The organism is Pluralibacter sp., assembly GCF_019237635.1.
GTDB lineage: Bacteria > Pseudomonadota > Gammaproteobacteria > Enterobacterales > Enterobacteriaceae > Enterobacter_B.
The window spans coordinates 1-56,707 of sequence record NZ_JAFAGS010000047.1; the positions used below are offsets into that span (position 1 = coordinate 1).

At 57.0% G+C, this 56,707-nt stretch carries 56 protein-coding genes and 1 other annotated feature (1 of these 57 cut by a window edge); of the genes, 24 read left to right on the forward strand and 32 right to left on the reverse strand.

Annotated elements, in window-relative coordinates:
• Positions 1-19 precede the first annotated feature (19 nt).
• Positions 20-160 (forward strand): type B 50S ribosomal protein L36, encoded by a 141-nt coding sequence (ykgO, locus tag JO226_RS05150; RefSeq protein ID WP_006818844.1) that lies wholly within the window; start codon positions 20-22, stop codon positions 158-160.
• Here ykgO and JO226_RS05155 read toward each other — a convergent pair whose 3' ends face one another.
• Complete coding sequence (locus JO226_RS05155) at positions 161-868, reverse strand: GNAT family protein (protein WP_293494212.1); 708 nt, start codon at positions 866-868, stop codon at positions 161-163. It lies immediately after the preceding gene.
• Positions 869-968: 100 nt separating this feature from the next.
• Between JO226_RS05155 and JO226_RS05160 the strand changes: the two genes are divergently transcribed.
• Positions 969-2,429, forward strand: a complete 1,461-nt coding sequence (locus JO226_RS05160; protein ID WP_293494214.1) for a PLP-dependent aminotransferase family protein — start codon at positions 969-971, stop codon at positions 2,427-2,429.
• On the opposite strand, the gene JO226_RS05165 is transcribed toward JO226_RS05160, so the two are convergent.
• The 6 genes from JO226_RS05165 to acrA form a co-directional block, all read right to left on the reverse strand.
• Positions 2,401-2,868 (reverse strand): YlaC family protein, encoded by a 468-nt coding sequence (locus JO226_RS05165; protein WP_293494216.1) that lies wholly within the window; start codon positions 2,866-2,868, stop codon positions 2,401-2,403. The two genes, JO226_RS05160 and JO226_RS05165, sit on opposite strands and share 29 nt — an antisense overlap.
• A 99-nt stretch (positions 2,869-2,967) precedes the next feature.
• The gene (maa, locus tag JO226_RS05170; RefSeq protein ID WP_293494218.1) at positions 2,968-3,522 is read right to left on the reverse strand and encodes a maltose O-acetyltransferase; all 555 of its coding nucleotides are present in this window, start codon (positions 3,520-3,522) and stop codon (positions 2,968-2,970) included.
• A gap of 16 nt (positions 3,523-3,538) precedes the next feature.
• Entirely contained in the window at positions 3,539-3,757 is a 219-nt protein-coding gene (locus tag JO226_RS05175) for an HHA domain-containing protein (protein WP_013367304.1), read from the reverse strand.
• A 26-nt stretch (positions 3,758-3,783) separates the two neighbouring features.
• A complete protein-coding gene (tomB, locus tag JO226_RS05180; RefSeq protein WP_293494222.1) occupies positions 3,784-4,158 on the reverse strand; it encodes an Hha toxicity modulator TomB in 375 nt (124 codons plus the stop codon).
• 490 nt (positions 4,159-4,648) lie between these two features.
• Positions 4,649-7,795 (reverse strand): multidrug efflux RND transporter permease subunit AcrB, encoded by a 3,147-nt coding sequence (acrB, locus tag JO226_RS05185; RefSeq protein WP_293494225.1) that lies wholly within the window; start codon positions 7,793-7,795, stop codon positions 4,649-4,651.
• Positions 7,796-7,817: 22 nt separating this feature from the next.
• On the reverse strand, positions 7,818-9,011 hold the full coding sequence (gene acrA, locus JO226_RS05190; RefSeq protein WP_293494227.1) for a multidrug efflux RND transporter periplasmic adaptor subunit AcrA: 1,194 nt from the start codon (positions 9,009-9,011) through the stop codon (positions 7,818-7,820).
• Positions 9,012-9,151: 140 nt separating this feature from the next.
• Between acrA and acrR the strand changes: the two genes are divergently transcribed.
• Entirely contained in the window at positions 9,152-9,799 is a 648-nt protein-coding gene (gene acrR, locus JO226_RS05195; protein ID WP_293494229.1) for a multidrug efflux transporter transcriptional repressor AcrR, read from the forward strand.
• Positions 9,800-9,935: 136 nt separating this feature from the next.
• A complete protein-coding gene (mscK, locus tag JO226_RS05200; RefSeq protein WP_293494231.1) occupies positions 9,936-13,289 on the forward strand; it encodes a mechanosensitive channel MscK in 3,354 nt (1,117 codons plus the stop codon).
• 35 nt (positions 13,290-13,324) lie between these two features.
• Here mscK and rsmS read toward each other — a convergent pair whose 3' ends face one another.
• Together rsmS and priC are read right to left on the reverse strand one after the other, a co-directional pair.
• A complete protein-coding gene (gene rsmS / locus JO226_RS05205; protein WP_293494234.1) occupies positions 13,325-13,483 on the reverse strand; it encodes a pleiotropic regulatory protein RsmS in 159 nt (52 codons plus the stop codon).
• A gap of 15 nt (positions 13,484-13,498) precedes the next feature.
• A complete protein-coding gene (priC, locus tag JO226_RS05210; RefSeq protein WP_293494236.1) occupies positions 13,499-14,026 on the reverse strand; it encodes a primosomal replication protein N'' in 528 nt (175 codons plus the stop codon).
• Positions 14,027-14,083: 57 nt separating this feature from the next.
• Here priC and JO226_RS05215 point away from each other — a divergent pair, with 57 nt between their 5' ends.
• From JO226_RS05215 to JO226_RS05255, 9 genes are all read left to right on the forward strand, one after another.
• The gene (locus JO226_RS05215) at positions 14,084-14,458 is read left to right on the forward strand and encodes a DUF454 family protein (RefSeq protein WP_293494239.1); all 375 of its coding nucleotides are present in this window, start codon (positions 14,084-14,086) and stop codon (positions 14,456-14,458) included.
• 157 nt (positions 14,459-14,615) lie between these two features.
• Complete coding sequence (gene apt, locus JO226_RS05220) at positions 14,616-15,167, forward strand: adenine phosphoribosyltransferase (protein ID WP_293494242.1); 552 nt, start codon at positions 14,616-14,618, stop codon at positions 15,165-15,167.
• 90 nt (positions 15,168-15,257) lie between these two features.
• Positions 15,258-17,183 carry a DNA polymerase III subunit gamma/tau gene (gene dnaX, locus JO226_RS05225; protein WP_293494245.1) on the forward strand — a complete coding sequence of 642 codons (1,926 nt, stop codon included), beginning with the start codon at positions 15,258-15,260 and terminating at the stop codon, positions 17,181-17,183.
• Positions 16,513-16,577: a sequence feature (DnaX frameshifting element), on the forward strand. Its footprint overlaps the gene before it by 65 nt.
• Positions 17,184-17,237: 54 nt before the next feature.
• The gene (locus JO226_RS05230) at positions 17,238-17,570 is read left to right on the forward strand and encodes a YbaB/EbfC family nucleoid-associated protein (RefSeq protein ID WP_293494248.1); all 333 of its coding nucleotides are present in this window, start codon (positions 17,238-17,240) and stop codon (positions 17,568-17,570) included.
• The gene (gene recR, locus JO226_RS05235; protein ID WP_293494251.1) at positions 17,570-18,175 is read left to right on the forward strand and encodes a recombination mediator RecR; all 606 of its coding nucleotides are present in this window, start codon (positions 17,570-17,572) and stop codon (positions 18,173-18,175) included. Before JO226_RS05230 ends, recR begins: the two co-directional genes overlap by 1 nt.
• Before the next feature lie 108 nt (positions 18,176-18,283).
• Positions 18,284-20,158, forward strand: a complete 1,875-nt coding sequence (gene htpG, locus JO226_RS05240; RefSeq protein ID WP_293494254.1) for a molecular chaperone HtpG — start codon at positions 18,284-18,286, stop codon at positions 20,156-20,158.
• A 162-nt stretch (positions 20,159-20,320) separates the two neighbouring features.
• Entirely contained in the window at positions 20,321-20,965 is a 645-nt protein-coding gene (gene adk, locus JO226_RS05245; RefSeq protein WP_293494257.1) for an adenylate kinase, read from the forward strand.
• Positions 20,966-21,090: 125 nt separating this feature from the next.
• Positions 21,091-22,053, forward strand: a complete 963-nt coding sequence (hemH, locus tag JO226_RS05250; RefSeq protein WP_293494260.1) for a ferrochelatase — start codon at positions 21,091-21,093, stop codon at positions 22,051-22,053.
• A 73-nt stretch (positions 22,054-22,126) separates the two neighbouring features.
• Positions 22,127-23,431 (forward strand): inosine/guanosine kinase, encoded by a 1,305-nt coding sequence (locus tag JO226_RS05255; RefSeq protein ID WP_293494265.1) that lies wholly within the window; start codon positions 22,127-22,129, stop codon positions 23,429-23,431.
• A 41-nt stretch (positions 23,432-23,472) separates the two neighbouring features.
• Here JO226_RS05255 and ybaL read toward each other — a convergent pair whose 3' ends face one another.
• Both ybaL and JO226_RS05265 read right to left on the reverse strand, forming a co-directional pair.
• Complete coding sequence (gene ybaL, locus JO226_RS05260; RefSeq protein WP_293494268.1) at positions 23,473-25,149, reverse strand: YbaL family putative K(+) efflux transporter; 1,677 nt, start codon at positions 25,147-25,149, stop codon at positions 23,473-23,475.
• Positions 25,150-25,377: 228 nt separating this feature from the next.
• Positions 25,378-26,598, reverse strand: a complete 1,221-nt coding sequence (locus tag JO226_RS05265; RefSeq protein ID WP_293494271.1) for an MFS transporter — start codon at positions 26,596-26,598, stop codon at positions 25,378-25,380.
• Positions 26,599-26,760: 162 nt separating this feature from the next.
• Between JO226_RS05265 and ushA the strand changes: the two genes are divergently transcribed.
• Positions 26,761-28,413: a bifunctional UDP-sugar hydrolase/5'-nucleotidase UshA gene (gene ushA, locus JO226_RS05270; protein WP_293494274.1), complete on the forward strand. Its 1,653-nt coding sequence runs from the start codon at positions 26,761-26,763 to the stop codon at positions 28,411-28,413.
• 40 nt (positions 28,414-28,453) lie between these two features.
• Here ushA and ybaK read toward each other — a convergent pair whose 3' ends face one another.
• The 3 genes from ybaK to copA all read right to left on the reverse strand — a co-directional run bounded on the left by ybaK (position 28,454) and on the right by copA (position 32,530).
• Positions 28,454-28,933, reverse strand: coding sequence for a Cys-tRNA(Pro)/Cys-tRNA(Cys) deacylase YbaK (gene ybaK / locus JO226_RS05275; RefSeq protein WP_293494277.1), 480 nt, complete (start codon positions 28,931-28,933; stop codon positions 28,454-28,456).
• Between the two features lie 200 nt (positions 28,934-29,133).
• Complete coding sequence (locus JO226_RS05280) at positions 29,134-29,940, reverse strand: TraB/GumN family protein (RefSeq protein ID WP_293494280.1); 807 nt, start codon at positions 29,938-29,940, stop codon at positions 29,134-29,136.
• Positions 29,941-30,028: 88 nt separating this feature from the next.
• Entirely contained in the window at positions 30,029-32,530 is a 2,502-nt protein-coding gene (copA, locus tag JO226_RS05285; RefSeq protein ID WP_293494283.1) for a copper-exporting P-type ATPase CopA, read from the reverse strand.
• Positions 32,531-32,638: 108 nt separating this feature from the next.
• Here copA and cueR point away from each other — a divergent pair, with 108 nt between their 5' ends.
• Complete coding sequence (gene cueR, locus JO226_RS05290) at positions 32,639-33,058, forward strand: Cu(I)-responsive transcriptional regulator (RefSeq protein ID WP_293494285.1); 420 nt, start codon at positions 32,639-32,641, stop codon at positions 33,056-33,058.
• Here cueR and JO226_RS05295 read toward each other — a convergent pair.
• Positions 33,055-33,525 (reverse strand): NfeD family protein, encoded by a 471-nt coding sequence (locus JO226_RS05295; RefSeq protein ID WP_293494288.1) that lies wholly within the window; start codon positions 33,523-33,525, stop codon positions 33,055-33,057. The two genes, cueR and JO226_RS05295, sit on opposite strands and share 4 nt — an antisense overlap.
• Positions 33,522-34,439 (reverse strand): SPFH domain-containing protein, encoded by a 918-nt coding sequence (locus JO226_RS05300; protein ID WP_293494291.1) that lies wholly within the window; start codon positions 34,437-34,439, stop codon positions 33,522-33,524. Before JO226_RS05300 ends, JO226_RS05295 begins: the two co-directional genes overlap by 4 nt.
• 118 nt (positions 34,440-34,557) lie before the next feature.
• On the opposite strand from JO226_RS05300, the gene fetA reads away from it, so the two are divergent.
• Both fetA and fetB read left to right on the forward strand, forming a co-directional pair.
• Positions 34,558-35,226 carry an iron ABC transporter ATP-binding protein FetA gene (gene fetA, locus JO226_RS05305; protein WP_293494294.1) on the forward strand — a complete coding sequence of 223 codons (669 nt, stop codon included), beginning with the start codon at positions 34,558-34,560 and terminating at the stop codon, positions 35,224-35,226.
• A complete protein-coding gene (gene fetB, locus JO226_RS05310; RefSeq protein ID WP_293494297.1) occupies positions 35,213-35,992 on the forward strand; it encodes an iron export ABC transporter permease subunit FetB in 780 nt (259 codons plus the stop codon). Before fetA ends, fetB begins: the two co-directional genes overlap by 14 nt.
• A 54-nt stretch (positions 35,993-36,046) precedes the next feature.
• Here fetB and JO226_RS05315 read toward each other — a convergent pair whose 3' ends face one another.
• Genes JO226_RS05315 through tesA form a run of 3 tightly spaced genes read right to left on the reverse strand, consistent with a single transcriptional unit; the run spans position 36,047 to position 38,386 of the window.
• Entirely contained in the window at positions 36,047-36,901 is an 855-nt protein-coding gene (locus tag JO226_RS05315) for a co-chaperone YbbN (RefSeq protein WP_293494300.1), read from the reverse strand.
• 59 nt (positions 36,902-36,960) lie between these two features.
• Positions 36,961-37,731: an SDR family oxidoreductase gene (locus JO226_RS05320; protein WP_293494303.1), complete on the reverse strand. Its 771-nt coding sequence runs from the start codon at positions 37,729-37,731 to the stop codon at positions 36,961-36,963.
• Between the two features lie 28 nt (positions 37,732-37,759).
• Complete coding sequence (gene tesA, locus JO226_RS05325; protein WP_293494306.1) at positions 37,760-38,386, reverse strand: multifunctional acyl-CoA thioesterase I/protease I/lysophospholipase L1; 627 nt, start codon at positions 38,384-38,386, stop codon at positions 37,760-37,762.
• Here tesA and ybbA point away from each other — a divergent pair.
• A complete protein-coding gene (ybbA, locus tag JO226_RS05330) occupies positions 38,354-39,040 on the forward strand; it encodes a putative ABC transporter ATP-binding protein YbbA (protein ID WP_293494309.1) in 687 nt (228 codons plus the stop codon). The two genes, tesA and ybbA, sit on opposite strands and share 33 nt — an antisense overlap.
• Complete coding sequence (ybbP, locus tag JO226_RS05335; RefSeq protein WP_293494312.1) at positions 39,037-41,451, forward strand: putative ABC transporter permease subunit YbbP; 2,415 nt, start codon at positions 39,037-39,039, stop codon at positions 41,449-41,451. Before ybbA ends, ybbP begins: the two co-directional genes overlap by 4 nt.
• Positions 41,452-41,790: 339 nt before the next feature.
• Here the strand turns inward: ybbP and JO226_RS05340 are convergent, their stop codons facing one another.
• From JO226_RS05340 to ppiB, 8 genes are all read right to left on the reverse strand, one after another.
• Positions 41,791-42,282 (reverse strand): type VI secretion system tube protein TssD, encoded by a 492-nt coding sequence (locus tag JO226_RS05340; protein WP_293494315.1) that lies wholly within the window; start codon positions 42,280-42,282, stop codon positions 41,791-41,793.
• 10 nt (positions 42,283-42,292) lie between these two features.
• Positions 42,293-42,646, reverse strand: coding sequence for a putative T6SS immunity periplasmic lipoprotein (locus JO226_RS05345; protein ID WP_293494318.1), 354 nt, complete (start codon positions 42,644-42,646; stop codon positions 42,293-42,295).
• Positions 42,643-43,191, reverse strand: coding sequence for a type IV secretion protein Rhs (locus JO226_RS05350; RefSeq protein WP_293494321.1), 549 nt, complete (start codon positions 43,189-43,191; stop codon positions 42,643-42,645). Before JO226_RS05350 ends, JO226_RS05345 begins: the two co-directional genes overlap by 4 nt.
• Before the next feature lie 160 nt (positions 43,192-43,351).
• Positions 43,352-44,440, reverse strand: a complete 1,089-nt coding sequence (mnmH, locus tag JO226_RS05355; protein ID WP_293494324.1) for a tRNA 2-selenouridine(34) synthase MnmH — start codon at positions 44,438-44,440, stop codon at positions 43,352-43,354.
• A gap of 94 nt (positions 44,441-44,534) precedes the next feature.
• Positions 44,535-45,605 (reverse strand): 5-(carboxyamino)imidazole ribonucleotide synthase, encoded by a 1,071-nt coding sequence (gene purK, locus JO226_RS05360; protein ID WP_293494326.1) that lies wholly within the window; start codon positions 45,603-45,605, stop codon positions 44,535-44,537.
• On the reverse strand, positions 45,602-46,111 hold the full coding sequence (gene purE / locus JO226_RS05365; protein WP_293494329.1) for a 5-(carboxyamino)imidazole ribonucleotide mutase: 510 nt from the start codon (positions 46,109-46,111) through the stop codon (positions 45,602-45,604). Before purE ends, purK begins: the two co-directional genes overlap by 4 nt.
• A 118-nt stretch (positions 46,112-46,229) precedes the next feature.
• A complete protein-coding gene (lpxH, locus tag JO226_RS05370; RefSeq protein WP_293494332.1) occupies positions 46,230-46,952 on the reverse strand; it encodes a UDP-2,3-diacylglucosamine diphosphatase in 723 nt (240 codons plus the stop codon).
• 3 nt (positions 46,953-46,955) lie between these two features.
• The gene (gene ppiB, locus JO226_RS05375; protein WP_293494335.1) at positions 46,956-47,450 is read right to left on the reverse strand and encodes a peptidylprolyl isomerase B; all 495 of its coding nucleotides are present in this window, start codon (positions 47,448-47,450) and stop codon (positions 46,956-46,958) included.
• A 172-nt stretch (positions 47,451-47,622) separates the two neighbouring features.
• Between ppiB and cysS the strand changes: the two genes are divergently transcribed.
• Positions 47,623-49,008: a cysteine--tRNA ligase gene (gene cysS / locus JO226_RS05380; protein ID WP_293494337.1), complete on the forward strand. Its 1,386-nt coding sequence runs from the start codon at positions 47,623-47,625 to the stop codon at positions 49,006-49,008.
• Positions 49,009-49,068: 60 nt separating this feature from the next.
• Here the strand turns inward: cysS and JO226_RS05385 are convergent, their stop codons facing one another.
• The 5 genes from JO226_RS05385 to folD form a co-directional block, all read right to left on the reverse strand.
• On the reverse strand, positions 49,069-49,590 hold the full coding sequence (locus JO226_RS05385; protein WP_293494340.1) for a metal-dependent hydrolase: 522 nt from the start codon (positions 49,588-49,590) through the stop codon (positions 49,069-49,071).
• A gap of 74 nt (positions 49,591-49,664) precedes the next feature.
• Complete coding sequence (gene malI / locus JO226_RS05390) at positions 49,665-50,681, reverse strand: Mal regulon transcriptional regulator MalI (protein ID WP_293494343.1); 1,017 nt, start codon at positions 50,679-50,681, stop codon at positions 49,665-49,667.
• 91 nt (positions 50,682-50,772) lie between these two features.
• Positions 50,773-52,272: a PTS transporter subunit EIIC gene (locus JO226_RS05395; RefSeq protein WP_293494346.1), complete on the reverse strand. Its 1,500-nt coding sequence runs from the start codon at positions 52,270-52,272 to the stop codon at positions 50,773-50,775.
• 243 nt (positions 52,273-52,515) lie between these two features.
• Positions 52,516-52,728: a ribosome-associated protein YbcJ gene (gene ybcJ, locus JO226_RS05400; protein WP_293494349.1), complete on the reverse strand. Its 213-nt coding sequence runs from the start codon at positions 52,726-52,728 to the stop codon at positions 52,516-52,518.
• Position 52,729: 1 nt separating this feature from the next.
• Positions 52,730-53,596, reverse strand: coding sequence for a bifunctional methylenetetrahydrofolate dehydrogenase/methenyltetrahydrofolate cyclohydrolase FolD (gene folD, locus JO226_RS05405; protein ID WP_293494352.1), 867 nt, complete (start codon positions 53,594-53,596; stop codon positions 52,730-52,732).
• Positions 53,597-53,957: 361 nt separating this feature from the next.
• On the opposite strand from folD, the gene fimA reads away from it, so the two are divergent.
• The 4 genes from fimA to JO226_RS05425 form a co-directional block, all read left to right on the forward strand.
• On the forward strand, positions 53,958-54,509 hold the full coding sequence (fimA, locus tag JO226_RS05410) for a type 1 fimbrial major subunit FimA (RefSeq protein ID WP_293494354.1): 552 nt from the start codon (positions 53,958-53,960) through the stop codon (positions 54,507-54,509).
• 72 nt (positions 54,510-54,581) lie between these two features.
• Positions 54,582-55,127 carry a type 1 fimbrial protein subunit FimI gene (fimI, locus tag JO226_RS05415; protein ID WP_293494396.1) on the forward strand — a complete coding sequence of 182 codons (546 nt, stop codon included), beginning with the start codon at positions 54,582-54,584 and terminating at the stop codon, positions 55,125-55,127.
• Between the two features lie 47 nt (positions 55,128-55,174).
• Complete coding sequence (fimC, locus tag JO226_RS05420) at positions 55,175-55,867, forward strand: type 1 fimbria chaperone FimC (RefSeq protein ID WP_293494356.1); 693 nt, start codon at positions 55,175-55,177, stop codon at positions 55,865-55,867.
• 20 nt (positions 55,868-55,887) lie between these two features.
• Positions 55,888-56,707, forward strand: the 5' portion of a protein-coding gene (locus JO226_RS05425; protein ID WP_293494359.1) for a fimbrial biogenesis usher protein. It continues 1,739 nt past the right edge of the window; only the first 820 of its 2,559 coding nucleotides appear in the window; the start codon lies at positions 55,888-55,890; the stop codon falls past the right edge of the window.

The following is a 56,707-nucleotide window of genomic DNA, read 5'->3' on the forward strand; positions in this document are numbered from 1 at the left end:
ATGCAAAACGAGGTTAAGGATGCAGGTACTCAACTCGCTACGCAGCGCAAAGCAGCGCCACCCGGACTGCCAGATAGTAAAACGCAAAGGACGCTTATACGTCATTTGTAAAAGCAACCCCCGCTTTAAGGCCGTGCAGGGGCGTAAGAAAAAACGCTAGTCAGACTGCTTGTCGCCAACTTTCCAGGGTACTTCGTTGCTTGCCGTCGGCGTCGAAATTGTCGGCGGCAAGCCATTTTTTCATCGCCTGGTCGACCAGCGGCCACTCCTTATCGATAATGGAAAACCAGTCGGTATCCCGGTTGTGTCCTTTTATCACCAGCGCCTGGCGAAAACGTCCTTCAAACTGAAACCCCATTCTTAATGCCGCGCGACGCGACGGTTCATTGTGGCTGTTGCATTTCCACTCATAGCGACGATAGCCGAGCGTCTCAAAGGCGTAACGCATCAGCAGCCACTGCGCTTCGGTGGACATCGGCGTGCGGCTGAGCCGGGGTGAAAAGTGGACGTGCCCGACTTCGATTACACCATTTTTGCTGTCGATACGCATCAGCGCCAGCGTGCCGACCGGCAGGCCGCTTTGCCTGTCAATGACGGCGAAATGCATCGGATCCTGCAAATCGACAACGCTTGCGACCCAGCGGGCATAGCTTTCAACATCCGCATCAGGTTCACGTAGCAACCAGGTCCAGCTTCGGGTATCCGGCGCCTGCTGATAGGCCGCGAATAAATCGTGGGCGTGCTGTACGCCAAGAGGCTCCAGGCGGCAAAGCCGTCCTGCTAATGTCATCCGTTGCGGATGAGGGCGCGGTTGCCAGTCGGGAAGCGCGTCGCCAACCGGTTGACCAAATTGATTATTCTGGCTCATACCTGTTCCTTTTATTAATGTACCTGCGCAGCGTAATCATTTAGTGGTTCCCTAAAAAGTACCATCACGGTATGTTTTTATGGTACCACCAGGAGGGGCGATGAATATTCCAGATGAGGCATTTTATGGTTTGCTGGTACGGGCGCTACAACAACGAGACGCAGAGACGTTACAGCGTACGCTATATCATGCGCTGCGCGATGCCATGCTCGACGGCAGCCTGCAGGCGCACAGTCGCCTGCCGGGGTCGCGCACCATCGCCCAGCGGTTAATGGTCTCGCGAAATACGATTAATGCCGTGCTTGAGCAACTTGCAACCGAGGGATATTTACTGCGCGACAGGCTGGGTTCACATGTTGCGCAATTGCCCGCGGCTACCGAGGTTGTGCCGCTGCCTGTCGCAGATATTACGCTGCCTGCGCGTTTGCTACAGTTGCCACCCGGCCCGCGCCGCGATTCACCCGCGCTGGCGTTTACTCCTGGTACGCCTGCGGTAAACTATTTTCCCCTGCCGCTGTGGCGGCGTTTGCTGGACCGGGTGCTGCGCGAAGAGGGCAGTGCGCTGTTGGGGTACGGCGACTCGGCGGGCGAATGGCCGCTGCGTGCCGCGATAGCCCGCCACCTTGCGCTGTCGCGCGGTATTCACTGCGATGCAAGTCAGGTTGTCATTACCGAAGGCGCGCTGGAAGGGTTGAATTTATGCACCCATCTGCTGAGCGAGCCGGGGGATGTCGCCTGGCTGGAAGATCCCGGCTATTTTGGCGCAAGAAGCGCCTTTTTAACCGCCGGATTGCGGATAAAGGCGATGGCTGTCGATGACGAGGGAATGGTGTTTCCCGACAACACGCTGGAGGTTCCTCGCCTGATATTTACCTCGCCGTCACATCAGTATCCTACCGGAAAATTGCTTAGCGCCAGCCGCCGTCTGGCGCTGCTCACCTTCGCCAGCGCGCAGGGCGCGTGGATAATTGAAGATGACTACGACAGTGAATTTCGAAAGAGCGGAGAGCCGGTCCCGGCCATGCTCGGCATGGTCAAAAATGCGCCGGTGGTGTATCTCGGCACGTTCAGTAAGACGCTTTTTCCGTCGTTGCGCATTGGCTTTATGGTGATGCCGCAGGCGCTGGCGAAGGCGGCGCAACCGGCGATACGATCGCTGCTGCGCGGTGGGCACCGCACTGAGCAGCGGGCGCTGGCAGGGTTTATTGAAGAGGGGCACTATGCCCGCCATCTCGCGGCGATGCGGCGGCTGTATCGCAAACGACAGGCGCAGTTGCGCGACGCGTTGGCGCAGGCGCTGGACGTGCCGCACTGTATACACGGCGGCGAAGGCGGCCTGCACCTGACGGTAGAAATCGCGGGGATTGACGATGTGCGAGCGGCGGAGCTTGCGCGTCAGTATCAGCTGGCCCCGGCGGCGCTAAGCCGTTTTTATCTTAACCCGGCGATTGGGAAAACAGGGCTGGTTTTGGGTTATGGCAATACCTCAGCGTCGCAGTTTGCGCCCGCAATACGGGCGCTCAACCGACTGATTACGCAGACTCAGCGCGGGCAAGAGTGAAAATATCGTAGAACGACAGCTCGCCTTTGGTGGCGACCATCTTTTGCAGCTGCGCTTTCAACGGCTCCGTGACGCGCGGCGACTGCAGGATAGTGTCGATTAACTGGTTCGGTACGAAGCGGGTGTTGTACCACTCGCCGTTGTAGCATACGCGCAGATCGAGCACGTCAATATCTTCGTAACGGTAGCGAGGCGCGACGTCAAAGAAGAAAAAGCCGTTAAGCAAAATGAACAGCACCACCAGCAGCCACACGGAATCCGCCAGCGTATCGGAACGCATCATGACGATAAGCGTCGCCAGAAACCCGAGATACATCCCCAGAAACAGGCCAGGATAACGGCGGATAAAACTGATGCTGAAACGCGGCCGGTTGTCGCGTTTCTCAGTCGTGTTCAGCTCATCAATCGTGTTGGTAAGCAGGCGTTGGATTTCGGCCATTGGCGTCCCCTGAAAGTCCGAAGAACGGGAAATGGTGTTATTTTATGTTGCGTTAATTCTGGCGAAAAGTAACAGATCAGTTATGAAAAAGCATAACAGTCACACCAGCATTTTGATGACACGCGCCGGGTTACCGCCGACCACCGCATTGGCCGGGACGTCTTTGACTACTACGGCCCCTGAGGCGATAACGGCATTGTCACCGACGGTAACGCCTGGGTTAATTACCGCTCGCCCGCCGATCCACACGTTATCGCCAATGGTCACCGGCTTACCGAACTCCAGCCCACTGTTGCGTTCTGCGGCATCCAGCGGGTGGGTCGCCGTATAAATATGCACGCCCGGAGCCAGCATACAGTTATCACCGATATGGATCGGGCATACGTCCAGCATCACACAGTCGAAGTTGGCGTAAAAATTCTGCCCCAGGAAAAGGTTGTAACCATAGTCACAGCGGAAGCTCGGTTCGATATACGCATCATGATCCCGACCGAACAGTTCGCTAAGCAGGGCGTTTCGCTCGATGCGCTCGTCTGGCGAGGTATGGTTATAGCGGTGAATAAGTTGCCTCGCACGCAGACGGTCGGCGCGTAAGGTTTCATCGCCTGGGCGGTAGGGTTCACCGGCGATCATCTTGCGTTTTTCAACACTCATGTGGCAGAGAACATCATTAACGTATGAATTTCCAGACTGAAACGGGGATTTTATCGTAGAGCTTATTCATCGTAAGTTCGGCAAGACGATGATCGGCTGCTGAGTAAAAAACAGCCAGTTCATTGTCTGAAAGTTCATATTTATTTTTTTCAATGACACGCTCCAGCGTGTCAATAGTCTGACAACGTCGCAAACGCATCAAATAATCAGTCTTTGTTAAGGGTTTCTCTGACATAAAGTTACCTATTGATTGTAATAATTTTAACAGGAGAGACTAACAGGATTAGCTCTACTGATGTTCGTGAAACAACGAAAAAGCCTGTTTCCAGATTTTCGCCATTTCTGCAGATCCTCTGCGTTAATGCCATAGTTACTGAACAACATAAAGGTATCGTCCAGATATTCATCAATTTGTGCGATCAATTTATTGTCTTCGTTATACTTAATTTTGTAATTAAGTGCGAAGGTAGCAATATGCTCGATCAGTTCGTTGATTTGGAGATTAATCGCAGAGGTCGGGTCATTCACCCAGCCTGAGCGGTTCTCTTCAAGGTTAACAAGGCAGTCATGATACAGGGTTTCACAGAGAAATTTAAGCTGTGCAATATCATGTCTTTTTGGCGAGTATTCGTCCATAACACATCCCCCTTATGATTAACTCACAAACACCGTTGCGGGATGGATACTGCTGTCTGACCTGGAACATAACGCTATAAATCTAATGCTATAACTATAATCTACTCTTTAAAAGATTTCACCGCGCTATTACGAAAAATTACAAATATCGTTATTTTGCGTGAGGGTAAGACTTTTTCTCATGCGCCTTGAGGGTGGGGGCGTGCTGGCGTACAGCGGGAGCTCCCGTGCAGACGCTTAATTTTCATTGAGTTATGAAATCACCCGGTGATACACCGCTATCTTACGGAAAAAACTAAGAGAATTCTTAATTGCTTTCAATAAAAGAATAAGTTCGGCTTATGTATTACCCGTGGATTTAATACTGAGATTATTAAGATTATATACAGAAAATGATGACAATAAAATAAACGAGGATGCAATACGTGCCTTTAGGCCGCGGCGCAAATAAAAGGGGCCGCAATTGCGGCCCCTGGGATTAGCTTAGCGATTAATGATGCTCAACCTGGTGGCTGTGCTCAATGTCCTCGTTCTTTCTGCTAAAGCGGCGGCGTACCACCACGAAGAAGACCGGAACGAAGAAGATAGCCAGAATGGTTGCGGTCACCATCCCGCCCATTACGCCAGTACCGACGGCGTTCTGCGCGCCGGAGCCTGCGCCGGAGCTGATAACCAGCGGCATTACCCCAAGGATAAACGCCAGCGAAGTCATCAGAATCGGACGCAGACGCATACGCACCGCTTCAAGCGTCGCCTCGATAAGGCCCTTGCCTTCTTTATCCATCAGGTCCTTGGCGAATTCCACGATAAGTATCGCGTTCTTCGCCGACAGTCCAATGGTTGTCAGCAGGCCTACCTGGAAGTACACATCGTTGGTCAACCCGCGCATGGTGGCGGCCAGAAGCGCGCCGACAACCCCAAGCGGTACCACCAGCATGACCGAGAACGGAATCGACCAGCTCTCATACAGCGCCGCCAGACACAAGAAGACGACGATAAGCGAGATGGCGTACAGGGCAGGGGCCTGGTTGCCGGACAGACGTTCCTGATAGGACATCCCCGTCCAGTCGTAGCCGATGCCAGACGGCAGCTTGCCAGCAAGCTCTTCCATCAGCGACATTGCTTCACCGGTACTTTTGCCCGGTGCCGCCTGACCCAGAATTTCCATGGATGGCAGACCGTTATAACGCTCCAGACGCGGCGAGCCGTATTCCCAACGTGAAGTCGAGAAAGCGGAGAACGGCACCATCTGTCCATTGCTGCCGCGAACGTACCAGTTGCCGATATCGGCTGGCAGCATGCGGTATTTCGCTTCGGACATCAAGTACACTTTCTTCACACGACCGCGGTCAATAAAGTCGTTGACGTAGCTACCGCCCCAGGCCGCGCCCAGCGTGGTGTTGATGTCGCTAATCGACACGCCCAGCGCCTGCGCTTTTTCCTGATCGATATTGATCTTAAACTGCGGCGTATCTTCCAGACCATTCGGACGCACGCCGGTTAAAACATCCGGGTGTTTCGCCACTTCGCCAAACAGCTGGTTACGCGCCTGCGTCAGCTTTTCGTGACCCAGACCGCCTTTGTCAATCAGTTGGAAGTCAAAGCCGGTTGCCGTACCCAGTTCAACGATAGCGGGCAGGTTAAACGCAAATACCATCGCGTCTTTAATCTGCGAGAAGCGAACCATTGCGCGTTGAGTGATCGCCGCGACTTTGTTTTCTTCACCCGGCCGCTGGCTCCAGTCCTTCAGAGAAACGAACGCGATACCGGTGTTCTGGCCACGACCGGCGAAGCCGAAGCCGTTAACCGCAAACACGGATTCCACGTTGTTTTTCTCTTTGGTGAGATAGTAGTCGGTCATCTCATCCAGCACTTTCTGCGTACGCTCCTGCGTCGCCCCTGCCGGAAGCTGGGCCATACTCAGGAACACGCCCTGGTCTTCATCCGGCAAGAACGAGCTTGGCAGACGTACGAACAGGTAGGCCATGCCGACCACGATGATGATATAGAGCAGCAGGTAACGACCGGTGCTGCGCAGGATGTTGCCTACGCTGTCGGTGTAGTGGTGCGTGCTCTTATCAAACATGCGGTTAAACCAGCCGAAGAAGCCTTTTTGCTCGCCATGGCCGCCTTTCTCGATAGGTTTGAGCATGGTCGCGCACAGCGCTGGCGTCAGGATCAATGCGACCAGTACCGACAGCGCCATCGCCGACACGATGGTGATGGAGAACTGACGGTAAATTGCGCCGGTAGACCCCCCGAAGAACGCCATCGGGATAAATACGGCGGACAGCACCATCGCGATACCGACCAGCGCGCCCTGGATCTGACCCATGGATTTACGGGTCGCTTCCTTCGGCGGCAGGCCTTCTTCCGCCATGACACGCTCGACGTTTTCGACCACCACGATGGCGTCATCCACAAGCAGGCCGATGGCAAGCACCATCCCGAACATCGTCAGGGTGTTTATCGAGTAGCCGAATATCGAAAGAATGGCGAAGGTTCCGAGCAGTACCACCGGGACGGCGATGGTTGGAATCAACGTCGCGCGGAAGTTTTGCAGGAACAGATACATCACCAGGAAGACGAGGATGATCGCCTCAACCAGCGTTTTTACCACTTCATGGATAGAGATTTTAACGAACGGCGTGGTGTCATACGGATACACAATCTTCAGACCTGACGGGAAGAAGGGTTCCATACGCTTGAGCTCTGCACGAATCGCGTCTGCGGTGTTCAGGGCGTTGGCGCCAGTCGCCAGTTTAATACCCAGACCGGATGCCGGCTGGCCGTTAAATTTCGCGACAACGTCGTAGCTTTCGCCACCGAGTTCGATTTCCGCCACATCACGCAGGCGAACCTGAGAACCGTCCTGGTTCACTTTCAGCAGGATATTGCCAAACTCTTTGGTATTGGTCAGACGGGTCTGCGCAATGATGGAGGCGTTCAACTGCTGGCCCTTCACCGGCGGCGTACCGCCCAACTGACCGGCGGCGACCTGGGCGTTCTGCGCTTTAAGGGCGCTTATCACGTCGACAGGCGTTAACTGGAAGTTGTTCAGTTTATTCGGGTCCATCCAGATACGCATCGCGTACTGAGAACCGAACAGCTGAACGTCGCCCACGCCGTTGGTACGGCTGATGGGGTCCTTCATGTTCGACGCCACGTAGTCGGAAATATCGTCCTGGGTCATACTGCCGTTGGTGTTGATGACGCCGACAACCATCAGGAAGCTGCTGGACGCTTTTTCAACGCTCACGCCCTGCTGTTGTACTTCCTGCGGCAGCAGCGGCATCGCCAGCTGCAGTTTGTTCTGAACCTGTACCTGGGCGATATCCGGGTCGGTGCCTGACTGGAAGGTCAGCGTAATGGTCGCCGTACCCGTCGAGTCACCGTTTGAGGACATATACATCAGGTTATCGATACCGTTCATGTTCTGTTCGATAACCTGGGTCACGGTATTCTGCACCGTTTCCGCGTCAGCCCCAGGGTACATGGCGGTGATGGCGATGGCCGGCGGCGCAATCGTTGGATATTGCGCGACCGGCAGTTTGAGGATCGCAAGTCCCCCTGCCAGCATGATAATAATGGCGATCACCCATGCGAATATGGGGCGATCGATAAAGAAATTAGGCATGTCTTAACGGCTCCTGTTTAAGTTAAGACTTGGTCGATTCTGACGGGGCGCCGCCTGCGGCTTGCTGTTTATTGTCAGAATTCACTTCCTGCGCTTTTACCTGAACGCCCGGTCTTATTTTTTGTAAGCCAGTTACGATCACGCGGTCGCCGGTCTTCAGGCCTGCGGTCACTAACCACTTATCGCCAATGGCCTGGGTGGCGGTCACCTTGCGAACTTCGACTTTGTCGCCTTCGCCGATAACCATTACGCTGGCTTCACCGCGCGGCGTACGGGTAACCCCTTGTTGAGGCACCAGCAGGGCATCCGGGTTAACGCCTTCTTCGAGCTTCGCACGAACGAACATCCCCGGCAGCAGCGTGTGATCCGGGTTCGGGAAGATAGCGCGCAGGGTGATAGAACCGGTGGTCTGGTCAACGGTCACGTCAGAGAACTCCAGCGTACCGTCCTGCGGATACTCAATGCCGTCATTGGTGACCAGCGTCACTTTTGCCTGGCCGTTTTCCTGTTTCAGCGAGCCGTTCGCCAGCTCCTGTTTCAGACGCAGGAAATCGTTGCTGGACTGGGTCACATCGACATAGATCGGATCAAGCTGCTGAACGGTCGCCAGCGCGGTCGACTGGCCGTTTTGCACCAGCGCGCCCTCGGTCACCGATGACGCGCCAATGCGTCCGCTGATGGGCGAGGTGACTTTGGTGTACGCCAGATTGATACGCGCGTTTTCTACTGCGGCTTTTGCGGCCACAACAACGGCATTGGCCTGCTGCGCATTGGCGACAGCGGTGTCGTAATCTTGTTTACTGATGTACTGCGTTCCCACCAGTTTCTGATAACGGGCTACCGTCAGCTGAGCGATTTTCGCCGCCGCTTCGGCTTTCGCCAGATCGCCTTTCGCGCTGTCGTACGCGGCCTGATAGGTCGCCGGATCGATTTGATACAGGGAGACGCCAGCTTCGATGTTACTGCCTTCGGTAAAGTTACGTTTCAGGATTATCCCGCTGACCTGGGGACGAACTTCAGCAACGCGGTATGGGTTGGTTCGACCGGGTAACTCTGTTGTCATCTGAAGAGGTTCAGTTTTGAGCGTTACCACGCCAACCTCTGGCATATGAGCCGCCCCTTGCTGAGCTCCTTTATTATCACATCCTGTTAGCGCTAAGCTGCCTGAGAGCATCAGAACGACCGCCAGAGGCGTTAACCCTCTGTTTTTGTTCATATGTAAACCTCTAGTGTCCGATTTCAAATAGATGATGGATCAAGCGTCCACAAACCCATTGCTGTGTTTATATTATCGTCATGCTATGGTACATACATTCATAAATGTATGTAAACTAACCTCTGTAAATTCACTCACCTATGGCACGAAAAACCAAACAGCAGGCGCTGGAAACACGGCAGCACATACTGGATGTGGCTCTGCGTTTGTTCTCGCAACAAGGGGTATCATCTACCTCGCTTGCGGAGATTGCAAAAGCGGCTGGCGTCACGCGCGGCGCCATTTATTGGCATTTCAAAAACAAATCTGATTTGTTCAGTGAAATCTGGCAGCTTTCAGAATTCAGCATCGGCGATCTCGAAACAGAGTATCGGGTAAAATTCCCTGATGATCCACTGTCTGTTTTAAGGGAGATTTTAGTCTATATTCTTGAAGCTACTGTAATAGATGAGCGTCGACGCCTGCTGATGGAGATAATCTTCCATAAATGCGAATTTGTCGGTGAAATGGCAGTGGTTCAGCAGGTGCAGCGCGGCCTGTGTTTAGAAAGCTATGATCGCATCGAGCAGGCTTTGATGGAATGTATGAGCGCCCGACTCCTGCCGGTGAATTTGCTGACGCGTCGGGCGGCGATTTTAATGCGCGGCTACATCTCCGGTCTGGTTGAAAACTGGTTGTTTGCGCCCGAGTCATTCAACCTGAAAAAAGAGGCCCGGGACTATGTGGCTATCTTGCTGGAAATGTTCCAGTTTTGCCCGACGCTCCAGGGGGCGCCGCCTGCCGCCTGAATGTGATGGCTAACCGGGGTGTGACTAAGAATATTCCTGGCGCTAACGGCTGTTCGCCGGGGGGCAGAAGTGCTATTCTTCGCCCGCGTATATGCCCCCGGTTTTGCCGGTAATTGCCACCATTCATGTTAACACTATGTCGCACAACACTCGCTGGCGGAAATCGCTTTCCGCTTTTATCGTTATCCTGACTTGTTTCTTTGGCTCTATCTCGCTGAGTCAGGCCCGCGCACAGAACAGCAACGATTTACCCGATCGTAGCGATGTGCAAAAACAGCTCACCGTCCTGAGCAAGAAAAAAGATCTCTCCCCGCAGGACAAGCTCATTGAGCAGGACCTGGCCGAAACGCTGCAGATGCTCGACAAAATCGATCGCGTAAAAGACGAGACCGCGCAGCTCAAGCAGCAGATAGAACAAGCGCCGACCAAAATGCGCCAGGCGGTGGATGGGCTCAGTGCCCTGAGCGATACGGATAACGACGCTGAAACGCGAAAAACCTTAAGCCAGCTCTCCATGCGCCAACTGGAAGCGCGCGTCAGCGACGTGCTGGATAACCTGCAGTCTGCGCAAAGCGATCTCGCGACCTACAACAGCCAGCTTGTCTCTCTACAGACCCAGCCGGAGCGCGTGCAAAACGCCATGTACAACGCGTCCCAACAACTGCAGCAGATACGTAACCGGTTGAACGGCGCGACGATTGGCGAAGGGGCGCTGCGCCCGACGCAGCAGACAATGCTGCTGGTACAGCAGGTGCTGCTGAATGCCGAAATTGACCAGCAGCGGAAAAGCCTTGAAGGCAATACCGTCTTGCAGGACACCCTGCAAAAACAGCGTGATTATGTCACGGCCAACAGCAATCGCCTTGAGCATCAGCTCCAGCTTTTACAAGAGGCGGTAAACAGCAAGCGTCTTACTCTGACGGAAAAGACGGCGAAAGAGGCCATGTCACCGGATGATGCCGCCCGCATTCAGGCGAACCCGCTGGTGAAGCAGGAGCTCGTTATCAACCATCAACTGAGCGAACGGTTGATTAAAGCCACCGAGAACGGCAACCAGCTGGTACAACAGAACATCAAAGTTAAAAACTGGCTCGATCGCGCGTTGCAGTCGGAACGTAACATCAAAGAGCAGATTTCGATGCTTAAAGGCAGTCTGCTGCTGTCGCGTATTCTCTACCAGGAACAGCAAACCCTGCCGTCCGCGGACGAACTGCAGGATATGACCAACCGCATCGCCGACCTGCGTCTTGAGCAGTTTGAAGTTAACCAGCAGCGCGATGCGTTGTTCCAGAACGATGATTACGTCACTAAGATAGAAGAGGGGCACAGCAGCGACGTCAATCCTGAAGTGCACGACGCGCTGTTGCAGGTGGTTGATATGCGCCGCGAGCTGCTGGATCAGATGAACAAGCAGCTGGGCAACCAGCTGATGATGGCTATCAACCTGCAGATCAACCAGCAGCAGTTGGTCGGGGTATCAAAAAGCCTGCGCTCTATTCTGACGCAGCAGATTTTCTGGGTGAACAGCAATAAGCCGATGGACTGGGAATGGTTTAAATCCTTCCCGTCGGCGCTGAAAGACCAGTTTAGTAAGATGAAAATCACCGTGAACTGGGAGAAAGCCTGGCCTGCGGTGTTTATCGCTTTCCTCGCCGGTCTGCCGTTGCTGCTGATAGCCGGGTTGATTCGCTGGCGTCTGTCCTGGCTGCGGGCGTATCAGGCGAAACTTGCCTCTCAGGTAGGGCAACTGCGTAACGACAGCCAACTGAACACGCCGAAAGCGATTCTTATCGATCTTATCCGCGCGCTGCCAGTGGTGATGATTATCCTTGCCGCCGGACTTATCCTGCTGACCATGCAGCTTAACATCAGCGATCTGCTATGGGCGTTTTGTAAGAAGCTGGCGCTGTTCTGGCTGGTGTTTGGGCTGTGCTGGAAAGTGCTGGAGAAGAACGGCGTCGCCGTTAAGCACTTTAACATGCCGCCGCAACTGACCAGCCACTGGCGTCGCCAGATTGTGCGTGTCAGTCTGGCGCTGTTGCCGCTGCACTTCTGGTCAGTGGTGGCGGAGCTGTCGCCGCTGCATCTGATGGACGATGTGCTGGGGCAGTTCGCCATCTTCCTGAATCTGCTGGCGATAACGATTCTGGTCTGGCCGATGTGCCGCGAAAGTTGGCGCGATAAAGAGTCCCACGGCCTGCGCCTGCTGACTATCACCACGCTGTCGATTGTCCCTGTCGCGCTCATGGTGCTGACCGCAACCGGCTATTTCTACACCACGCTGCGCCTGTCCGGCCGCTGGATTGAAACCGTCTACCTCGTTATCTTCTGGAACCTGCTGTACCAGACCGTACTCCGTGGCCTGAGCGTCGCGGCCCGCCGAATCGCCTATCGCCGCGCGCTGGCCCGTCGCCAGCACCTGGTGAAGGAGGGGGCGGAAGGCGTCGAACCGCAGGAAGAGCCGAGCATTGCGCTGGAAGAGGTCAACCAGCAGACGTTACGTATCACCATGCTGGTGATGGTGGCGCTGTTCGGTGTGCTGTTCTGGGCGATTTGGTCTGATCTTATCACCGTCTTTGCCTATCTCGACAGCATCACGCTCTGGCACTACAACGTGACGGAAGCCGGCGCGGACGTCATCAGGAACGTGACGCTCGGCAGCCTGCTGTTTGCGCTGGTCGCCGGAATGGTGGCGCTGGCGCTTATCCGCAACCTGCCAGGCCTGCTGGAGGTGCTGGTGCTCTCGCGGCTCAACATGCGCCAGGGGGCTTCTTACGCCATTACCACCATCCTGAACTACGTCATTATCGCCGCCGGGGCGATGACGGTGTTTGGTTCATTGGGTGTTTCGTGGGATAAACTGCAGTGGCTGGCGGCGGCGCTGTCGGTCGGTCTTGGTTTCGGCTTGCAGGAGATCTTCGGGAACTTCGTCTCCGGTCTGATTATTCTCTTCGAGCGTCCGGTACGTATCGGCGATACGGTAACGATCGGCACTTTCTCCGGGACGGTCAGCAAGATCCGTATTCGTGCGACCACCATCACCGACTTCGATCGTAAAGAGGTGATCATTCCGAACAAGGCGTTCGTGACCGAGCGCCTGATCAACTGGTCGCTCAGCGATACCATTACCCGCGTGGTGATCCGCCTCGGCGTGGCCTACGGATCGGATCTCGACAAAGTGAAAGAGGTGCTGCTGCGTGTGGCGCACGAGCATCCGAAGGTGATGCAGGATCCGGCGCCGTCGGTGTTCTTCACCACCTTTGGCGCCAGCACGCTGGATCATGAGCTGCGTCTGTACGTGCGTGAACTGCGCGATCGCAGCTACACCGTCGATGAGCTAAACCGCGCGATCGATCGCCTGTGCCGTGAAAACGACATCAATATCGCCTTCAACCAGCTTGAAGTGCATCTGCGTAACGAAAAGGGCGATGAGGTCACGGAAGTCAAACGTGACGTGAAAGGCGATGACCCGACGCCGTTGCAGGCGTAATGATTGGCTGACCCACTCCCGCTCGGGAGTGGGCATCAGGCGTTCCCGGCGTTTTCACGCAGCTTACGTTCAAAATCCCGTTTGACCATCTCCAGCGCGCGTAATACCGTTTCCGGCGCAATGGCGTGCTCTTCGAGCAGCATGATCAGGTCTACCGCGAGTTTTACATCATCCGGGGCGTTTTCCAGCGACATCTTTTCTCCTTTCGGTTAGCGCGTCAGGCGCGCCAGCACCGTTTCAATATTCTGTAAGGCATCCCGGCAGCGTGCCAGACGCCCGCGAAAGGCATCGATTTCACGGGATAGGCGCTGCTGCTCTGCGAGGGTTGTCGCCTGCGCCAGCTGCTGCTCGCGCGCCTGTTTCATTTCCAGCAGACGCCGCTCGTAGTCCTGATGGCGCAGCCTTTTGCGCTGCCAGCGCGTGAGCGTCGGCGAGCCGCTATCCCACCCGCGTAGCGCCCAGGCGGCGCTTTCCCGCGCAATGGCCTCCAGCTGCGCCGCCAGATGCTCCGCCAGCCAGACGACCTGCGCCGTTTGCCGCTGTGCGACGGCGTGCTCCAGCGCCTGCAGGTTCTCCCGCGCCTCTTCAACGCAGGCCTGCAGAAACGGGCTCCGGTTGCGAAACAACTGGCGGTCGAACCGCTGTCCCAGCGTCGCGTGGAATGCCATCGGCCGGATATCCTGCTCCAGGCGCCTGAGCTGCGCATTCAGCGATTGCAGTAACAGGTCAGTTTTCATCTTTCTCTCCCGCGGCCTGTGCTACAGTAGCCGTTCTGTTTGATAGCGATTCTCACTATGCAACGCATTATTCTAATCATCATTGGCTGGTTGGCGGTAGCGCTCGGTACGCTCGGCGTGTTTTTACCGCTGTTGCCGACGACGCCGTTTATTCTGCTGGCAGCCTGGTGTTTTGCGCGTTCATCGCCGCGTTTTCATCACTGGCTGCTGTACCGCTCCTGGTTTGGCGGCTATCTGCGCCATTGGCAGCGGCATAGGGCAATGCCGCCCGGCGCGAAACCCAAAGCGATCGCGCTGATTCTCATTACCTTCGCGATTTCCCTCTGGCTGGTCAATATGCTGTGGGTGCGTTTGCTGCTGCTGGCGATCCTCGCCGGGCTGCTGGTATTTATGTGGCGAATTCCGGTGGTTGATTCAGAACAACAAAAATAACAATGGCCGCAATGGTTATTGCATTTATCGCTCACTGCCAGTAAATTCTGGCGTTTTCGAGCACGGGCGCGGCTGGTTAAAGGTTAATCAAGTGTAACCTTATTCCTTATGCTCAATGCGCCTTGTGAGTAACACCGTTTTAATCAGGCATACACCTATGACCGCAACTGCACAGCAGCTTGAATATCTGAAAAACAGCATCAAAAGCATCCAGGATTATCCGAAGCCTGGCATTCTTTTCCGTGATGTCACCAGCTTGCTGGAAGACCCGAAAGCCTACGCCCTCAGCATCGAACTGCTGACCGAACGCTACAAAAACGCCGGCATCACCAAAGTGGTGGGAACGGAAGCGCGTGGTTTCCTGTTTGGTGCGCCGGTCGCGCTGGCGCTGGGTGTGGGGTTTGTTCCCGTACGTAAACCGCGCAAACTGCCGCGTGAAACCATCGCGGAAAGCTACGAGCTGGAGTACGGCACCGATCAACTGGAGATCCACGTTGACGCCATCAAGCCGGGCGACAAGGTGCTGGTGGTGGACGATCTGCTGGCGACCGGCGGTACCATCGAAGCGACCGTGAAGCTGATTCGCCGCCTGGGCGGTGACGTCACCGATGCTGCATTCATTATTAATCTGTTCGATCTCGGCGGCGAGCAGCGCCTCGAGAAGCAGGGTATTACCTGCTACAGCCTGGTGCCATTCCCGGGTCATTGACTCGTGGCTCCCCACAACCTCGCTCAACGGGTGAGGTTGTGTTAGCATTACCCTCCTGTATTCCACCTTCCAGCGTTTCAGAGCCTGCCAATGAGTTATCAGGTCTTAGCCCGAAAATGGCGCCCACAAACCTTTGCTGACGTTGTCGGCCAGGAACATGTGCTGACCGCACTGGCGAACGGCCTGGCGTCCGGTCGTATCCATCACGCGTACCTGTTTTCCGGCACCCGCGGCGTCGGGAAAACGTCGATTGCCCGCCTGCTGGCAAAGGGGCTGAACTGCGAAACCGGTATTACCGCCACGCCGTGCGGCGTCTGCGATAACTGCCGTGAAATCGAACAGGGGCGTTTTGTCGATCTGATCGAGATTGACGCCGCTTCGCGCACCAAAGTTGAAGATACCCGCGACCTGCTGGATAACGTGCAGTACGCGCCCGCGCGCGGCCGCTTTAAGGTCTACCTGATCGACGAAGTGCACATGCTGTCGCGCCACAGCTTCAACGCGTTGCTGAAAACACTGGAAGAACCGCCTTCGCACGTGAAGTTTCTGCTGGCGACGACTGACCCGCAAAAGCTGCCGGTCACGATCCTTTCGCGCTGTCTGCAGTTTCATCTTAAAGCGCTCGACGTCGATCAAATCCGCGCGCAGTTGGAACACATTCTCGGCGAAGAAAAAATTGATTTTGAATCCCGTGCGCTACAGCTGCTGGCGCGCGCCGCCGAGGGTAGCCTGCGCGACGCCCTGAGCCTCACCGATCAGGCGATCGCCAGCGGCGACGGGCAGCTCACGGCACAGACCGTCAGCACCATGCTCGGTACGCTGGATGACGCTCAGGCGCTGTCGCTTATCGAGGCGCTGGTTGCCGCTGACGGCGAGCGCGTGATGACCCTTATCCACGACGCCGCATCGCGCGGCGCCGAGTGGGAGGCGCTGCTGGTGGAGATGCAAAGCCTGCTGCACCGTATCGCGATGGTGCAGTTGTCGCCGTCGGCGCTGGGCAGCGATATGGCGGCGGTGGAGCACCGTATGCGCGAACTGGCGCGTACCGTTCCGCCTGCTGACATCCAGCTGTACTATCAGACGCTGCTGATGGGTCGTAAAGAGCTGCCCTACGCGCCAGACCGGCGTATGGGCGTTGAAATGACGTTGCTGCGCGCGCTGGCATTCCATCCGAGCAAGCCGCTGCCGGAGCCGGAAGCGCAGGCGCTATCGTTTGTCCCCACCGCACCGTCTGCGGTGATGACGCCGCCGCCCGCGCCGACGCAACCGTCCGTCGCCCCCGCGCATGACGCGCTACCGGATGCCACAAGCCAGGTACTGGCGGCACGCCATCAGCTGCAGCGCGCGCAGGGAGCACCCAAAGCAAAAAAGAGTGAACCGGCAGCCGCATCCCGCGCGCGGCCGGTGAATAACGCTGCGCTGGAAAGACTGGCCTCGGTGACCGACCGCGTCCAGGCTCGTCCATCGCCGTCGGCGTTGGAGCAACAGCGCCCGGAGAAAAAAGAGGCTTACCGCTGGAAGGCCACGACCATTGTGGAAGAGGTCAAGGCGGAGGTCGCGACGCCGAAGGCGCTGAAAAAAGCGCTGGAGCATGAAAAAACGCCAGAGCTTGCCGCCAAACTGGCCGTCGAGGCCGTAGAGCGCGATGCCTGGGCGGCGCAGGTGAGCCAGCTCAAATTACCGAAGCTGGTCGAGCAGGTGGCGCTCAATGCCTGGAAAGAGCAGGAGGGCGCCGTTGTGCGTCTACATCTGCGTCCTTCGCAGCGTCATCTGAATAGCGCCGGCTCGCAGAAAGCGCTGGCGGAGGCCCTTGGAGAATTAACCGGTTCAACGGTTGAACTGACCATCGTGGAAGATGATAATCCCGCGGTGCGTACGCCGCTGGAGTGGCGCCAGGCCATTTATGAAGAAAAACTCGCGCAGGCGCGTGAGGCGATTATTGCGGATAACAACATTCAGACTCTGCGTCGGTTTTTCGATGCTGACCTGGATGAAGAGAGTATTCGCCCCATTTGACCGTGAGCCTGACTCCCGGTTGTTATCTTTAAACGTGACTTAAGAGAGAAGCCTATGTTCGGTGGTAAAGGCGGTCTGGGTAACCTGATGAAGCAGGCCCAGCAGATGCAAGAAAAAATGCAGAAAATGCAGGAAGAAATCGCTCAGCTGGAAGTCACTGGCGAATCCGGCGCAGGTCTGGTGAAGGTCACCATCAACGGCGCGCATAACTGCCGTCGCGTGGAGATCGACCCGAGCCTGCTCGAAGACGACAAAGATATGCTGGAAGATCTGGTTGCTGCGGCGTTTAACGATGCCGCTCGCCGTATCGAAGAAACCCAGAAAGAGAAAATGGCCTCTGTTTCCTCCGGTATGCAACTGCCGCCAGGCTTTAAGATGCCGTTCTGATGCAGACCAGCCCTCTGTTAACCCAGTTAATGGAAGCGCTGCGTTGCCTGCCGGGCGTTGGCCCGAAGTCGGCGCAGCGCATGGCCTTTACCCTGCTGCAGCGCGACCGCAGCGGGGGAATGCGTCTGGCGCAGGCGCTGACCCGGGCGATGTCGGAAATCGGCCACTGCGCCGATTGCCGCACCTTCACCGAACAGGACGTCTGCAACATCTGCTCGAACCCGCGTCGTCAGGAAAACGGTCAGATTTGCGTGGTAGAGAGCCCTGCGGATATCTACGCGATTGAGCAAACCGGGCAATTTTCCGGCCGCTACTTCGTGCTGATGGGGCATTTGTCGCCGTTAGACGGCATCGGCCCTGACGATATCGGCCTCGACCGGCTCGAAGCGCGCTTGCGCAGCGAAACGCTGCAGGAAGTGATTCTGGCGACCAACCCGACGGTGGAAGGCGAAGCCACGGCTAACTATATTGCCGAGCTGTGCGCGGAGTCAGGCGTCGTCGCCAGCCGTATCGCGCATGGCGTACCGGTCGGCGGCGAGCTGGAAATGGTGGACGGCACCACGCTGTCGCACTCCCTTGCCGGGCGTCACAAGATTAAATTCTGAACAAACGGAGGTCGTTGCGGCGGCTTCCGCTTGAAAAACCTTCCCCGTATCCCCATCTCACCCTCAACGCTTTTTTTTACCTTAAATATGGCATTGAGGAATTTTTAAATGAAAGGACAAGAAACCCGTGGTTTCCAGTCAGAAGTTAAACAGCTTCTGCACCTGATGATCCATTCTCTCTATTCCAACAAAGAAATCTTCTTGCGTGAGCTTATCTCGAACGCTTCCGATGCGGCAGACAAGCTGCGTTTTCGCGCGCTGTCTAACCCGGATCTGTACGAAGGTGACGGTGAACTGCGCGTGCGCGTGTCGTTTGATAAAGACAAACGCACCCTGACGATTGCCGACAACGGTATCGGGATGAACCGCGACGAGGTCATTGACCATCTCGGCACCATCGCCAAGTCCGGCACCAAGGCGTTTCTTGAGTCCATGGGCTCCGACCAGGCGAAAGACAGCCAGCTTATCGGCCAGTTCGGCGTCGGTTTCTATTCGGCGTTTATCGTGGCGGATAAAGTCACCGTGCGTACCCGCGCGGCAGGCGAGAGCGCAGAGAGCGGCGTGTTCTGGGAATCTCAGGGCGAAGGCGAATACACCGTTGCAGATATCACTAAGGCCGATCGCGGGACTGAAATTACCCTGCACCTGCGTGAAGGCGAAGACGACTTCCTGAACGACTGGCGCGTACGCTCCATCATTAGCAAATATTCCGACCATATCGCGCTGCCGGTCGAGATTGAAACCCAGGAAGAGAAAGACGGCGAAACCGTGGTCTCCTGGGAGAAAATCAACAAAGCGCAGGCGCTGTGGACGCGTAACAAGTCGGAAATTAACGACGACGAGTACAACGAGTTCTACAAACACATCGCGCACGACTTCACTGACCCGCTGACCTGGAGCCACAACCGTGTGGAAGGGAAGCAGGAGTACACCAGCCTGCTGTACATTCCGTCCCAGGCGCCGTGGGATATGTGGAACCGCGATCATAAACACGGCCTGAAGCTGTATGTGCAGCGCGTGTTCATCATGGACGACGCCGAGCAGTTCATGCCGAACTACCTGCGTTTTGTCCGCGGTCTGATTGACTCCAACGACCTGCCGCTGAACGTATCGCGCGAAATTCTGCAGGACAGCACTGTCACCCGCAACCTGCGCACCGCGCTGAGCAAACGTGCGCTGCAGATGTTGGAAAAGCTGGCGAAAGATGACGGCGAAAAATACCAAACCTTCTGGAAACAGTTCGGCATGGTGCTGAAAGAAGGCCCGGCGGAAGATCAGGCGAACCAGCAGATTATCGCTAAACTGCTGCGTTTCGCATCGACGCATACCGACTCCTCCGCGCAGACCGTGTCGCTGGAAGAGTACATCTCCCGCATGAAAGAAGGGCAGGAGAAGATCTACTACATCACTGCCGACAGCTATGCTGCTGCGAAGAGCAGCCCGCATCTGGAGCTGCTGCGTAAGAAGGGCATCGAGGTGCTGCTGCTTTCCGATCGCATCGACGAGTGGATGATGAGCTACCTGACCGAGTTTGACGGCAAGGCCTTCCAGTCGGTGGCGAAAGCGGATGCGTCCATCGATAAGCTGGCTGATGAGGTGGATGAAACGGCGAAAGAGGCGGAAAAAGCGCTTACGCCGTTCATTGACCGGGTGAAAAACCTGTTGGGCGAGCGAGTGAAAGAGGTGCGTCTGACCCACCGTCTGACCGACACCCCGGCGATTGTCACCACCGATGCCGACGAAATGAGCACTCAGATGGCAAAACTGTTTGCCGCCGCGGGCCAGAGCGTGCCGGACGTGAAGTACATCTTTGAACTGAACCCGGACCACGCGCTGGTGAAACGCGCAGCGGATACCCAGAATGACGCGCAGTTCAGCGAGTGGGTCGAGCTGCTGCTCGATCAGGCGCTGTTCGCCGAGCGCGGCACGCTGGAAGATCCGAACCTGTTTATTCGTCGAATGAACCAGCTGCTGGTGTCCTGACAAAACGCCCTCACCGCCAGGTGAGGGCGTTTTTTCTTCTGCACAATAATATTCTCACCATTAACCGTTTCAGCCGGGTCGCCTTCCTTGAGCCATTGCCGTTCTGGTGGTATCTTTTAGCGCTTTTGAAAATTAAAACGACTTTTTAAGGGGATTTTCGCAATGCGTATCATTCTGCTTGGCGCTCCGGGCGCGGGTAAAGGAACTCAGGCTCAGTTCATCATGGAGAAATACGGTATTCCGCAGATCTCCACCGGCGATATGCTGCGCGCTGCCGTGAAATCTGGCTCTGAGCTTGGCAAACAGGCAAAAGACATCATGGATGCAGGCAAACTGGTGACCGACGAACTGGTTATCGCCCTGGTCAAAGAGCGCATTGCTCAGGAAGACTGCCGTAACGGCTTCCTGCTGGATGGCTTCCCGCGCACGATTCCGCAGGCTGACGCGATGAAAGACGCGGGCATCAACGTGGACTACGTGCTGGAGTTCGACGTACCGGACGAACTGATTGTCGACCGTATCGTCGGTCGTCGCGTTCACGCCGCGTCTGGCCGCGTTTACCACATCAAATTCAATCCGCCGAAGGTGGAAGGTAAAGACGACGTCACCGGCGAAGAGCTGACGACCCGTAAAGACGATCAGGAAGAGACCGTCCGTAAGCGCCTGGTGGAATACCATCAGATGACCGCGCCGCTTATCGGTTACTACTCCAAAGAAGCGCAGGCGGGTAATACCCGGTACGCGAAAGTTGACGGCACCAAAGCCGTTGCCGACGTGCGCGCTGAGCTGGAAAAAATCCTCGGCTAGTTGCGTTCCGCTCACCCGTCGCCTGGCGGGTGAGAAAAATTCTCATTTTACCTTTCACACCAATTGGTTCTTCTGACGGCCTTTTCAGCTACAATTATCAGCCAGTTAACAGACAAGAGGCGGTAATGCGTCAGACGAAAACCGGCATTTTGCTTGCCAACCTCGGGACTCCCGACGCGCCAACATCCGATGCGGTGAAACGCTATCTGCGGCAGTTTTTAAGCGACTCGCGGGTCGTCGATATGCCTCGCCTGCTGTGGTGGCCGATACTGCGCGGGGTGATTTTACCGCTGCGCGCGCCGCGGGTGGCGAAGCTGTACCAGTCAATCTGGATGGAAGGCGGTTCGCCGCTGATGGTCTACAGCCGCCAGCAGCAGCAGGCGCTGGCGCAACGTCTGCCGCAGACGCCGGTCGCGCTTGGCATGAGCTATGGTTCGCCATCGCTGGAAAGCGCGGTTGAGCAACTGCTGGCCCAGGACGTCGATCATATCGTCGTGCTGCCGCTCTATCCGCAATACTCCTGCTCGACGGCCGCCGCCGTCTGGGACGCGCTGGCGCGCATTCTGGCGACCCGGCGCAGCATCCCGGGCATTTCCTTTATTCGCGATTATGCGGATGACGAAGACTATATCCGGGCGCTGGCCAACAGCGCGCGCGCCGCCTTCGCCGCCCACGGCGAGCCGGACCTGCTGCTGCTCTCCTATCATGGTATTCCCCAGCGCTACGCCGATGAAGGGGATGATTACCCGCAACGCTGTCGCGACACCACGCGCGAGCTGGTTTCGGCGCTGGGTATTCCACACGATAAGGTGATGATGACCTTCCAGTCGCGCTTTGGCCGCGAGCCGTGGCTGGCGCCGTATACCGATGAAACGCTGAAAATGCTGGCGAAGAAGGGGGTAAAGCACATCCAGGTGATGTGCCCGGGTTTTTCTGCCGATTGTCTGGAGACGCTGGAGGAGATAGCCGTCGAAAACCGGGAGATTTTCCTTGCGGCCGGTGGCCAGAAATATGAATACATTCCAGCGCTTAATGCCACCCCTGATCATATCGACATGATGGTTAAGTTGACATCGTCAGTACGCTGATTGCGCGCAGCAGCGAACGGGCGGGGAATATGTTACTATTCTCTGCTCGTTAACAGCTACCCGACCGCACATCATGAAATTTCCCGGTAAACGCAAATCCAAACACTATTTCCCCGTTAACGCCCGCGATCCGCTGCTCAAGCAAATCCAGCCTGAAAGTGAAACCAGCGCCTCCTGGGTGGTGGGTATCGATCAGACGCTGGTGGATATCGAAGCGAAAGTGGATGACACGTTCGTTGAACGCTACGGCCTGAGCGCCGGTCATTCTCTGGTGATTGATGATGATGTCGCGGATGCGCTTTATCAGGAGCTGGTGCGGGAAAACCTGATTACTCACCAGTTTGCCGGCGGCACTATCGGCAATACCATGCACAACTACTCCGTGCTGGCCGATGACCGTTCTGTGCTGCTGGGCGTGATGTGCCGTAATATTGAAATCGGCGGCTATGCCTATCGCTACCTGTGCAACACCTCCAGCCGTACCGACCTCAACTACCTGCAGGGTGTGGAAGGGCCGATTGGCCGCTGCTTCACGCTGATTGGCGATAACGGCGAACGTACCTTTGCCATCAGTCCGGGCCACATGAACCAGCTGCGTCCGGAGAGCATTCCCGAGTCGGTCATCGCAGGGGCGTCAGCGCTGGTGCTGACCGCCTACCTGGTGCGCTGTAAGCCGGGCGAACCGATGCACGATGCGACGATGAAAGCCGTCGAATATGCCAAAAAGCACAACGTACCGGTGGTGTTAACCCTGGGCACCAAATACGTCATTGCGGATAACCCGGCCTGGTGGCAGAACTTCCTGAAAGAGAATGTCTCGATTCTCGCCATGAATGAGGAAGAAGCGGAGGCGCTGACTGGCATCGCCGACCCGCTGCTGGCCTCCGATAAAGCGCTGGACTGGGTGGATCTGGTGCTGTGCACCGCCGGGCCGATTGGCCTTTATATGGCGGGTTTTACCGAAGAAGAAGCCAAACGCAAAACCCAGCATCCGCTGCTGCCGGGCGCTATCGCCGAGTTCAACCAGTATGAGTTCAGCCGCGCGATGCGTCACAAAGACTGCGAGAATCCGCTGCGAATCTATTCGCACATCGCGCCGTACATGGGCGGGCCGGAGAAGATAATGAACACCAATGGTGCGGGAGACGGCGCGCTGGCGGCGCTGCTGCACGATATCACCGCCAATAACTATCACCGCTCTAATGTGCCGAACTCCAGCAAGCACAAGTTTACCTGGCTCACCTATTCCTCGTTGGCCCAGGTGTGTAAGTATGCGAACCGGGTGAGCTATCAGGTGCTGAACCAGCATTCGCCACGCCTGACGCGCGGCCTGCCGGAGCGGGAAGACAGCCTCGAAGAGTCCTACTGGGATCGTTGAGTTTTTCTCCCCGGCGGCGCAGCGCGCGCCGGGGAACGCTTTTACGCCGTCACCGCCGCGTCCACCGGCGGTTCCTCCAGCAGCGACATCATCGTTCTGGCAATTTCACGCTCGCCCATCACCACCTGGTTAGCGCCGCGCTCGGTAATATAGGTCACCTCATCGTCGTAATGCGCGCGGGCGATAATCTCAATGTTCGGGTATTTCTCCCGGGCGGAGGCGACAATCTCCCCAGCCTCATAGCCGTTCGGAATGGTCAGCAGCAGCCAGCGCGCGCAGTCGAGGTGCGCCAGCGCCATAATTTCCTCGCTGGCGGCATTGCCCAGCACCGCGCGGATCCCTTGCTCGCGCAGCTCGTCCACGCGGGTGCGCGAGGTTTCAATCACCACCAGCGGAATGCCCTGCGCCATCAGCTTCTCGCCGAGCAGGCTGCCGACGCGGCCATAGCCGACCAGCAGCGCATGGTTGCAGATATCCACCGGGATCTGCTTCTCTTCTTCGATAGCCTCTTCCAGGGTTTGCTCTTCCAGCGTCTCGGTTTTGTCGAGGTATTTTTCCAGCAGGGCGAACAGCACCGGGTTGAGCATGATGGACAGGATCGCGCCTGCGAGCACCAGATTCTGTCCCGCCTGCGGCAGCAGGTCGAGCGCCATGCCCAGGCCCGCAAGGATAAAGGCGAATTCACCAATTTGCGCCAGGCTCGCGGCGATGGTCAGCGCCGTACGCTGCGAGTGGCCGAACATCCGCACCAGCAGGAAGGCCGCGGCGGATTTGCCGAAAAGAATGATAACGAGGGTGCCCAGCACAGCCAGCGGCTGCTCGATAAGGATCCTCGGGTCGAACAGCATCCCGACCGAGACAAAGAACAGTACCGCAAACGCATCACGCAGCGGCAGCGTGTCGTGCGCCGCGCGATGGCTCAGTTCAGACTCATTCAGCACCATCCCGGCGAAGAACGCGCCGAGCGCAAAGGAGACATCAAACAGCTCAACCGCGCCGAAGGCGATACCTAACGCCAGCGCCAGCACCGACAGGGTAAACAGCTCGCGGGAGCCCGTTGCCGCGCTGCGCGCCAGTATCCACGGCACCAGGCGACGGCCCACCAGCATCATGAGGGCGATAAAGGCGATGACCTTGCCGATGGTCAGCCCCATATCGATGGCAAGCGTAGCGAAACCGGTATTGCCTTTTTCCAGCATTCCGGCGACGGCGGGCAGCAGAACCAACGTCAGTACCATCACCAGATCTTCAACAATCAGCCAGCCGATGGCGATTTGTCCGCGCTGGCTATCGATGAGCTGGCGCTCCTCAAGGGCGCGCAGCAGCACCACGGTACTGGCGGTGGAAAGACAAAGCCCGAAGACGATGCCGGTCATCAACGGCCAGCCGAGCAGGTTGGAGAGCGCCATACCCAGCAGCGTCGCCACGGCTATCTGGGCGATCGCGCCGGGAATGGCGATGGCCTTTACCGCCATCAAATCCTTCAGCGAAAAATGCAGACCGACGCCGAACATCAGCAGAATGACGCCAAGCTCGGCCAGTTCAGGCGCCAGTTGGGTGTCCGCGACAAAACCCGGCGTAAAGGGGCCAGACAGCACGCCCGCTAACAGATATCCCACCAGAGGAGAAATACGCAGTTTGTTGGCAATCATGCCGAGGATAAAAGCGAGTACAAGCCCGCCGACAATGGTGGTGATTAGCGGTGTCGCGTGATGCATTCCGTCTCCTTTCGCAGTGTGGGGTCCATGTCATGACGTCGCCATAACCGGGTAATAGTTTATGACACTTTAAGTCATTCTGTTTATGAATAATTATTGAAATTTGACGAAAAACGCAATCAGGACAGAAAAAAGCACGGATCGGAAAAACGAGACCATTAAGGCTGTGGGAGGTGGGATAACTCAGGGAGTCACGGCGGCTAAGATTTCACTTTAGCCGCCGGGAAGTCAGGCTTTATGTCGGTTATCAGGTAAGAATATGGTCAACATGCCAAGTAACGGCAGGAAAGCACATATTTTATAAACCAATTCGATGCTGGTGTGGTCGGCAACCAGGCCCAGAACGGCCGCGCCAAGCCCGCCCATACCGAAGGCGAAACCAAAAAACAGCCCGGAAACCATACCGATGCGCCCCGGCAGCAGCTCCTGCGCGTAGACGAGAATGGCGGAAAACGCGGAGGCAAGGATAAAGCCAATAATCACGGTTAAGACGCCCGTCCACCACAGCGTGGCGTACGGTAACACCAGCGTAAACGGCGCCACGCCGAGGATGGAGCCCCAAATGACGTATTTACGTCCAATTTTGTCGCCAACCGGTCCGCCGATAACCGTCCCCGCCGCGACAGCGAACAGGAAGGCGAACAAGTGGATCTGCGCGTTTTGTATCGACAGTCCGAATTTGTGCATCAGATAAAAGGTGTAGTAGCTGCTGATGCTCGCCATGTAGAAGTATTTGGAGAAGATCAGCAACAACAGTACGCAGACGGCCAGAATGACCTTATTACGCGGCAGGGGATTCACCACCGGCGCCTTCGGCTTGCCTTTATTGATACGATGCTGTGCGGCGTACCAGCGGCTGATTTGCGCCAGCACGACGATCGCCAGCAGCGCCGCCAGCACGAACCAGGCTACGTTGCCCTTGCCATAAGGCGCGATAATCACCGCCGCAAGCAGTGGGCCGAGAGAGCTGCCGAAGTTGCCGCCCACCTGGAACAGCGACTGCGCAAGCCCGTGACGGCCGCCGGACGCCATGCGCGCCACGCGGGAGGATTCCGGGTGGAACACCGATGAACCGGTTCCGACCAGCGCCGCGGCAAGCACCACCGCTTCAAAACTACCTGCCAGAGCCAGCAGCACCAGTCCGCTCAGGGTAAAGCACATACCGATGGGGAGCGACCACGGCATCGGGTATTTGTCCGTCCAGTAGCCGACCACCGGTTGCAATAACGAGGAGGTGAGCTGGAAGGTCAGGGTGATGAGCCCGATCTGCACGAAGGTGAGTGAGAACTCAGACTGCAAAAGGGGGTAGATCGCCAGAATCAGCGACTGAATCATGTCATTAAGCAGATGCGAGAGGCTGATGGCCCCCAGGATACCGAACGATGTGCGCGCTTTTGGCGGCGACGCCGGCGTCCCCGGAATGGGCTGCGTAGATTCACTGATTGCCATAAATACCACGTCTAAAGTTATTGGAAGTGCAGGGGGTAATTATTATCTGACTAACATACCTGTCGATGCGTGTTGAAGGAAGTCTCGATTCTGCAAACAAAGTTGTCTATCTTTGTTACACATTGTAATTTCGGCACTTGTCATTACGTCAGGGAGAGAAACATGAGATTTTTGCAACGCGGCGTCGCGCTGGCGATGCTGGCGGCGTGGTCGCTGGCAAGCCTGCCCGCACAGGCCTATGAGCAGGATAAGACCTACAAGATAACCATCCTGCACACCAACGATCACCACGGTCACTTCTGGCGCAGCGAGTACGGCGAGTATGGCCTGGCGGCGCAAAAAACGCTGGTGGACAGCATTCGTAAAGAGGTAGCGGCAGAGGGCGGCAGCGTACTTTTGCTCTCCGGCGGCGACATCAACACCGGCGTACCGGAGTCCGACCTGCAGGACGCCGAACCCGATTTCCGCGGCATGAACTTGATAGGCTATGACGCCATGGCCGTGGGCAACCACGAGTTCGATAACCCGTTAAGCGTGCTGCGCCAGCAGGAAAAGTGGGTCAAGTTCCCGTTCCTCTCCGCCAACATCTACCAAAAAAGCACCGGCGAGCGGCTGTTTAAGCCATGGGCGCTGTTTAACCGCCAGGGGCTGAAGATCGCGGTTATCGGTTTAACCACCGACGATACGGCGAAAATCGGCAACCCGGAGTACTTCACCGATATCGAATTCCGTAAACCGGCTGAGGAAGCGAAGCTGGTTATCCAGGAGCTGCAGCAAACGCAGAAGCCGGACATTATCCTCGCTGCGACCCACATGGGGCATTATGACAACGGCAACCACGGCTCCAACGCGCCGGGAGATGTTGAAATGGCCCGCAGCCTGCCTGCCGGTTCGCTGGCGATGATTGTGGGCGGTCACTCACAAGACCCGGTGTGCATGGCCTCGGAGAACAAAAAGCAGGTCGACTATGTGCCGGGTACGCCGTGCGCGCCGGACAGGCAAAACGGTATCTGGATTGTGCAGGCCCATGAGTGGGGCAAATACGTCGGTCGTGCGGATTTTGAATTCCGCAACGGGGAGATGAAGCTGGTGAATTATCAGCTGATCCCGGTCAACCTGAAGAAAAAAGTGACCTACGATAACGGGCAAAGCGAGCGTGTGCTCTACACGCCGCAGATCCCGGAAAACCCGCAAATGCTCTCGTTGCTGACGCCGTTCCAGAATAAAGGCAAGGCGCAGTTGGAGGTCAAAATCGGCGATGTGAACGGCCGTCTTGAAGGCGATCGCGGCAAAGTTCGTTTCGTGCAGACCAACATGGGACACCTGCTGCTGGCGGCGCAAATGGCGCGCACCAATGCTGATTTTGCGGTGATGAGCGGCGGCGGCATTCGCGATTCCATCGACGCCGGGAAAATAACCTATAAAGACGTGCTGAAGGTACAGCCATTTGGCAACGTGCTGGTTTATGTCGATATGTCGGGCAAAGAGGTCACGGAGTATCTGACCGCTGTTGCGCAAATGAAGCCGGATTCCGGCGCCTACCCGCAGTTCGCCAACGTCAGTTTTGTGGCGAAAGACGGCAAGCTGGACGCGCTTAAGATCAAAGGCGAACCGGTCGACCCGGCGAAAACCTACCGGATGGCGACGCTGAGCTTCAACGCCACCGGCGGCGACGGCTATCCGCATATTGATAATAAGCCTGGCTATGTGAATACCGGGTTTATCGACGCTGAGGTGCTTAAGCAGTATATCGAGCAGAACTCACCGCTGGATGCGGGGGCTTATGAGCCGAAAGGCGAGGTGAGCTGGCAGTAACGGTGGAATGGCCCGGTGAGTCGATGCTCACCGGGTTTTGTTAATCCCTGCGCGCGATATCCGCAAATTTAGCATCCAGCATTTTCGCCAGATCGTCGGCCGCCAGTTCAATATCCAGACCGCGCTTACCGCCGGAGACATAAATCGTACCGAACGTTTGGGCAGGCGCATCGATAAGCGTCGGCAGGCGTTTCTTTTGCCCGAGCGGGCTGATGCCGCCGACCAGATAGCCCGTGGTCCGCTGCGCAACCAGGGGATCGGCCATATCCACCTTCTTCGCGCCCAGCGCTTTTGCCACTTTTTTCAGATCGAGCTGCGTGGCGACCGGCGTCACTGCCACGGCCAGATGCTTCATATCGCCATTCATCGCGACCAGCAATGTTTTATACACCTGGTCCGCGTTCAGCCCCAGTTTGCGCACCACCTCGTCACCGAAGTTGGTTTCGTTGGGATCGTGATCGTAGGTGTGGATCTGAAACGGAATCTTGTTTTTTTCGAGTAACTTAACGGCAGGAGTCATAACCATCCTTCTTACTACTTACCTGAAGTGAGGCAAGCATACGCCTGATGGTTGCTGAAAAAATAGTATTATCTTGCGCAATAGTGTTGGCAGTGGTGGTGACTTTGAGCGACAATCGGAGGATCCGGAGTGCAAACTCCGGGATAATAATAATGATGAAATTCCTCTTTGACGGGCCAATAGAAATATTGGCCATTTTTTTATTTTATCGCGGCGGCGAGCATTGCGGGCAGATTACCCTCTCCGTACAGATGCAGCGCGCCGACGGCCACCACGTAGCGCCCCGGCGGAAGGGCCAGCAGCATGTCGCGCCACGCCAGGTTGCGCTGGTGCATCAGCACATCGTACAGCGTCTCGCTAAAGGTATTGGGCAGCGAGGTGGCGGCATTGGTTGGCGGCTGTTCCAGCCACCAGCCGATCATCACCTGCAGCAGCCGGGCGTTGGTATGCCAGTGGGTGAGCGTATCTTCCAGCAGCGAAAGCCCGTCGTCCGGTAACTGACGCAGCAACGCCACCTGATTCTGTGCGCCCTCCAGCTCAATCACCCGGGTATTCGTACCGCGTACGCTGTTCAGCATCTGATAATCAATACCGTAATCGGCGCGCAGCCCCAGCGTTTGCGCCTGGGTCGCCTGCAGCACCATGGCTATCTGCCACAGCGGCTGGCTGTCGAGGAGTGTGAGCGACAGGCCCAGCTCGTTGGTTAGCTTCTCCAGCGTTTGCAGGTCGTCGGCAGACAGGCGCTCGGCCAGCGGCGGGTAGTCGGGGAGCGAGCCGAACGGACTTTCGCTGCCGGAGACATCGGCTTCAACGATCAGCGCATCGGCCTGGTGGATCTTTTTCAGTAGCTTCGGCGGCAGCGGGGACATATCGCGGGTGCCCATATGGATACTGCCGACGAGGTGAAGGTGGCGGTTGCCAGGAAGGAGAATATCCAGCGCGGGCCAGGAATAAGACGCCCCGATCAGGGTACGCCACAGCATTTTTATTCGGTCTGACAGGCCCATACGCGCTCCGTGATGAAAGGTTCATGCTAGCGCGTTGCCCGCTGAGGCGCAATGCTATCCCCCTGCGCAAAAACGCAGGGGAAGACCGTTACGCTTTCGGTTTAAAACGCAGCAGGCGGTTGGCGTTGCTGACCACGGTAATGGACGACAGCGCCATCGCCGCACCGGCCACGACCGGGTTAAGCAGGGTACCGGTCAACGGCCAGAGGATACCGGCTGCAATCGGGATGCCGAGCGAGTTATAGATAAACGCCCCCAGCAGGTTCTGCTTCATATTGCGCAGCGTCGCGCGAGAAATCGCCAGCGCATCGGCAACGCCGACCAGGCTGTGGCGCATCAGGGTAATAGCCGCGGTCTCGATAGCGACATCGCTACCGCCGCCCATCGCAATCCCGACTTCGGCCTGGGCCAGCGCCGGGGCGTCATTGATACCGTCGCCGACCATCGCCACCTGGCGGCCTTCCGCCTGCAGTTTTTTAATCGCTTCGGCTTTACCGTCCGGCAGCACGCCAGCGATGACTTCATCAATACCGGCTTCTTTGGCGATGGCGTTGGCGGTGATGGGGTTATCCCCGGTGAGCATCACCAGGCGATAACCTTCCCGGTGCAGGCGCGCCAGCGCGCTGACGCTGTCCTCACGCAGCGGATCGCGGATGGCCAGCAGCGCGGCGGCAACACCGTCGACGGCCAGCAATACTGGCGTTGCGCCGCGGGCGGCCTGCGCCTGAATCTCGTCGGCAAGCGATGCGGTATCGACATTATGCTCGTTGAGCAGCGCCTGGTTGCCGAGCAGCAGCGTGTGGCCTTCCGCGCTGCCGCTGACGCCAAGGCCGCGCAGGGTGCGGAAATCGCTGACCTGCGGCAATGCCTGGTCTGCGGCTTTCTCCAGAATGGCGTGCGCCAGCGGGTGGCTGGAGCCTTGTTCAAGCGCGGCTGCCAGACGCAGGGCCAGCGCTTCGTCCACGCCGTTCGCAGTGGTGACTGCGACGACCTGCGGTTTCCCTTCGGTCAGGGTGCCGGTTTTATCGAATACCAGCGTGTCCAGTTGGCTTGCGCGCTGCAGGGCATCGGCATCGCGCACCAGTACGCCGTATTCGGCCGCGCGACCCACGCCTGCGATAATCGACATTGGCGTTGCCAGCCCCAGGGCGCACGGGCAGGCGATGATCAGCACCGTGGTGGCGATGACCAGGGTATAAACAATTTGCGGCGCCGGGCCGAAAAAGTACCAGATGGCGGCGCTTACCAGCGCAATGACCACCACGGTCGGGACAAACACGGCCGAAATACGGTCCGCCAGTTGGCCGATTTCCGGTTTACTGCTTTGCGCCTGGCGCACCATGCGAATAATGCGCGACAGCGTGGTATGGCTACCGACGGCGCTGGCGCGAAACAGCACGCTGCCGTCCTGGACGACGGTCCCGGCGTGAATGTTTTCGCCATCGCCTTTTTGCTGCGGCACCGGTTCGCCGGTCAGCATCGCTTCATCAAACCAGGCTTCGCCCTGGGTAATTTCGCCATCGACAGGGACGCGGTCGCCGGTGGTCAGGCGCAGCGTCATACCGGGCTGAACGTCCGCCAGCGGCACGGTGATTTCACCCTCTTCAGTGACCACGCGGGCGGTGGGCGGCGTCAGGTCGAGCAGTTTTTCCAGCGCTTTCGACGAGCGCTGGCGAGCGCGGGCTTCCAGCATGTGGCCGAGGTTAATCAGACCAATGATCATGGCGCTGGCTTCATAGTAGAGATGCCGGGCCTCCATTGGGAACCACTGCGGCCAGATGTTGACGCTCATGGAGTAAAGCCACGCCACGCCGGTGCCCAGTGCCACCAGCGTATCCATGGTGGCGGCGCCGTTTTTCAGGCTCTTCCACGCGCTGGTGTAAAAATGGCCGCCCGCGAAGACCATCACCGCGAGGGTCAGCAGGCCGATGGCGAGCCACAGGGAGCGGTTAGCGTCGGTGACCATCATGTTATCGCCGATCATCCCCCAGACCATGAGCGGAAGGCCGACGAGCAGGGCGACGGCCGCCTGCCAGCGAAAACGTTTCATGGTGGCGACGGCGGTTTGCTGCTGGCGTTCGCGACGCTCCTGGTCATCTTCGATGGCCTCGGCGCCGTAACCCGCTTTTTCCACCGCCTGCACTAATTCTGCCGCGGACGCACTGCCTATCACCAGCGCGGTGCGTTCCGCCAGGTTTACCCGTGCCTGTGAGACTCCCGGCACTGCCGCAAGGGCGTTTTGCACCCGGGAGACACAGCTGGCGCAGCTCATACCGTTGATCAACAGCTGTTGGCTGTCATCAATATCGTCAGCTGCCGGAAGCTCAGGGTGGGCCGCTGTCAGCGCTTCCGACGGGATTGATGACTCTGCCAGCGGTTTAGCCTTTGGGTGGCTGACGACCGCGCCGTATCCGGCTTGTTTGATGGTTTCAATCAGCTGTTCAGCGCTGGCGCTGCCGGTGATGTGCGCTTCGGTCACGGTGACGTCGGCCTGCTCAACGTCGGAACGTTGCTCAAGGCTTTCTTTCACGCGTTTAACGCAGTGGCCGCAGGAGAGGCCATCGAGCGTGAGATCGATAGTGTGAGACATAACAAAACTCCTTTATAATTACCCGGTCAGATATTGACCGACATAATGCTTTTATCTAACTGTTATGAAGGTTAAACCTTCCATCAAGGGGAAGGTCAAGGAGGAAATGTGAATATTAGCGATGTGGCGAAAAAAACCGGCCTGACCAGTAAGGCGATTCGCTTCTATGAAGAGAAAGGGCTGGTGACGCCGCCGCTGCGTGGCGACAACGGCTACCGTAGCTACACGCAAAAGCATCTCGATGAGCTGACGCTACTGCGCCAGGCGCGACAGGTGGGGTTTAACCTGGAAGAGTGCGGCGAGCTGGTGAACCTGTTTAACGATCCAAAGCGCCATAGCGCCGATGTAAAAGCGCGTACGTTGCAAAAGGTGGCCGATATCGAGCGGCATATCAAAGAGTTGCAGAGCATGCGTAAACAGCTGCTGGCGCTGGCGCAGGCTTGCCCTGGCGATGACAGCGCCGATTGTCCGATTATCGACAATCTCGCTGGCGGCTGTCACCACCCTAAGTCAAGCTCAGGCCACTAAGAGGATTCGCGGTGGGGGCAGGCGCGCACGCGCAATACGATGCCTTCTACCGCGATAACCTCCACATGGGTGCCCGCGGGCAAGTCGTCGTCTGCGCTGACCGGCCACGAGCTGTCGCCGACGCGCATGTGTCCGCGGCCGTTGTAGAGTGCGCTATCCAGCGTAAAACGCATACCGACCAGCTGCTGGCCTCGCTGGTTAAGATGGCTGTCTGCCGCTTGCTGCTGTTTAACCCGGCTCGACAGCCAGCGCCACCACAGCCAGGCGGCGAGCAGCGTCAGCACGGCGAACAGCGCGCCCTGCCACGCCCAGTCGACGGGCAGCACCCATACCACCAGCCCGGTGACGAGGGCCGCGACGCCGCTCCAGAGCAGATAGCCATTTCCCCCCAGCATCTCCGCTGCCAGCAGCAAACCGCCGAGGCTCAGCCAGAAAACATGCGGATAAATGAGGATCGCGTCGATCATGGTTTTTTCCGCGCGTCGGCGCTGTCTTTGACCAGTTCGGTGATCCCGGCGATCGACCCCATCAGGCTGCTGGCGTCCAGCGGCATCATGACCACCTTACTGTTATTGGCAGAGCCAATATGCAGCAGCGCATCGGTGTATTTTTGCGCCACGAAGTAGTTCACCGCCTGGATATCCCCGGCTGCGATCGCCTCAGACACCATCTGCGTTGCGCGGGCTTCCGCCTCGGCGGAGCGTTCGCGCGCCTCAGCCTGCAAAAATGCTGACTGACGCTCGCCTTCGGCTTTGAGGATCTGCGACTGTTTTTCCCCTTCCGCCTTGAGGATTGCCGCCTGACGCACCCCTTCGGCCTCCAGAATGTAGGCGCGTTTGGTACGTTCCGCTTTCATCTGGGCGTTCATCGAGGAGATAAGTTCAGCGGGGGGACGCACATCGCGAATCTCAATACGCGTGACCTTGATGCCCCACGGATTGGTGGCTTCGTCGACGATATGCAGCAGGCGGGTGTTAATGCTGTCGCGCTGAGAGAGCATCTCGTCGAGCTCCATGGAGCCGAGCACCGTACGGATGTTGGTCATGGTCAGGTTGATGATAGCCAGCTCCAGGTTGCTGACTTCATAGGCGGCCTTCGGCGCATCGATCACCTGGATAAAGCAGACGGCATCGATGGTGACGTTGGCGTTATCTTTGGAGATGATTTCCTGCGAGGGGATGTCGAGCACTTGCTCCATCATATTAATCTTGCGACCGATGCGGTCCATAAACGGCACCACGAGGCTCAGACCTGGCTGCAGCGTTTTGGTATAACGCCCAAAGCGTTCAACCGTCCACTGAAAGCCCTGGGGGACGATCTTCACCCCTGCGCCGACAATCACCAGCGCGACAAAAATCAAGACGGGAATAAATACGAGCATCAAAAACCTCCTGTTTTTACCTGAATGACCTCAGATAAAGTATATCTTTTATCTTCAGCGCTGCGAAACAATAATGGATACAATAGGTAAGGTTTAGTACAGATAAAACGGATAGACCATGAAGGAAATATTGCAATTAAAACAGGTGGGTTATCGCATCGGCGATAATACTATTTTGCGCGATATCAATCTGACGCTGCGGGAAGGCGAATTTACCCTGATTACCGGTCCGTCGGGCTGCGGTAAAAGTACGCTGCTCAAAATCATCGCCTCGTTGATTAGCCCGACCTCCGGCACGCTGCTGTTTGACGGGGCGGATATCGAGCGTCTGTCGCCGGAACACTACCGCCAGCAGGTCTCGTACTGCACGCAAACGCCCGCGCTGTTTGGCGATACCGTTTACGACAATCTCATTTTCCCGTGGCAGATCCGCAATCAGCGTCCGGAACCCGACAAGCTGCTCGCTGATTTAGCCCGCTTCGGTTTAGCGGCGGAGACGCTGGAAAAATCCATTACTGAACTTTCCGGTGGAGAAAAACAGCGGGTCTCGCTCATTCGTAATTTACAGTTTTTGCCGAAAGTATTATTACTCGACGAAATTACCAGCGCGCTGGACGAAGAAAATAAGCATAAGGTGAACGATATTATTCACCACTATGCGGCGGAAAAAAATATTGCCGTGCTGTGGGTCACGCACGATCGGGGCGAAATCCGCCATGCGGATAGCGTCATTACGCTGGCGGCGAACGCGGGTGAAATGCAGGAGAGTACGCGTGAACGAGCATAATATTACTAACGAATCGCTGGCGTTTGCGATGGTGCTGGTGCTGGTGGCGATCGTCGTCAGCTACCGGGAAAAACTGGCGCTGGAAAAAGACATCATCTGGAGCATCTGCCGCGCGGTGGTGCAGCTCGTGATTGTCGGCTATGTGCTGAAGTACATCTTTAACGTCAACCACGCGGTGCTGACGCTGCTGATGGTGTTGTTTATCTGTTTTAACGCGGCCTGGAATGCCCAGAAGCGCAGCCGGTATATCGATAAAGCGTTTACTTCGTCGTTTATTGCCATTACCACCGGTACGGCGCTTACCCTGGCGGTGCTGGTGTTTTCGGGATCGATAAGCTTTACGCCGATGCAGGTGATTCCCATTTCCGGGATGATCGCCGGTAACGCGATGATCGCGGTAGGACTGTGCTACAACAATCTGGGCCAGCGTTTTCGCAGCGAGCAGCAGCAGATTCAGGAAAAGCTCAGCCTGGGCGCGACGCCGAAAATGGCCTCGGCGCGGTTGATTCGCGAAAGTATTCGCGCATCGCTTATTCCGACGGTCGATTCGGCAAAAACGGTGGGGTTGGTGAGCTTACCGGGCATGATGTCGGGGCTGATTTTCGCCGGGATTGACCCGGTAAAAGCGATTAAGTACCAGATTATGGTGACGTTTATGCTGCTGTCGACGGCCAGCCTGTCGACCATCATCGGCTGCTATCTGACTTACCGCAAGTTCTACAACGCCCGCCACCAGTTGGTGGTGACGCAACTGAAGAAATCATAGCGTGCTGCGGTTACCCTCTCCCGGATCGTACACGGGCGGGAGAGGGTAATCCGATTAATACAGCAACGAATAGAGCTTACGGCGATACTGCGACGCCAGCGCATCGCCGGTGCCCAACGCCGCCAGAATTTCCTGCAGCATCTTACGCGCCTGACCGTCTGCTGCGCCGAGGTCTTTTTTGAGATGGCTAAACAGCAGCTCCAGCGCTTCTTCGTTACGCCCGACCTGATGCAACTGCAACGCCAGCTGCGACGCCAGCGCCGCATCGTCCGGATGTGCCTCGACCTGCTGTTGCAGGTGCTGAATTTCCGGCGTGTCGGCGGCCTGTTTCAGTAGCTCAATTTGCGCGACCAGCCCCTGGTAACGGGTGTCCTGATCCTGCAAAGGAATGGTTTTTAAGGTGGCCTGCGCCTCGTCGGTACGGTGCAGGACTATCTGGGTTTCCGCCAGTAGCAGGCCAATCTGGCTGTCCTGACCTGACATCTGCCAGGCCTCTTTCAGCAGCGGCAGCGCGTCTGCGTGTTTACCTTCCTGCATCAGCGCCATGGCTTCCTGCGCTTTCAACTCTTCTTCGCGCGGCAGCACTTTGTCGAGCAGGGCGCGGATCGCCTCTTCCGGCTGCGGGCCCTGGAAACCGTCCACTGGCTGGCCGTTCTGGAACAAGTACACGGTCGGGATGGCGCGCAGACCGAACTGCGAGGCGATCATCTGTTCGGCGTCGCAGTCCACTTTCGCGAGAATAAACTGCCCGTTGTACTGGGCTGCCAGTTTGTCCAGCACTGGCGTCAGTTGCTCGCAGTGCTGGCTGCGTGCGGACCAGAAATAGAAAAGCACCGGAGTGGCGACAGACTGTTCCAGCGTCTGGTGCAGGTTAGCTTCGGTAATGTTGACGATATTCTGTACTGACATGTTTTTATCTCGTTTGTCGATTTCCCCATGACATGGGGGCGGCGCGGCGCGCCTTCAACTCAGCCCTGTAAGATTTTATCCATCATCCGGCCTGGCAGCAGGCGCTTAAGCAGCATAACGGCGTGCGTCACCAGCGTCACCGGATAGCGCATTTTCGGTTTGTCGCTGACGAACGCGTGGCGCACTTTTTCCACCACCGCTTCCGGGCCAAGGGTAAAGCGTGCGGCGATGCCCGGGTTCTCGACCGGTTTGTCGGCATCCATCTGGTTGACGTTGTCGGTAAAGCGGGTGCGAATCGGCCCCGGCTCAATCAGGCTCACTTTGATACCGCTGTAGCGCAGTTCCATGCGCAGCGCATCTGACCAGGCTTCCAGCGCATATTTGCTTGCCGCATAGGCGCCGCGACCGGGCGTAGAGATAAGCCCCATCACCGATGAGGTCATCACGATACGTCCTTCGCCGTGCGGCAGCATCGCCGGGAGCAGGCGCAGGGTGAGCTGGTGCGCACCAAAAAAGTTGGTGGAAAACTGCTGCTCCAGCTGTTGGCGGCTGATGGTCGACAGCGGGCCGTAGACCCCGTATCCGGCGTTATTGAAAATGCCGAACAGCCGGTTATCCGTCAGGGCGATGACGTCATCAGCGGCCCGTTCGACGCTTTCCGGTGAATCCAGATCTAACAGAATGCCGGTCAGACCTAAGCCTGACATCCGGGCAACATCGTCCGGTTTGCGGCAGGCGGCCAGTACGCGAAATCCCTGACGTTTAAGCTCTAGCGCGCTCTCCAGGCCAATACCGCTGGAACATCCTGTAATTAAGACCGTTTTTTGCATAACTTTACCTGAAGACGACCCCGGATTATCAGGAGTCGTGATTAACTAAGGGAGCCAGACGTGTCGCCATCCAGTCAGCAATAAACGGCTGTGCGTCACGATTGGGGTGAATACCATCGTCCTGCATCCACTGCGGTTTCAGATAAACCTCCTCCATGAAGAAGGGGAGCAGTGGAATATTAAATTCACTGGCAAGCTTCGGATATATCGCGCTAAAAGAGGCATTATAACGGCGGCCATAGTTAGCCGGGAGCCGAATTTGCATCAGCAGCGGCCTGGCGTTGGCGGCTTCGATATCCTTAAGGATGGTGCGCAGCGTCGCTTCCGTCTGCTGCGGCGGGAATCCGCGCAGGCCATCGTTACCGCCAAGCTCCACCAGTACCCAGCGAGGCTGGTGTTGTTTTAGCAGTTCAGGCAGGCGCGCGAGCCCCTGCTGCGAGGTGTCCCCGCTGATACTGGCGTTGATGACGTCGGTTTTCGGCTGCCATTTCGTATTCAGCAGTGCAGGCCATGCGGCATTCGCCGCCATGCGGTAGCCGGCGCTGAGGCTGTCGCCCAGCACCAGCAGGGTGTCAGCAAACGCAGTACGGCAGGTTAACAGAACCAGAAACAGGAAAGGCACATGCCAGCGGAAAACATACTTGAAGTTCATCATCTTAAGAAATCTGTCGGTCAGGGGGAGCAGGAGCTTTCCATCCTCACCGGAGTTGAGCTGCTTGTCAAACGGGGCCAGACCATTGCGCTGATTGGCGAGTCCGGCTCCGGTAAGTCAACGCTGCTGGCGATTCTGGCGGGGCTGGACGACGGCAGCAGCGGCGAAGTGACGCTGCTCGGGCAGCCGCTGCACGCGATGGATGAAGAGGCGCGGGCGAGGCTGCGCGCGGAACATGTCGGTTTTGTTTTCCAGTCGTTTATGCTGATCCCCACGCTTAACGCGCTGGAGAACGTCGAGCTTCCCGCACTGCTGCGCGGCGAAAGCGACCGCCAGGGACGGCAGGGGGCCAAAGCGCTGCTGGAACAGCTGGGGCTCGGCCAGCGACTGCACCACCTTCCGGCGCAGCTTTCCGGCGGCGAGCAGCAGCGCGTGGCGCTGGCGCGCGCTTTTAATGGCCGCCCGTCGCTGTTGTTCGCCGATGAACCCACCGGCAACCTTGACCGCCAGACGGGCGATCGCATCGCCGATCTGCTGTTTTCGCTCAACCGCGAGCATGGCACCACGCTGATTCTGGTGACGCACGATCTTACCCTGGCGGCGCGCTGCGATCGCCGCCTGCGCCTGAATAACGGGCAGTTGCAGGAGGAAGCATGATCGCGCGTTGGTTCTGGCGGGAGTGGCGTTCGCCGTCGCTGCTGATTGTCTGGATGGCGCTGAGCCTGGCGGTGGCCTGCGTGCTGGCGCTGGGCAACATCAGCGACCGTATGGACAAAGGACTCAGCCAGCAGGGCCGCGATTTTATGGCTGGCGACCGTACCCTGCGCACAGACAAACCCGCGCCGCAGGCATGGCTGGAAAAAGCCCGCGCGCTGGGGCTGAAGGTGGGCGAACAGCTGAGCTTCACCACCATGACCTACGCCGGGGACACGCCGCAACTGGCGAACGTAAAGGCGGTCGATGACGTCTATCCGATGTACGGCGAGCTGCAAACTGAGCCGCCGGGCCTGAAACCGCAGGCGGGCAGCGTGCTATTGGCGCCGAGGTTGATGGCGCTGTTGAACCTGAAAACCGGTGACACGATCGACGTCGGCGACGCCACATTGCGGATTGCCGGCGAGGTTATTCAGGAGCCGGATTCGGGCTTTAACCCGTTTCAGATGGCGCCCCGGCTGATGATGAACGTGGTCGATGTGGCAAAGACCGGCGCGGTGCAGCCGGGCAGTCGCGTCGGCTGGCGTTATAAATTCGGCGGCACTCCGGCGCAACTTGCGGCCTATGAGGCGTGGCTGCTGCCGCAACTGAGCCCGGAACAACGCTGGATTGGCCTCGATCAGGACGAAGGCGCGCTGGGCAAATCGCTGGCGCGTTCTCAGCAGTTCCTGCTGCTCTCGGCGCTGTTGACCCTGCTGCTGGCGGTGGCGGCGGTGGCGGTGGCGATGGGGCACTATTGCCGCAGCCGTTACGACCTGGTGGCTGTCCTCAAAACGCTGGGGGCGGGTCGCGCGCAGCTGCGTAAGCTTATCCTCGGGCAGTGGGTGCTGTTGCTGGCGATGTCGCTGGCAACCGGCGGGGCGATGGGGCTGCTGTTTGAAAACATCCTGATGGTGCTGCTAAAACCGGTGCTACCGGCGGCGCTTCCACCAGCCAGCCTCTGGCCGTCGCTATGGGCGACAGGCGCGATGGTGGTGATTTCGCTGCTGGTGGGGCTGCGCCCGTGGCGTCTGCTGCTGGCGACGCAGCCGCTGCGCGTCCTGCGCCGCGACGTGGTGGCGCAGGTCTGGCCGCTGCAGGTCTACATTCCGCTGGTGTGCGTGGTGGTTGTGCTGCTGCTGGCCGGGCTGATGGGCGGCAGCGTGCTGCTGTGGTCTGTGCTGGCGGGGGCCGTGGTGCTGGGGCTGCTGTGCGGTGTCGTGGGTTGGCTGTTGCTCAATGTGCTCAAGCGCCTGACGCTAAAAGCGCTGCCGCTGCGCCTGGCGGTGAATCGTCTGCTGCGCCAGCCGTGGTCAACCCTCAGCCAACTGGCGGCTTTCTCGCTCTCTTTTATGCTGCTGGCGCTCCTGCTGGTGCTGCGCGGCGATCTGCTCGAACGCTGGCAGCAGCAGTTGCCGCCGGACAGCCCGAACTATTTTTTGATCAATATCGCGCCTGATCAGGTCAGCCCGCTGAAGGGGTTTCTGGCGGAGCGCCAGGTGATCCCCTCCGCTTTCTACCCGGTCGTACGCGCGCGTCTGACGGCTATCAATAACCAGCCGACGGAGGGCAACCCGGAAGAGGCGCTGAACCGTGAGCTGAACCTGACGTGGCAAAGCGCGCGCCCTGAGCATAATGAGGTTGTGGCCGGACAGTGGCCGCCAAAAGCGGGGGAGGTGTCCATTGAGGAAGGGCTGGCAAAACGCCTGCAGATACGCCTCGGCGACCGGATGACCTTTACCGGCGATACCCAGGATTTTAGCGCCACGGTGACCAGCGTGCGGAAGGTGGACTGGGAGAGCCTGCGGCCGAACTTTTACTTTATTTTCCCGCCCGGCGCGCTGGACGGTCAGCCGCAGAGCTGGTTGACCAGCTTCCGTTGGGATCGCGACACTGCGCTGCTGACCCAGCTTAACCGTGAGTTTCCGACCGTCAGCCTGCTGGATATTGGCGCCATTCTTAAGCAGGTCGGGCAGGTGCTGGGGCAGGTGAGCCGGGCGCTGGAGGTGATGGTGGTGCTGGTGACCGCCTGCGGTATTCTGCTGCTGCTGGCCCAGGTGCAGGTGGGGATGCGTCAGCGTCATCAGGAACTGGTGGTCTGGCGAACGCTTGGCGCTGGGAAATCGCTGCTGCGTACCACACTGTGGGCGGAGTTTGCTCTGCTGGGGCTGGTGTCGGGGCTGGTGGCGGCCATCGGCGCTGAAACGGCGCTGGCGCTGCTGCAAACGAAGGTCTTTGACTTCCCCTGGGAACCCGACTGGCGGCTGTGGGTGACGCTGCCGCTGTGCGGCGGCGTGCTGCTGTCGCTGTGCGGCGGCTGGCTTGGGTTGCGCCTGCTGAAAGGTAAGGCGCTGTTCCGGCAGTTTAGCGTGTAGGATATATTGGGGCGGACATTCTGCTGAAATTGCCTGATGGCGCTACGCTTATCAGGCCTACATCCTGCGCGTGTTGCAAGGTTTTGTAGGCCGGGTAAGCGTAGCGCCACCCGGCAGAAGTACGAATGCCGCTGTTTTTTTGGCCGATCTTTTCTTTGCGTATTTCACATTTGCGAGCAGCTTTCCAGTTTCGTATAAAAGAAATCGTTGTATGGACATACAGGTGTATTATCGCTTCGAACCTGAAAAGCAGGTTCCAGGATTGGCGTCCTGAATCCGTAACGACGAATGAGAGCGTGATTCATTCCGCTCCTGTCCACTTTATCAACGGGTACGATCTTATTTGTTAGCTTCAGATGAACTCAACCATGAGTCTTCATATTTTATGTTTCCTGTGACATAATGCCATTCAATTTTATTATATCTGAGCCCTATGATTTCTAGCATGTTTGGTGTAATTGCACCAGGGATATAGGCATGAGAAAAAGCCACGTATGTAACAACAACCCGTTCCATGGTTATGCGATATGTTTCATATTCTATTCCCGCAGAATTGATGGCGTAGTATCTAATTTCTGCTTTCAGGAACACTTGCCCTGTGCATGCAGCGTTGTTAAGTAGGGGGCTTGTTTTATCTATTTGCTTGTGTAGAGTGTAAGCATCATGCATTCTTGTTCCTGTCAGGCGACCCGTATATGCATCTGCTGATTGGGATATGTTATGTTGGCTGCTCATAATTTCAATCGCCCCCTCTCTCATCAGTAGCGAGCAATCTCCTTTTATCTGTACTCCATTTGTGTCGTATAAAAACAAATAAGCGGGTAATGACATATCGATCTCCTTATTTTTTATGGAAAATCTGACCATTAAGGTCGATAAAGAACTCATAACGATAGGTCTGACCGTTCATTGTATAAAGTAAAGTATATTCGTACCCAAATTGCAGCGGTGCGAGAAAACATGATTGTGGGTATGTATAATTTAAAACTGCATTTCCGGTATTAATTATTTCTTTTTTATAATTATCCTTTGATGAGGACAAGCTATAAAAATCTACAATATCTTTTTTATCGATACTTATACAAATTCTGTCATGATCAATAATAACTCCGCGCTCCACCGTGAATGGGAAACCCTCACCGACTAAACAAGCGGAGAGAGGGCAACATAGTAAAGCTATAGTTATAATTTTCATAACGTAAAATCTCTCAACACATTCTTATATTTTATAATTAGCTCTTTTTCGGGTGTTGTAGGATCATAATCGCGGTAGTGAACATTTGCCATATGTCCCCAAAAGCCATAGTGGATCAATAACCAGTAATCACTGACTATACTCGCCTGTTGTTCTAATCCATAATCACTTAATCTGTCTTTATCCAGACTATAGTGATAGTCTACAGCCCATGAAAACGCTCCACGTGTTCTTACCCACATCCCCCGTTGATGTTGCCAGACGTGCATCATTTCATGCAAAAATAAGTGCTGACTTGAGTAATCTGATGAGAAATAATCATCTTTATAAACCCCCTCCTGAAACCATATTTCACCATTTGGTGTCATGGCGTACATATTATTTTGAAGATTAAAGGGAAGGTAACTCCCCCGATGGATCCACACTTCATTATAGCGAATGCTGTAATTGAAAAGCGTTGTAGCCAGATGAATTTCACCCAACGTTAAAATTCTTGCTTGACCATTATCTATTGGTTTGTATTTTACATTCCCGTGGTGTGTCATTTAGTCACTCCCTTGATGATGTGGAGGTACTATTATCATGATGCCAAGTGATAAAGAGTGAACGACATCAAAGATATCGCTCACTCTATTTAAATAGGATTATCGTTTGATTTCAGTAAATAAATGTTTTTACTTTAATAAATAATTCAATGTAATGATTTCACATCCTGGATACAAGCCATTCTGATACATCATCCCATCCACCGCGAAACACAATCTTGTCGGCTTTTCGCTCCAGTTGCCAGGTGTACATCGGGTCGTAATACTCGTTGAGCAGCGGCTCCAGCCAGCAGAAATGCACGTCCGTCGCTCCGGTGCGCTGTTGCGCCAGCAGGGCCGTATCCAGCAGGTCTGTCAGCTGGGCAAAACGCTGTAACCCTAATCGGCGACGGATGGCGAACAGGCCGTGATGCAGATACTCGCTGTACTCCTGCCAGCCCTGCTCCTCGCCATAGGCGGCGGTGAACGCGTGATGCATATGGGTAAAGTACTCTTCCTGCAGACGCGCAAGGCGAACCTCGAACGCATCTTCCACGACCGCAATCGGCGATTGCGCCATGCGCTCGCGCAGGCTTTCCGGCAGGTGGTTGGCGCCAATCATATGGCCTTCATCTTCCAGTACCCAGCGCACCTCTTCCCGCTGCTGCGCTTTTTGCAGCAGGGCGACGGCGAGATGGTTTTCAAAGCTTGCTTGCGGCAGTTGTGGTTGCAGCGTGCGGCCAAACGAAGAGCCGCGATGATGCGCCAACCCTTCAAGATCGATGCCGAGCGGCTGTGTGCGCACCAGTTGGGTTTTACCGTTGCCGGTACAGCCGCCGATAAGCACGACAGGCTGACTCACCAGCTCGTCGGTGGCGCTTATCGCCGCCTGACGCAGAGATTTATAGCCGCCAGCAACCAGCGGCACGTCCACACCGGCTTCCCGCAGCCAGCGCTGGGTGATGTGCGATCGCTGTCCGCCACGCGCGCAGCACAGCCAGGCGTCGGGATACTGCGCTATTGCCGCCTGCCAGGCGTCAAGTCGCTGCCGCCGCGTTTCGCCGCTCACCAACTGGTGGCCGAGCGACAGCGCCGCGTCGGCGCCGTTGCGTTTATAGCAGGTGCCGACTGCGGCGCGCTCGTCGTCGTTCATCAGCGGGAGGTTGATTGCGCCGGGCATCGCGCCCTGGGCAAACTCAACCGGGGCGCGAACGTCAATTATGGGTGTACCGGCGGTAAGCAGCGCGCGGTGATCCATCCCATCTTTCATCAGGAAATCCTTCTTCAACATGCATGGACGGGATTTTACGCGCCGGAGGGCATGCCGGGGAAGTCCCCCGGCAAGAAAGGTCAAAGATAGCGTATCAGGCGCTGAGCTTGCTTTGCGCCCAGGCGATGCCGCTGGCGTATTCCGGCGGCAGCAGTGGGATGAGCGCCTCCAGCGTAGCGCTGAGGTGGCCTGCGTCGCAATCGCTGAGGTTCAGATGCCCCACCTTGCGGCCCGGACGTACCTCTTTGTCGTACCAGTGCAGATGGACCAGCGGCAGCTTCAGCCAGTCGTAGTTGAGATCGGTACCGATCAGATTGACCATCACCGACGGGCTGTTGACCACCGGTTTCGGTAGCGGCAGATCGGTCACGCCGCGCAGGTGCAGCTCGAACTGGCTAATGGAGGCGCCGTTCTGCGTCCAGTGCCCGCTGTTGTGCACGCGCGGCGCCAGCTCGTTGATAAGCAGACCGGCTGGCGTGATAAAGCACTCCATCGCCATGACGCCGACGTAGTTCAGCTCGTGCATAATGGCCGACAGCATGCTTTCCGCCTGGGTTTGCTGCTGGGCATTCGCCTGCGGAAACGCCACGCTGACGCGCAGAATACCGTCCTGGTGGAGGTTATGCGTCAGCGGATAGAACACGGTGCTGCCATCCTGCGCCCGGGCGCCCACCAGCGAGACTTCGCCGCTGAAGTTGATGCCCTGCTCGACAATGCACTCGCCGTAGCAGTCGTCAGGCAACTCTTCGGTTTCGCCGTCGCGCAGGCGCCACTGGCCGCGGCCGTCATAGCCGCCAGTACGGCGCTTGACGATAGCGAGCTCGCCCAGTTTATCGAACACCGCTGGCCATTCGCTTTTGTCCGCCAGCAACTGCCACGGCGCGGTGGCGAGGTTCAGCTTATCGAACAACTGCTTCTGCGTCAGGCGGTCGGCGATGATCGGGAAAACGTCGCGGTTCACAAACGCATTGTGGCGCGCCAGTTCGCGGGTCAGCGCGGTTTCAGGCCAGCGCTCGATTTCCGCTGTAATCACGCTTTGCTGAAACGGCACGGCTTCCGGGTCGGCCTCCAGCCCCACTGGCCAGACGCTGATGCCCAGCGGTTCACCCGCCTGGCGCAGCATGCGGCCCAACTGACCGTTGCCGAGAACGCAGACCTGCTTCATGCCGCACCCCGTGGATCCGGGTTATCCAGCACGTCGTCAGTTTGCGCTTTACGCCAGTCGGCCAGACGCTGGCGCAGGCTTGTATCGTGCGTTGCCAGAATCTGCGCTGCCAGCAGCGCGGCGTTCGCCGCCCCGGCTTTACCGATAGCCAGGGTGCCGACAGGAATGCCGCGCGGCATCTGTACAATCGAATAGAGGCTGTCGACACCGCTCAGCGCCGCGCTTTGTACCGGTACGCCCAGTACCGGCACCAGCGTTTTCGCGGCAATCATTCCCGGCAGATGCGCAGCGCCGCCCGCACCGGCAATAATCACCTGGTAGCCGTTCTCTTCTGCGCTTTCGGCGAAGCTGAACAGCTTATCGGGCGTCCGGTGTGCGGAAACGACCTCAACATGGTGTGGAACATTCAGGATTTCGAAGATTTCGGCGGCGAACTGCATGGTAGCCCAGTCGCTTTTGGACCCCATCACGATGGCGACACGCGCCGGATTATTGCGGGAAGACATGCGTCTTAAAACTCCTGTGGTGCGAAACACACTGCTTTCGAGGGCACAGAGAATAGCATGATAAACCGGCAAGGAAAACGGTTGCGTGGTCAAGAACAGGGCAAACGAACGGGAGGATTCAGAATGGAAACGCGATCAGTTCGACGCTGTCCGCGGTGACTTTCACCATCGAACCTTCTTCATGCCAGGCGCCCAGCACCACGCGATGTGCGGGTTCGCCGTTGGCGGTGAGCGTGTGAACGTCGGGACGGTGGGTATGGCCGTGAATCAGCCACTGAACGTGGTGTTTTTCCAACACGTGGATCACCGCTTGTGGGTTGACGTCCATGATGGTCACGGACTTCGTGCTGTTGGCGGCCTGACTTCCGGCGCGCATTTTCACGGCGATACGGCTGCGGATAAACAGCGGCAGGGCGAGAAACAGCCGTTGGAGCCACGGCGTGTGGACTTTAGCGCGAAAGGCCTGATAGCCGGCATCGTCGGTACACAGCATGTCGCCGTGCATAATCAGCACCCGGCGGCCGTAGAGGTCGAGCACGTTTTCTTCCGCCAGGAGCGTCATCCCGCTTGCCCGGGCGAAGCGTTTGCCGAGCAGAAAGTCGCGGTTGCCGTGGATGAAGTAGCAGGGGACGCCGGAATCGACCAACGCCCTGATGGCGGCGGCCATTTCCTGGTGCAGTGGGTTCGGGTCGTCGTCGCCAATCCAGGCTTCAAACAGGTCGCCCAGAATATACAGCGCGTCGGCGCTGCGGGCATCGCCCCGTAAAAAACGCAGAAAACCGGCGGTGATCGCCGGTTCTTCTGTTTGCAGATGCAGATCTGCGATAAAGAGTGTCGCCACGAATTACTCGCTGACGGTCACGCTTTCAACGATAACGTCTTCTTTCGGTACGTCCTGATGCATGCCGCTGCGGCCGGTGGACACGCCTTTGATCTTGTCAACCACGTCCAGGCCTTCAACCACTTCGGCGAACACGCAGTAGCCCCAACCCTGCAGGCTTTCGCCGGAGAAGTTCAGGAAGTCGTTGTCGACGACGTTGATGAAAAACTGGGCCGTTGCGGAGTGCGGCGCCTGAGTACGGGCCATAGCCAGCGTACCACGGGTGTTTTTCAGGCCGTTGTTCGCTTCGTTTTGAATCGGATCTTTGGTCGCTTTTTGACGCATGCCAGGTTCGAAACCGCCGCCCTGGATCATGAATCCGTTGATGACGCGGTGGAAAATGGTGTTGTTGTAAAAACCTTCGCGGCAGTAGTCCAGGAAGTTTTTAACCGTTTCAGGCGCTTTATCATCGAACGTTTTGATGACGATATCACCGTGATTAGTGTGGAAAGTAACCATTTTTGCATCCTGTTCCGTTATAGTGGTGCGAATACCCGACGACGGGTTACGTATAGGGGCTTGTTATAGCATAACCGCCGGGTTGGATCACCTTGCAATGTGTGCTGCTTCCGGATTGAATAACAGGTAGAATACGCGGTTTTCGTTCACACACGGATATATGGAATCTTCGATGCTAAAAATCTTCAATACAATGACACGCCAAAAAGAGGAATTTAAGCCAATTCATGCCGGGGTTGTCGGCATGTACGTGTGTGGTATTACCGTTTACGATCTGTGTCATATCGGCCATGGCCGTACCTTCGTCGCGTTCGACGTCGTCGCCCGCTACCTGCGCTTTCTCGGCTATACGCTGAAGTATGTGCGCAATATTACCGATATTGACGACAAAATCATCAAACGCGCCAATGAGAACGGCGAAGACTTCGTCGCGCTGGTCGACAGGATGATCGCCGAAATGCACACCGATTTTGACGCGCTGAACATCCTGCGCCCGGACAACGAGCCGCGCGCCACGCACCACATTGCTGAAATCATTGAGATTACCGAGGCGCTTATCGCCCGCGGTCATGCCTATGTCGCGGATAACGGCGACGTGATGTTCTCGGTGCCGACCGACCCGAACTACGGCAAGCTCTCCCGTCAGGATCTGGACCAGCTGCAGGCGGGCGCCCGCGTCGATGTGGTTGACGTCAAGCGCAATCCGATGGACTTCGTGCTGTGGAAGATGTCGAAAGCGGGCGAGCCGAGCTGGCCGTCGCCGTGGGGCGAAGGGCGTCCGGGCTGGCACATTGAGTGCTCGGCGATGAACTGCAAACAGCTGGGCAACCATTTCGATATTCACGGCGGCGGTTCGGACCTGATGTTCCCGCACCATGAAAACGAAATCGCCCAGTCTACCTGCGCGCACGACGGCGAGTACGTCAATACCTGGATGCATTCCGGGATGGTGATGGTTGACCGCGAGAAGATGTCGAAATCGCTCGGCAACTTCTTTACCGTGCGTGACGTGCTGAAATACTACGATGCGGAAACCATCCGCTACTTCCTGATGTCCGGCCACTACCGCAGCCAATTGAACTATAGCGAAGAGAACCTCAAACAGGCGCGTTCTGCGCTGGAGCGCCTCTACACCGCGCTGCGCGGCACCGATAGATCCGTTGTGGCGGCGGGCGGTGAAGCTTTTGAAGCGCGTTTTCGCGAGGCGATGGACGACGACTTCAATACGCCGGAAGCCTACTCGGTGCTGTTCGACATGGCCCGTGAGGTGAACCGTCTGAAAGGGGAAGACGCCCAGGCCGCCAACGCGATGGCGTCCCATCTGCGTAAGTTGTCAGGCGTTCTCGGCCTGCTGGAGCAGGAGCCGGAAACCTTCCTGCAAGGCGGCGCGCAGGCGGACGACGGCGAAGTTGCGGAAATCGAATCGCTTATTCAGCAGCGTCTGGATGCCCGTAAGGCGAAAGACTGGGCGGCGGCCGATGCGGCGCGCGACCGTCTGAATGAGATGGGTATCGTGCTGGAAGATGGCCCGCAGGGAACCATCTGGCGTCGTAAGTAAGTTTTCCAGGCGCGGGTCTTCGTTTACAGGCCGGGTAAGGTGTAATCGCCGCCCGGCTTTTTAACGTCGACGCCACCACAATATGCCCATCAGTGCCACGCCCGGCAACCACACCCACAGCAGTTCAGAAACGATCACCTGATGCCCGTAGGGCGTGTTATAGCGCGATAGCGCAAACGGCGCGGCTTTAATGACTTGCCAGGGGGCAAGAAAACGTCCATCGGACCAGGGCCATAGCCAGGCGACGCCTTTGCCGCCGCGCGTAATGGCGTCCAGCAGGGTATGTGACGTCATTGAGACGGTTAAAAACAACCAGCAGCGCAGTAATCCAGTCTGAAACCATCGCCGCCCGATCAACACGCACAGCAGCGGGACGATGACCGCAAACAGTAGCGAATGCGTAAACCCCCGGTGGCCGAAAATATTGCCGTAGGCGATACCAAATTTAAACGCCAGCACGTCGATATCCGGCAGCATTGAGAGTGCAATGCCGGTAAACAACAGGCGAGGAGGAATAACGCGGGTGCCGAGGCCTAAGCCCAGACACAGCGGAACGGCGGCATGGGTAACGATTGTTGGCATGATGTGCTCAGTTCAGGAGAAAAGCCTGACTATAGCAATGAAAACCGTCGCTTAGTGTCGGTCAAAATCCGAATTTACGCCGACTCCCGCGTAATCAGCTGCCCGGAAAGGGTAATGCGCTGGGTTTGCAGTTCGGGCTCCTTGAGCTTGCGGATGATGAGCCCGGCCGCCTGGCGTCCGGTCTCTTCGCTGGCGGACGAGACGTAGGTAAAGGACGGCGACGTCAGGTTGACGTGCAGCATATCCTCGAAGCCGACCAGCGCCACCTGCTGGGTCAGAAACACATCTTTCCCCACGGTACGCCCGACCTGATGAATACCGGTAATGCAGCCGATCATGGCGTCTGGCGAGTGGCAGAGCAGGGCGGTGATGGTGTTGTTTTTCTCCAGCAGATGGCGTGTGGCGATACTGGCGGCACAGGTATCATCGCTACAGGCGGGGGTGGACTCTTCGCGAAATACCATCCCGTTCTGGGCGAGCGTGCTGCGAAACCCTAACAGGCGCTGCTGGCGGATAACGTCATCCTCATGCCCGCCGATATAAGCGATGCTGCGATGCCCGCGTTCTATCAAATAGCGTGTGGCCAGGCTTGCCGCCTGACGGTTGTCGCGCATCACCAGATTGCAGTTTTCCTCCATCAGCGACTGCGAGACCACCACCAGCGGCAGCGGACACTGGCGAATCCGTTCGGGAAGCTGCGTCTTGTGGGTATCGCAGGCCAGGTAAATCACCCCCGCCACGCCCTGTTGCTTAAAGGAGAGCAGGCAGCGTTCGAGGTGCGCGTGGTCATCCAGCGGCTGGCCGAGAAAGACCATATAGCCCTGTTTTTCCAGCTCCTGCACCACGCTTGCCATCACCTTGATGGAAAAGCTGTCGCTGAAATCACGCAGAATAAGACCGATAAGGTTTGAGGTGTTGGCGCGCAGGTTAGCGGCGGCCACGTTGTGCACATAGCCCAGCGCGGCGATCGCCGCCTGAACTTTTTCAATTGTGGCGTCAGAAATTTTTCCTTTCTGGCGCAAGACCAGCGAGACGGTGGAGACGGAAACGCCCGCCTGTTTTGCGACATCGATAATACTGACTTTTTTCAAACCCGCTCCCTGAAAAATCCGCCACAATCAGCCAGATAAAACAACGTCTCCCGCACGGGCAGGAGACGTCTACAGCCTGACATTGTTCCCGTTATTTGCCAATCATCGTCGACATGGTTTGTGCAATAAATTGCGCTCTGGCGCCAAAAATCACCTGAATACCGTTATCGCCGACGAAGACCACCCCGCGGGCGCCCACGCCGTTAAGACCGTCTTTATCGACCATATCGCTCTTCGTCACTTCGAGCCGCAAACGGGTAATGCAGGAGCCGACGGAGTCGATGTTTTTCGCACCGCCCAGCAGGCCGATGATCTCGGTCGCCAGTTCGCTGTCGGTTTTGTCGTCGGCGTTGACGGTGACGCCGGTACGCCCCGGCGTTTTCACGTCAAAGCGACGGATAACGAAGCGGAAGGTGAAGTAGTAAATCAGCGCCATTGGGATACCGACAATCACCGCGTTCAGGAAGTTCGTCTGGTAGCCGTTAAGCGACGGAACGATGCCGAAGGAGAGATAGTCGATAAAGCCTGCCGAGAACGATTTGGCGATGTGCGCATGCAGCAGGTACATCGTCATGTAAGCCAGGCCCGCCATGATGGCGTTGAAGACGTACAGAATCGGCGCCACAAAGATAAAGGTGAACTCAACGGGCTCGGTGATCCCGGTCAGGAAGCAGGTGAGCGCGGCGGAGAACAGAATACCGGAGGCGATTTTCTTGTTCGGCGTATGCGCCTCGTGGTACATCGCAAGACACGCTGCCGGCAGGGCGAACAGCATCAGCGGGAACTCGCCCTGCATGAATTTACCGGCGTTCTGGTACGTATCGCTGCTGAAGGATTTCGTTCCTTCTTCCAGCATCTTAAACCAAATGGTCTGGTCGCCGTGGATAACCTGGCCTGCCTGAGTGGTGTAATCGCCAAACGAGTACCAGAAGGACGGATACCAGATGTGGTGCAGACCCAGCGGGATCAGCGCGCGTTCCACCAGGCCGAAGATAAAGGTGGATGCCGCCTGGTTGTCGCCGTTAACCACCACCGACAGCGCGTCGATACCTGCCTGAATGTGCTGCCAGACGTACGGCAACAGCAGGCCGAGGATAAACGACAGGCAGGCGGTGGCGATAGCAACAAAGCGCTTACCGGAGAAGAAGCCGAGGAATTCCGGCAACTGCATCGCGTGGAAGCGGTTATAGCACCAGGCGGCGAGAATCCCGCAGATGAGTCCGCCGAAGACGCCCATTTGCAGCGTTGGAATGCCGACCACCATGGCGTATTTCCCGCCCTGGGAGGCCATCTCCGGCGTAATGCCGAGCACCGTGCTGATGGTGATGTTAGTGACGAAAACCGACACTGCCGCCGATAGCGCGGCAATGCCGGATTCGGACGCCAGACCGACGGCGGAGCCGATGGCAAAAAGCATCGGCAGGTTATCGAAGATAACCCCACCGGCGTTCATCATTAGCGGCAGATGAAATTTGTCGCCGAATGCCAGCAGCAAACCTGCCGCGGGCAACAGTGAGATTGGCAGCATTAAGGCGCGGCCAATCATTGATAATTTTGATAAAGATTTAACAAATCCTGAGAACAGACTCATGCTGATTCCCCCCGACTGGAGACCCTGATAGGCGCTTAATATGCGCTGTTGTTGTAAGTAGAACGTTTTAGTAGAACGTTCTACTTATCGTGTAAGAAGCCGGAAAGTCGTGCAACTTAAATTTCACATCAGGGCAGAGGAAATGGTGATTCTTTGAAGTCGATCGAAAATTAACCGCGAGGGGGGTAAGGACATTCGAAAGGGAACTGCCCGGCAAGCGAACGCCGCCGGGCATCAGACGCGTCAGGCGGTAACGGTAACACGTTGACCGTCAAAACTGACGGTTTGACCGGCGACGATTTTGCAGCGTTTACGGGTTTCTACTACGCCGTCTACGCTCACCAGTCCGTCGGCGATGGCGATTTTCGCCTGCGCGCCGCTCTCGCTCCAGCCTTCCAGCTTCAGCAGATCGCAAAGCTCAACGTACGGGTGTTTGCCTAAAGAAAAAGATGCCATGTTACGCGTCCTCTACGTCGTGATATTCCTCGCAGGCCTGCAAGGTGTTCTGAATCAGGGTGGCGACCGTCATTGGACCCACGCCGCCGGGTACTGGCGTGATGTACGAGGCGCGCACGGCGGCATCGTCAAAAATAACATCGCCCACGACCTTGCCGTTTTCGAGGCGGTTAATGCCCACATCAACAACAATCGCGCCTTCTTTGATCCACTCGCCCGGGATAAAGCCCGGCTTGCCGACGGCAACGACCAGCAGATCGGCATTTTCCACGTGGTGACGCAGATTTTTAGTAAAGCGGTGGGTGACGGTGGTGGTACAACCCGCCAACAGCAGCTCCATGCTCATCGGGCGGCCAACGATGTTCGAGGCGCCGATGATAACCGCATTCAGGCCGTAGGTATCAATGTTATAGCGCTCGAGCAGCGTGACGATGCCGCGCGGCGTGCACGGGCGCAGACGCGGGGCGCGCTGGCACAGGCGGCCAACGTTATAAGGGTGAAAACCGTCAACGTCTTTATCGGGCGCAATACGCTCAAGCACTTTGACGTTATCGATACCCGCAGGCAGCGGCAACTGCACCAGAATGCCGTCGATCGCGCTGTCGGCATTCAGGGTATCAATCAGTTCCAGCAATTCGGCTTCGCTGGTGGTTTCCGGCAGATCGTAGGAGCGGGAGACGAAACCCACCTCTTCGCATGCTTTGCGTTTGCTGCCGACATAAATTTGCGACGCAGGATTGCTGCCGACCAGCACAACGGCCAGTCCGGGGGCGCGTTTTCCCGCCGCAAGACGAGCCTGTACTTTCACCGCAACCTCAGAGCGTACCTGCTGCGCAATCGTTTTACCGTCAATAATCTTTGCTGCCATCAGAGAGAGGATTCCATCTGTCACTTACCAAAGGGGGGATGTGCATATTTTGGCAGAAGCCGGGCGTGATGTCAGTCATCGTTTGTACTTTTGTATGCCGACGGTCGCACCAAACAGGAGATTGTGCCGTGTTTGCGACAACGGCGGTCATTCGCATTATATTTACAGGCTTTTTCTTATTTATTTTTAGGACGTGACTGAGTTTATTCGCAGTCTTTATACATGTTTTGTGTCAATTATTTCCGGATAATTTATGAATACTGCTTCAGGCGTTATTTCAAGCCTCTGGGCAGGCCTGTTGTGCGAATGACTTTGGGTTATTCGCCATCGTGCGAATAATTATAGCTAGCAAGGAACATTTATGAAATTTAGCAAAATAGCAGCGTCTTTTGTTGCCACGCTCGGCCTCGTCGCTTCCGTGGCGCATGCCGACACGGTTTCCGTAAACGGCGGCAATGTGCATTTTAAAGGCGAACTGGTCAACGCGGCGTGCGCGGTGAGCACGGAGTCCTCTAACCAAACGGTTGAACTGGGTCAGTACCGAACCGCCACTTTTACCAAAGTGGGCACGACGTCGGCAAAAATCCCGTTCAATATCGTGCTGAACGACTGCGATCCGAGCGTTGCGGCGACTGCTGCGGTGGCATTCAGCGGTCAGATTGACGGTCAGGACAAGACCCTGCTTGCGGTGACGTCGGGCAACAATGGCTCAACCGCCACAGGCGTCGGTATCGAAATCCTCGACAGCGCGTCCTCCCCCCTGACCCCGAACGGTAGCATGTTCTCCGTAGCGCAAAACCTGTATCAGGGGACCAACACCCTGCACTTCAGCGCGCGCTACAAAGCCACGGCAGACACCGCTGAGCCGGGACAGGCGAACGCTGACGCAACGTTCGTCATGAAGTACGAATAAGGCTGACGCCAGATTCAGGATGGTCATTGCCTCAGGGAGGAGGCGCTTTTTAGCCCGAATCGGGGAATGATGATGCTAAGGATACTACCGCTGCTCGTGGGCCTGTACGCTGCCGCGCCGCCTGCCTTCGCCCATCGCGTGGTGGTCGACGGCGGTCGTGTACAGATGCGCGGCGAGCTGGTTAACGGCGCGTGCGCCGTGGCGCCGGAGAGCCAGGATCTGCGAATTGAGATGGGACAGTATCGCACCAACACCTTTGCCGGAGTGGGGAGTTTTTCAACGGTCACCGTTCCTTTTACGCTGAAGCTGGTGGATTGCCGGACGGACATTTCGCGTCTGGTGGGGGTCACCTTTCAGGGGTTAAGCCCGGCGGAAGATCCGCAGGTATTTCTTGCCGCCACGCAGGTGAGCGGTGTGCCTGCCGGGAGCGGGTTAGGCCTGGCGTTATTTGATAATAAACAACAGATGATTATTCCCAACGCGTCGCCGGTAAATTATTTCCCGGTCCCCACCGGGGAAATGGCGCTGCATTTTAGCGCGCGTTACCGGGTTATTTCTCTGCCGCTGACGCCTGGCGCTATCACATCGGATGTCTGGTTCACCCTCATTTATCCATAAGCGTGTTGAGTCTGACCAGAAAATATAAAATTACAGGGTTTACGGTTATGAATCGTTTATTCAACGGGGTTATTGCGTTGTCGCTATTGTTGCTAACGTTTGCGCTACCGGCGCAGGCGGCGGGCGGTATCGCGCTGGGGGCAACCCGCGTTATCTATCCGGCGGATGCAAAACAGAGCGCGCTGTCGCTGAGCAACAGCAATCCTCAGGAGCGTTATCTGATCAACGCCTGGATTGAAAACGCCAGCGGTCAGAAGGAGAAGACCTTCGTTATCACGCCGCCGCTGTTCGTTAGCGAGCCGAAAAGTGAAAACACGCTGCGGATTATCTACGCTGGACCTGCGCTGCCGAGCGATCGCGAATCCCTGTTCTGGATGAACGTGAAGGCGATCCCCTCCGTCAATAAAGCGGATGCCGACGGCAAAAACGTACTGCAACTGGCGATTCTGTCGCGCATTAAGCTCTTCGTTCGTCCGAAAAACCTGCCGCTACAGCCGACGCAGGCGCTCGACCAGCTGAAATTTACCCGGGCGGGCAACGCGGTCAGCGTCAGCAATCCGTCGCCGTATTACATCACGCTGGTGAATCTGCAAATCGCCGGACGCAAGCTTGATAACGTGATGGTGGCGCCGAAAAGTAGCGCCAGCGTGGCGGTTCCCGGCGACCTTCAGGGAGCGCTGAGCTGGCAGAGCGTGAATGACTATGGGGCGATTACGCCTGCACGCCGCGTGAGCCTGTAATGCCAGCCGGGAAAACGAACATGACAGCCCATCACTGGCCTGCGCTTCGGCTACTGGCGCTGGCGCTTTCCGGCGCCTGGTTCTCTTCGTCCGTGTGGGCCGAGAGCTACTTTAATCCGGCATTTCTGTCCGACGATGAAGCTGGCGTGGCCGATCTTTCCCGTTTTGAGAAAGGCAACCAGCAGCCTGCGGGCGTGTACCGGGTGGATATCTGGCGTAACGAGGAGTTTATCGGCGCGCAGGATCTGGCGTTTACCGCCGCAGAGGTCAAGCATCCGGCGGCAGGCGGTCTGGCGCCGTGTATTACCCGCGCGCAACTGACGCGTCTTGGGGTGAATCGCGCGGTGTTTCCGGCGCTCGCCGACTACGCCGCCGACGCCTGTGTTCCGCTGGAAACGGTGATTCCGGGTAGTGAAGTGGCGTTTGATTTTGCGGCGATGAAGCTCAGCATCAGCCTGCCGCAGGCAGCGATGTTTAACAGCGCCCGTGGCTATATTCCGCCGGAAGAGTGGGATGAAGGGATAGCGGCTGCGTTGGTGAACTACAGCTTTAGCGGCAGCAAGGGCACGAACGACGACAGCTATTTTCTCAGCCTGCAAAGCGGGCTCAACTATGGTCCCTGGCGGCTGCGCAACAGCGGTACCTGGAACTACTCCCGTAACGATGGTCAGTATCAGAACAGCTGGAACAATGTGGCGACCTGGCTGCAGCGCGCCATCATTCCATGGAAAAGCGAGCTGGTGCTTGGCGACAGCAATACCGGCAGCGACGTGTTTGACAGCGTCGGCTTTCGCGGTGGGCGTCTCTACTCGTCTGACAGCATGTACCCCGACAGTATGC

Excerpts from the sequence above, each read along its gene's own strand:
- ybaL (WP_293494268.1), bottom strand. The coding sequence starts at position 25,149 with ATGCATCACGCGACACCGCTAATCACCACCATTGTCGGCGGGCTTGTA.
- ushA (WP_293494274.1), top strand. The coding sequence starts at position 26,761 with ATGAGATTTTTGCAACGCGGCGTCGCGCTGGCGATGCTGGCGGCGTGG.
- JO226_RS05165 (WP_293494216.1), bottom strand. The coding sequence starts at position 2,868 with ATGGCCGAAATCCAACGCCTGCTTACCAACACGATTGATGAGCTGAAC.
- fimI (WP_293494396.1), top strand. The coding sequence starts at position 54,582 with ATGCTAAGGATACTACCGCTGCTCGTGGGCCTGTACGCTGCCGCGCCG.
- fetA (WP_293494294.1), top strand. The coding sequence starts at position 34,558 with ATGAAGGAAATATTGCAATTAAAACAGGTGGGTTATCGCATCGGCGAT.
- acrB (WP_293494225.1), bottom strand. The coding sequence starts at position 7,795 with ATGCCTAATTTCTTTATCGATCGCCCCATATTCGCATGGGTGATCGCC.
- mscK (WP_293494231.1), top strand. The coding sequence starts at position 9,936 with ATGTCGCACAACACTCGCTGGCGGAAATCGCTTTCCGCTTTTATCGTT.
- JO226_RS05265 (WP_293494271.1), bottom strand. The coding sequence starts at position 26,598 with ATGGCAATCAGTGAATCTACGCAGCCCATTCCGGGGACGCCGGCGTCG.
- JO226_RS05155 (WP_293494212.1), bottom strand. The coding sequence starts at position 868 with ATGAGCCAGAATAATCAATTTGGTCAACCGGTTGGCGACGCGCTTCCC.
- ykgO (WP_006818844.1), top strand. The coding sequence starts at position 20 with ATGCAGGTACTCAACTCGCTACGCAGCGCAAAGCAGCGCCACCCGGAC.
- fimA (WP_293494354.1), top strand. The coding sequence starts at position 53,958 with ATGAAATTTAGCAAAATAGCAGCGTCTTTTGTTGCCACGCTCGGCCTC.
- JO226_RS05230 (WP_293494248.1), top strand. The coding sequence starts at position 17,238 with ATGTTCGGTGGTAAAGGCGGTCTGGGTAACCTGATGAAGCAGGCCCAG.
- folD (WP_293494352.1), bottom strand. The coding sequence starts at position 53,596 with ATGGCAGCAAAGATTATTGACGGTAAAACGATTGCGCAGCAGGTACGC.
- JO226_RS05395 (WP_293494346.1), bottom strand. The coding sequence starts at position 52,272 with ATGAGTCTGTTCTCAGGATTTGTTAAATCTTTATCAAAATTATCAATG.
- JO226_RS05350 (WP_293494321.1), bottom strand. The coding sequence starts at position 43,191 with ATGACACACCACGGGAATGTAAAATACAAACCAATAGATAATGGTCAA.
- rsmS (WP_293494234.1), bottom strand. The coding sequence starts at position 13,483 with ATGTCGCTGGAAAACGCCCCGGATGATGTAAAACTCGCGGTAGACCTG.
- ppiB (WP_293494335.1), bottom strand. The coding sequence starts at position 47,450 with ATGGTTACTTTCCACACTAATCACGGTGATATCGTCATCAAAACGTTC.
- ybbP (WP_293494312.1), top strand. The coding sequence starts at position 39,037 with ATGATCGCGCGTTGGTTCTGGCGGGAGTGGCGTTCGCCGTCGCTGCTG.
- JO226_RS05320 (WP_293494303.1), bottom strand. The coding sequence starts at position 37,731 with ATGCAAAAAACGGTCTTAATTACAGGATGTTCCAGCGGTATTGGCCTG.
- copA (WP_293494283.1), bottom strand. The coding sequence starts at position 32,530 with ATGTCTCACACTATCGATCTCACGCTCGATGGCCTCTCCTGCGGCCAC.
- dnaX (WP_293494245.1), top strand. The coding sequence starts at position 15,258 with ATGAGTTATCAGGTCTTAGCCCGAAAATGGCGCCCACAAACCTTTGCT.
- purK (WP_293494326.1), bottom strand. The coding sequence starts at position 45,605 with ATGAAGCAGGTCTGCGTTCTCGGCAACGGTCAGTTGGGCCGCATGCTG.
- priC (WP_293494236.1), bottom strand. The coding sequence starts at position 14,026 with ATGAAAACTGACCTGTTACTGCAATCGCTGAATGCGCAGCTCAGGCGC.
- adk (WP_293494257.1), top strand. The coding sequence starts at position 20,321 with ATGCGTATCATTCTGCTTGGCGCTCCGGGCGCGGGTAAAGGAACTCAG.
- ybcJ (WP_293494349.1), bottom strand. The coding sequence starts at position 52,728 with ATGGCATCTTTTTCTTTAGGCAAACACCCGTACGTTGAGCTTTGCGAT.
- JO226_RS05175 (WP_013367304.1), bottom strand. The coding sequence starts at position 3,757 with ATGTCAGAGAAACCCTTAACAAAGACTGATTATTTGATGCGTTTGCGA.
- ybaK (WP_293494277.1), bottom strand. The coding sequence starts at position 28,933 with ATGACTCCTGCCGTTAAGTTACTCGAAAAAAACAAGATTCCGTTTCAG.
- ybbA (WP_293494309.1), top strand. The coding sequence starts at position 38,354 with ATGCCAGCGGAAAACATACTTGAAGTTCATCATCTTAAGAAATCTGTC.
- JO226_RS05315 (WP_293494300.1), bottom strand. The coding sequence starts at position 36,901 with ATGTCAGTACAGAATATCGTCAACATTACCGAAGCTAACCTGCACCAG.
- acrR (WP_293494229.1), top strand. The coding sequence starts at position 9,152 with ATGGCACGAAAAACCAAACAGCAGGCGCTGGAAACACGGCAGCACATA.
- htpG (WP_293494254.1), top strand. The coding sequence starts at position 18,284 with ATGAAAGGACAAGAAACCCGTGGTTTCCAGTCAGAAGTTAAACAGCTT.
- JO226_RS05345 (WP_293494318.1), bottom strand. The coding sequence starts at position 42,646 with ATGAAAATTATAACTATAGCTTTACTATGTTGCCCTCTCTCCGCTTGT.
- purE (WP_293494329.1), bottom strand. The coding sequence starts at position 46,111 with ATGTCTTCCCGCAATAATCCGGCGCGTGTCGCCATCGTGATGGGGTCC.
- acrA (WP_293494227.1), bottom strand. The coding sequence starts at position 9,011 with ATGAACAAAAACAGAGGGTTAACGCCTCTGGCGGTCGTTCTGATGCTC.
- mnmH (WP_293494324.1), bottom strand. The coding sequence starts at position 44,440 with ATGAAAGATGGGATGGATCACCGCGCGCTGCTTACCGCCGGTACACCC.
- hemH (WP_293494260.1), top strand. The coding sequence starts at position 21,091 with ATGCGTCAGACGAAAACCGGCATTTTGCTTGCCAACCTCGGGACTCCC.
- maa (WP_293494218.1), bottom strand. The coding sequence starts at position 3,522 with ATGAGTGTTGAAAAACGCAAGATGATCGCCGGTGAACCCTACCGCCCA.
- JO226_RS05280 (WP_293494280.1), bottom strand. The coding sequence starts at position 29,940 with ATGGGCCTGTCAGACCGAATAAAAATGCTGTGGCGTACCCTGATCGGG.
- JO226_RS05300 (WP_293494291.1), bottom strand. The coding sequence starts at position 34,439 with ATGCTCGTATTTATTCCCGTCTTGATTTTTGTCGCGCTGGTGATTGTC.
- JO226_RS05215 (WP_293494239.1), top strand. The coding sequence starts at position 14,084 with ATGCAACGCATTATTCTAATCATCATTGGCTGGTTGGCGGTAGCGCTC.
- tesA (WP_293494306.1), bottom strand. The coding sequence starts at position 38,386 with ATGATGAACTTCAAGTATGTTTTCCGCTGGCATGTGCCTTTCCTGTTT.
- cysS (WP_293494337.1), top strand. The coding sequence starts at position 47,623 with ATGCTAAAAATCTTCAATACAATGACACGCCAAAAAGAGGAATTTAAG.
- JO226_RS05385 (WP_293494340.1), bottom strand. The coding sequence starts at position 49,590 with ATGCCAACAATCGTTACCCATGCCGCCGTTCCGCTGTGTCTGGGCTTA.
- JO226_RS05255 (WP_293494265.1), top strand. The coding sequence starts at position 22,127 with ATGAAATTTCCCGGTAAACGCAAATCCAAACACTATTTCCCCGTTAAC.
- JO226_RS05340 (WP_293494315.1), bottom strand. The coding sequence starts at position 42,282 with ATGTCATTACCCGCTTATTTGTTTTTATACGACACAAATGGAGTACAG.
- JO226_RS05160 (WP_293494214.1), top strand. The coding sequence starts at position 969 with ATGAATATTCCAGATGAGGCATTTTATGGTTTGCTGGTACGGGCGCTA.
- fimC (WP_293494356.1), top strand. The coding sequence starts at position 55,175 with ATGAATCGTTTATTCAACGGGGTTATTGCGTTGTCGCTATTGTTGCTA.
- recR (WP_293494251.1), top strand. The coding sequence starts at position 17,570 with ATGCAGACCAGCCCTCTGTTAACCCAGTTAATGGAAGCGCTGCGTTGC.
- JO226_RS05295 (WP_293494288.1), bottom strand. The coding sequence starts at position 33,525 with ATGATCGACGCGATCCTCATTTATCCGCATGTTTTCTGGCTGAGCCTC.
- tomB (WP_293494222.1), bottom strand. The coding sequence starts at position 4,158 with ATGGACGAATACTCGCCAAAAAGACATGATATTGCACAGCTTAAATTT.
- apt (WP_293494242.1), top strand. The coding sequence starts at position 14,616 with ATGACCGCAACTGCACAGCAGCTTGAATATCTGAAAAACAGCATCAAA.